This is a genomic window from Streptomyces sp. DH41 (assembly GCF_029813785.1).
Classification (GTDB): Bacteria; Actinomycetota; Actinomycetes; order Streptomycetales; family Streptomycetaceae; genus Streptomyces.
In genome coordinates this window covers 1-57,127 of sequence record NZ_JARVKY010000027.1, presented here as the reverse complement: position 1 = coordinate 57,127, position 57,127 = coordinate 1, and the positions used below count along the sequence as shown (strand labels likewise).

Annotated in this window: 50 protein-coding genes, 3 tRNA genes and 1 riboswitch (1 of these 54 cut by a window edge); of the genes, 20 read left to right on the top strand and 33 right to left on the bottom strand. The window is 71.3% G+C overall.

The annotated features are described in order from the left end of the window. From QC283_RS32945 to QC283_RS32920, 6 genes are all read right to left on the bottom strand, one after another. Positions 1-234: the start of a TetR/AcrR family transcriptional regulator gene (locus QC283_RS32945; RefSeq protein WP_279565417.1), read on the bottom strand. It extends 339 nt beyond the left edge of the window; 234 of the gene's 573 nt are visible here — the first part of the coding sequence; it begins with the start codon at positions 232-234; its stop codon lies beyond the left edge, outside the window. 143 nt (positions 235-377) lie between these two features. Further along, a complete protein-coding gene (locus QC283_RS32940) occupies positions 378-866 on the bottom strand; it encodes a MaoC family dehydratase (protein WP_279565416.1) in 489 nt (162 codons plus the stop codon). Positions 867-874: 8 nt separating this feature from the next. Beyond that, the gene (locus QC283_RS32935; protein ID WP_279565415.1) at positions 875-1,327 is read right to left on the bottom strand and encodes a MaoC family dehydratase N-terminal domain-containing protein; all 453 of its coding nucleotides are present in this window, start codon (positions 1,325-1,327) and stop codon (positions 875-877) included. Between the two features lie 115 nt (positions 1,328-1,442). Further along, positions 1,443-1,607 carry a 50S ribosomal protein L33 gene (gene rpmG / locus QC283_RS32930; protein ID WP_003948671.1) on the bottom strand — a complete coding sequence of 55 codons (165 nt, stop codon included), beginning with the start codon at positions 1,605-1,607 and terminating at the stop codon, positions 1,443-1,445. Between the two features lie 91 nt (positions 1,608-1,698). Beyond that, positions 1,699-1,771, bottom strand: a tRNA-Met gene (locus QC283_RS32925). 46 nt (positions 1,772-1,817) lie between these two features. Next, a tRNA-Thr gene (locus QC283_RS32920) sits at positions 1,818-1,890 on the bottom strand. A gap of 296 nt (positions 1,891-2,186) precedes the next feature. Between QC283_RS32920 and QC283_RS32915 the strand changes: the two genes are divergently transcribed. Next, positions 2,187-3,479, top strand: coding sequence for a hydrolase (locus QC283_RS32915; RefSeq protein ID WP_279565414.1), 1,293 nt, complete (start codon positions 2,187-2,189; stop codon positions 3,477-3,479). Between the two features lie 210 nt (positions 3,480-3,689). Further along, positions 3,690-4,346 carry an NAD(P)H-binding protein gene (locus QC283_RS32910; protein ID WP_279565413.1) on the top strand — a complete coding sequence of 219 codons (657 nt, stop codon included), beginning with the start codon at positions 3,690-3,692 and terminating at the stop codon, positions 4,344-4,346. Positions 4,347-4,377: 31 nt separating this feature from the next. Here QC283_RS32910 and QC283_RS32905 read toward each other — a convergent pair whose 3' ends face one another. Then, positions 4,378-4,596 carry a hypothetical protein gene (locus tag QC283_RS32905; protein WP_279565412.1) on the bottom strand — a complete coding sequence of 73 codons (219 nt, stop codon included), beginning with the start codon at positions 4,594-4,596 and terminating at the stop codon, positions 4,378-4,380. 103 nt (positions 4,597-4,699) lie between these two features. Continuing rightward, positions 4,700-4,781 (bottom strand) — tRNA-Tyr (locus QC283_RS32900). Positions 4,782-5,016: 235 nt separating this feature from the next. Between QC283_RS32900 and QC283_RS32895 the strand changes: the two genes are divergently transcribed. Then, entirely contained in the window at positions 5,017-5,505 is a 489-nt protein-coding gene (locus tag QC283_RS32895; RefSeq protein ID WP_279565411.1) for a YajQ family cyclic di-GMP-binding protein, read from the top strand. Positions 5,506-5,633: 128 nt separating this feature from the next. Here QC283_RS32895 and QC283_RS32890 read toward each other — a convergent pair whose 3' ends face one another. Next, a complete protein-coding gene (locus tag QC283_RS32890; RefSeq protein ID WP_279565410.1) occupies positions 5,634-5,900 on the bottom strand; it encodes a GlsB/YeaQ/YmgE family stress response membrane protein in 267 nt (88 codons plus the stop codon). A 134-nt stretch (positions 5,901-6,034) separates the two neighbouring features. Here QC283_RS32890 and QC283_RS32885 point away from each other — a divergent pair, with 134 nt between their 5' ends. Next, positions 6,035-7,291, top strand: a complete 1,257-nt coding sequence (locus tag QC283_RS32885; protein WP_279565409.1) for an APC family permease — start codon at positions 6,035-6,037, stop codon at positions 7,289-7,291. A gap of 102 nt (positions 7,292-7,393) precedes the next feature. Here QC283_RS32885 and QC283_RS32880 read toward each other — a convergent pair whose 3' ends face one another. The 12 genes from QC283_RS32880 to QC283_RS32825 all read right to left on the bottom strand — a co-directional run bounded on the left by QC283_RS32880 (position 7,394) and on the right by QC283_RS32825 (position 19,559). Then, positions 7,394-7,810: a YccF domain-containing protein gene (locus tag QC283_RS32880; protein WP_279565408.1), complete on the bottom strand. Its 417-nt coding sequence runs from the start codon at positions 7,808-7,810 to the stop codon at positions 7,394-7,396. Then, a complete protein-coding gene (gene htpX, locus QC283_RS32875) occupies positions 7,807-8,670 on the bottom strand; it encodes a zinc metalloprotease HtpX (protein WP_279565407.1) in 864 nt (287 codons plus the stop codon). The genes QC283_RS32880 and htpX overlap by 4 nt, the downstream gene beginning before the upstream one ends. Before the next feature lie 277 nt (positions 8,671-8,947). Further along, the gene (locus QC283_RS32870) at positions 8,948-10,531 is read right to left on the bottom strand and encodes an NADH-quinone oxidoreductase subunit N (RefSeq protein WP_279565406.1); all 1,584 of its coding nucleotides are present in this window, start codon (positions 10,529-10,531) and stop codon (positions 8,948-8,950) included. Next, positions 10,528-12,129, bottom strand: coding sequence for a complex I subunit 4 family protein (locus QC283_RS32865; RefSeq protein WP_279565405.1), 1,602 nt, complete (start codon positions 12,127-12,129; stop codon positions 10,528-10,530). Before QC283_RS32865 ends, QC283_RS32870 begins: the two co-directional genes overlap by 4 nt. 6 nt (positions 12,130-12,135) lie before the next feature. Further along, on the bottom strand, positions 12,136-14,130 hold the full coding sequence (locus QC283_RS32860; protein ID WP_279565404.1) for an NADH-quinone oxidoreductase subunit 5 family protein: 1,995 nt from the start codon (positions 14,128-14,130) through the stop codon (positions 12,136-12,138). After that, positions 14,127-14,519 (bottom strand): NADH-quinone oxidoreductase subunit NuoK, encoded by a 393-nt coding sequence (nuoK, locus tag QC283_RS32855; protein WP_279565403.1) that lies wholly within the window; start codon positions 14,517-14,519, stop codon positions 14,127-14,129. Before nuoK ends, QC283_RS32860 begins: the two co-directional genes overlap by 4 nt. Further along, on the bottom strand, positions 14,519-15,271 hold the full coding sequence (locus QC283_RS32850) for an NADH-quinone oxidoreductase subunit J family protein (protein ID WP_279565402.1): 753 nt from the start codon (positions 15,269-15,271) through the stop codon (positions 14,519-14,521). The genes nuoK and QC283_RS32850 overlap by 1 nt, the downstream gene beginning before the upstream one ends. Beyond that, positions 15,268-15,963: a NuoI/complex I 23 kDa subunit family protein gene (locus QC283_RS32845; protein WP_279565455.1), complete on the bottom strand. Its 696-nt coding sequence runs from the start codon at positions 15,961-15,963 to the stop codon at positions 15,268-15,270. Before QC283_RS32845 ends, QC283_RS32850 begins: the two co-directional genes overlap by 4 nt. Before the next feature lie 113 nt (positions 15,964-16,076). Further along, positions 16,077-17,045, bottom strand: coding sequence for a complex I subunit 1/NuoH family protein (locus QC283_RS32840; protein ID WP_279565401.1), 969 nt, complete (start codon positions 17,043-17,045; stop codon positions 16,077-16,079). Then, the gene (locus QC283_RS32835) at positions 17,042-18,460 is read right to left on the bottom strand and encodes an NADH-quinone oxidoreductase subunit C (protein WP_279565400.1); all 1,419 of its coding nucleotides are present in this window, start codon (positions 18,458-18,460) and stop codon (positions 17,042-17,044) included. Before QC283_RS32835 ends, QC283_RS32840 begins: the two co-directional genes overlap by 4 nt. Beyond that, positions 18,457-19,128, bottom strand: coding sequence for an NADH-quinone oxidoreductase subunit B (locus QC283_RS32830; RefSeq protein WP_279565399.1), 672 nt, complete (start codon positions 19,126-19,128; stop codon positions 18,457-18,459). The genes QC283_RS32835 and QC283_RS32830 overlap by 4 nt, the downstream gene beginning before the upstream one ends. Further along, a complete protein-coding gene (locus QC283_RS32825) occupies positions 19,119-19,559 on the bottom strand; it encodes an NADH-quinone oxidoreductase subunit A (RefSeq protein ID WP_279565398.1) in 441 nt (146 codons plus the stop codon). The genes QC283_RS32830 and QC283_RS32825 overlap by 10 nt, the downstream gene beginning before the upstream one ends. 186 nt (positions 19,560-19,745) lie before the next feature. Between QC283_RS32825 and QC283_RS32820 the strand changes: the two genes are divergently transcribed. The 8 genes from QC283_RS32820 to QC283_RS32785 all read left to right on the top strand — a co-directional run bounded on the left by QC283_RS32820 (position 19,746) and on the right by QC283_RS32785 (position 30,412). Then, the gene (locus QC283_RS32820; RefSeq protein WP_279565397.1) at positions 19,746-20,975 is read left to right on the top strand and encodes a sensor histidine kinase; all 1,230 of its coding nucleotides are present in this window, start codon (positions 19,746-19,748) and stop codon (positions 20,973-20,975) included. A 171-nt stretch (positions 20,976-21,146) separates the two neighbouring features. Continuing rightward, positions 21,147-22,514 (top strand): sensor histidine kinase, encoded by a 1,368-nt coding sequence (locus tag QC283_RS32815; protein WP_279565396.1) that lies wholly within the window; start codon positions 21,147-21,149, stop codon positions 22,512-22,514. Positions 22,515-22,901: 387 nt separating this feature from the next. Further along, on the top strand, positions 22,902-23,561 hold the full coding sequence (locus QC283_RS32810; protein ID WP_279565454.1) for a response regulator transcription factor: 660 nt from the start codon (positions 22,902-22,904) through the stop codon (positions 23,559-23,561). A 316-nt stretch (positions 23,562-23,877) separates the two neighbouring features. Then, complete coding sequence (locus tag QC283_RS32805) at positions 23,878-25,806, top strand: 2-oxoacid:acceptor oxidoreductase subunit alpha (protein WP_279565395.1); 1,929 nt, start codon at positions 23,878-23,880, stop codon at positions 25,804-25,806. After that, complete coding sequence (locus QC283_RS32800; RefSeq protein ID WP_279565394.1) at positions 25,799-26,848, top strand: 2-oxoacid:ferredoxin oxidoreductase subunit beta; 1,050 nt, start codon at positions 25,799-25,801, stop codon at positions 26,846-26,848. The genes QC283_RS32805 and QC283_RS32800 overlap by 8 nt, the downstream gene beginning before the upstream one ends. Positions 26,849-27,054: 206 nt before the next feature. Then, entirely contained in the window at positions 27,055-27,909 is an 855-nt protein-coding gene (locus tag QC283_RS32795; protein WP_279565393.1) for an SDR family oxidoreductase, read from the top strand. A gap of 185 nt (positions 27,910-28,094) precedes the next feature. After that, positions 28,095-29,189 carry an EamA family transporter RarD gene (gene rarD, locus QC283_RS32790; protein WP_279565453.1) on the top strand — a complete coding sequence of 365 codons (1,095 nt, stop codon included), beginning with the start codon at positions 28,095-28,097 and terminating at the stop codon, positions 29,187-29,189. A 194-nt stretch (positions 29,190-29,383) separates the two neighbouring features. Then, positions 29,384-30,412, top strand: a complete 1,029-nt coding sequence (locus tag QC283_RS32785) for a M28 family metallopeptidase (protein WP_279565392.1) — start codon at positions 29,384-29,386, stop codon at positions 30,410-30,412. An 85-nt stretch (positions 30,413-30,497) separates the two neighbouring features. Here the strand turns inward: QC283_RS32785 and QC283_RS32780 are convergent, their stop codons facing one another. Then, the gene (locus QC283_RS32780; protein ID WP_279565391.1) at positions 30,498-31,760 is read right to left on the bottom strand and encodes a tetratricopeptide repeat protein; all 1,263 of its coding nucleotides are present in this window, start codon (positions 31,758-31,760) and stop codon (positions 30,498-30,500) included. 361 nt (positions 31,761-32,121) lie between these two features. Between QC283_RS32780 and QC283_RS32775 the strand changes: the two genes are divergently transcribed. Next, a complete protein-coding gene (locus QC283_RS32775) occupies positions 32,122-32,724 on the top strand; it encodes a flavodoxin family protein (RefSeq protein WP_279565390.1) in 603 nt (200 codons plus the stop codon). Here QC283_RS32775 and QC283_RS32770 read toward each other — a convergent pair. The 4 genes from QC283_RS32770 to QC283_RS32755 form a co-directional block, all read right to left on the bottom strand. Beyond that, positions 32,714-33,625, bottom strand: coding sequence for an ABC transporter permease (locus QC283_RS32770; RefSeq protein WP_279565389.1), 912 nt, complete (start codon positions 33,623-33,625; stop codon positions 32,714-32,716). The genes QC283_RS32775 and QC283_RS32770 overlap by 11 nt on opposite strands. Beyond that, positions 33,612-34,643, bottom strand: coding sequence for an ABC transporter ATP-binding protein (locus QC283_RS32765; RefSeq protein ID WP_279565388.1), 1,032 nt, complete (start codon positions 34,641-34,643; stop codon positions 33,612-33,614). Before QC283_RS32765 ends, QC283_RS32770 begins: the two co-directional genes overlap by 14 nt. 40 nt (positions 34,644-34,683) lie before the next feature. Continuing rightward, positions 34,684-35,934, bottom strand: coding sequence for a LolA family protein (locus QC283_RS32760; RefSeq protein WP_279565387.1), 1,251 nt, complete (start codon positions 35,932-35,934; stop codon positions 34,684-34,686). 236 nt (positions 35,935-36,170) lie between these two features. Then, positions 36,171-37,181 (bottom strand): polyprenyl synthetase family protein, encoded by a 1,011-nt coding sequence (locus QC283_RS32755; protein WP_279565386.1) that lies wholly within the window; start codon positions 37,179-37,181, stop codon positions 36,171-36,173. A 793-nt stretch (positions 37,182-37,974) separates the two neighbouring features. Then, positions 37,975-38,144: riboswitch (cyclic di-AMP (ydaO/yuaA leader) on the top strand. Positions 38,145-38,149: 5 nt separating this feature from the next. Between QC283_RS32755 and QC283_RS32750 the strand changes: the two genes are divergently transcribed. Beyond that, entirely contained in the window at positions 38,150-38,650 is a 501-nt protein-coding gene (locus QC283_RS32750; RefSeq protein ID WP_279565385.1) for a transglycosylase SLT domain-containing protein, read from the top strand. A 48-nt stretch (positions 38,651-38,698) separates the two neighbouring features. Here the strand turns inward: QC283_RS32750 and QC283_RS32745 are convergent, their stop codons facing one another. After that, positions 38,699-39,508, bottom strand: a complete 810-nt coding sequence (locus QC283_RS32745; RefSeq protein WP_279565384.1) for an HAD family hydrolase — start codon at positions 39,506-39,508, stop codon at positions 38,699-38,701. Positions 39,509-39,783: 275 nt separating this feature from the next. Here QC283_RS32745 and QC283_RS32740 point away from each other — a divergent pair, with 275 nt between their 5' ends. The 3 genes from QC283_RS32740 (at position 39,784) to QC283_RS32730 (ending at position 43,173) form a co-directional block, all read left to right on the top strand. Further along, entirely contained in the window at positions 39,784-40,845 is a 1,062-nt protein-coding gene (locus tag QC283_RS32740; RefSeq protein WP_279565383.1) for a GNAT family N-acetyltransferase, read from the top strand. Between the two features lie 31 nt (positions 40,846-40,876). Then, complete coding sequence (locus QC283_RS32735; RefSeq protein ID WP_279565382.1) at positions 40,877-42,280, top strand: glycosyltransferase; 1,404 nt, start codon at positions 40,877-40,879, stop codon at positions 42,278-42,280. A 137-nt stretch (positions 42,281-42,417) separates the two neighbouring features. After that, positions 42,418-43,173: a polysaccharide deacetylase family protein gene (locus tag QC283_RS32730; protein ID WP_279565381.1), complete on the top strand. Its 756-nt coding sequence runs from the start codon at positions 42,418-42,420 to the stop codon at positions 43,171-43,173. Positions 43,174-43,240: 67 nt separating this feature from the next. Here the strand turns inward: QC283_RS32730 and QC283_RS32725 are convergent, their stop codons facing one another. From QC283_RS32725 to QC283_RS32705, 5 genes are all read right to left on the bottom strand, one after another. Beyond that, positions 43,241-44,380, bottom strand: coding sequence for a glycosyl hydrolase (locus tag QC283_RS32725; protein WP_279565380.1), 1,140 nt, complete (start codon positions 44,378-44,380; stop codon positions 43,241-43,243). Then, the gene (locus QC283_RS32720; RefSeq protein ID WP_279565379.1) at positions 44,377-44,829 is read right to left on the bottom strand and encodes a hypothetical protein; all 453 of its coding nucleotides are present in this window, start codon (positions 44,827-44,829) and stop codon (positions 44,377-44,379) included. The genes QC283_RS32725 and QC283_RS32720 overlap by 4 nt, the downstream gene beginning before the upstream one ends. 165 nt (positions 44,830-44,994) lie before the next feature. Further along, a complete protein-coding gene (locus QC283_RS32715; protein ID WP_279565378.1) occupies positions 44,995-46,845 on the bottom strand; it encodes a glycosyltransferase in 1,851 nt (616 codons plus the stop codon). Between the two features lie 558 nt (positions 46,846-47,403). Further along, the gene (locus QC283_RS32710) at positions 47,404-49,992 is read right to left on the bottom strand and encodes a lipopolysaccharide biosynthesis protein (RefSeq protein ID WP_279565377.1); all 2,589 of its coding nucleotides are present in this window, start codon (positions 49,990-49,992) and stop codon (positions 47,404-47,406) included. After that, positions 49,985-51,277, bottom strand: coding sequence for a DegT/DnrJ/EryC1/StrS family aminotransferase (locus tag QC283_RS32705; protein WP_279565376.1), 1,293 nt, complete (start codon positions 51,275-51,277; stop codon positions 49,985-49,987). Before QC283_RS32705 ends, QC283_RS32710 begins: the two co-directional genes overlap by 8 nt. A gap of 403 nt (positions 51,278-51,680) precedes the next feature. Here QC283_RS32705 and fahA point away from each other — a divergent pair, with 403 nt between their 5' ends. Further along, complete coding sequence (fahA, locus tag QC283_RS32700; protein WP_279565375.1) at positions 51,681-52,913, top strand: fumarylacetoacetase; 1,233 nt, start codon at positions 51,681-51,683, stop codon at positions 52,911-52,913. Between the two features lie 338 nt (positions 52,914-53,251). Continuing rightward, positions 53,252-54,190: a M56 family metallopeptidase gene (locus QC283_RS32695; RefSeq protein ID WP_279565374.1), complete on the top strand. Its 939-nt coding sequence runs from the start codon at positions 53,252-53,254 to the stop codon at positions 54,188-54,190. 66 nt (positions 54,191-54,256) lie between these two features. Here the strand turns inward: QC283_RS32695 and recQ are convergent, their stop codons facing one another. Beyond that, positions 54,257-56,278 carry a DNA helicase RecQ gene (recQ, locus tag QC283_RS32690; protein ID WP_443032724.1) on the bottom strand — a complete coding sequence of 674 codons (2,022 nt, stop codon included), beginning with the start codon at positions 56,276-56,278 and terminating at the stop codon, positions 54,257-54,259. 210 nt (positions 56,279-56,488) lie between these two features. Between recQ and QC283_RS32685 the strand changes: the two genes are divergently transcribed. Beyond that, positions 56,489-57,088 (top strand): Uma2 family endonuclease, encoded by a 600-nt coding sequence (locus tag QC283_RS32685; RefSeq protein ID WP_279565372.1) that lies wholly within the window; start codon positions 56,489-56,491, stop codon positions 57,086-57,088. Positions 57,089-57,127 lie beyond the last annotated feature (39 nt).

Here is a 57,127-nt window from a genome sequence, read left to right as displayed (position 1 = left end):
CAGGCCCTCGGACGACACCTCGAAGACCCGGCGCACGTCCTGGAGGCAGCGTTCCGCCGCCGCGAGGAAGATCGCCTTCTTGCTCGGGAAGAGCCGGAAGAGGTACGGCTGAGAGACCCCCACCCGCTTGGCGATGTCCTCCGTCGACGTGCCGTAGTAGCCGCCCCGGGCGAACTCGCTCATCGCCGCACGGATGACGCTTTCGCGCCGCTCCTCTGCGCTCATCCTGACCATACGGGTAAGTTAGTGCTCAATCACTAACTACGTCAAGGACGTGGCCCCGGCCACTTCGACACAGCGGTAAGCAGCGGTAAGGGGCGCCCTCAATGGCGAACGCCCCTTACCGAATGCCCTGCCGACCGGCTACGGGAGCCAGGTCAGGCGAGTCGTACGACCGCCCGGGACATGCCGAGGACCTTCTGTCCGGCGCTGGTGGCCGTCAGGTCGACGCGGACGGTGTTGTCGTCGAGCTTGGCCGCGACCTTGCCGGTGACCTCGATCACGGCACCCTGGTCGTCGTTCGGGACGACGACGGGCCGGGTGAAGCGGACGCCGTACTCCACGACCGAGGCCGGGTCGCCGGTCCAGTCGGTCACCACGCGGATCGCCTCGGCCATGGTGAACATGCCGTGCGCGATGACGTCCGGCAGGCCGACCTCCTTGGCGAACTTCTCGTTCCAGTGGATCGGGTTGAAGTCGCCGGAGGCACCCGCGTACCGCACGAGAGTGGCGCGACTCACGGGAAAACTCCGCGCGGGCAGTTCGGTGCCGACCTCGACGTCGCCGTACGCGACCTTCGCCGTCGCGGAAGACGCCGTGCCCTGCGTCGTGGAGTGCGCAGCTGAATGCGTCGTGGATTGCGTCATGGGACGACTCACGCCTCCTCGGCCGCGCGGGCCACGAGCTTGGTCCAGGCGGTCACGACGTGCTCGCCGGCCTCGTCGTGCACCTCGCCGCGGATGTCCAGGATGTCGTTGCCCGCCATCGACTTGATCGCTTCGATGGTGGAGGTGACCGTGAGCCGGTCACCGGCGCGCACCGGACGGGCGTAGGCGAATTTCTGGTCGCCGTGCACCACCCGGCTGTAGTCCAGGCCCAACTGCAGGTCCTCGATGACCTGACCCGCCGCCTTGAACGTGATCGAGAACACGAAGGTCGGCGGAGCGATCACGTCCGGATGGCCGAGCGCCTTCGCGGCCTCCGTGTCCGTGTACGCCGGATTGGCGTCGCCCACTGCCTCCGCGAACTCGCGGATCTTTTCCCGGCCCACCTCGTAGGGCGCGGTCGGCGGATAGGTCCGCCCCACGAACGACTGGTCGAGCGCCATGGGCTCGCAACCTCCTGCTGCTCTCCGGGCTGTAGGTGCCACCTCTGGCACCGCTGACCAAACGACACGAGGCCGCCCCCAAGCCTTGGGGACGGCCTCGTGTACGAGCCTGTTTCTATCGCGTTTCGCGGTGCGCGGTGTGCGCGTTGCAACGCGGGCAGTGCTTCTTCATCTCCAGTCGGTCCGGGTTGTTACGCCGGTTCTTCTTGGTGATGTAGTTCCGCTCCTTGCACTCCACGCAGGCCAGCGTGATCTTCGGGCGGACGTCGGTGGCAGCCACGTGAGTGCACTCCTTGACGAACGGATTGATGGTGTTAACGCAGAAAAGAGTAGCCGATTGAAGGACCGACCCCGCAATCGGCTACTGAAAGTAGCGGTGACCGGACTTGAACCGGTGACACAGCGATTATGAGCCGCTTGCTCTACCGACTGAGCTACACCGCTGTGATGCGATCGGGCCCCGCCTTGCGGCGGGAACCTCTCACACCAGAGCCCCAAAACGGAATCGAACCGTTGACCTTCTCCTTACCATGGAGACGCTCTGCCGACTGAGCTATTGGGGCGAGCGATGAAGACATTACACGGTCGCCCGCCGTTCGCCCAAATCCGTTTCGCCGCCCCTGCCCCGCCCCGCCCCCGGGCCCGTCGGTCCCTCCTCGCGTACGCCATGACGGGGCCCGCCCGAACCCCAGCAGGCCCGGACGGGTCCCGTCATGACCGCAGGACCGCAGGACCGCAGGACCGCACCGGTACGACTATTGCGCTCCTCCGCGCCACGGGCTGATCACCGTCCTAGGCTCGACTCACTCTGCGTGATCTTGCGTCCCCCACTGCGCAGCCCCGAGCCCAGAGGAGCGCGATGCCCGACAGCCAGCCGCAGCCGCCCCACTCGCCCTCCCCCTCGGGCCCCGCCGACCGTGGCTCGCTCCTGCTGTGCGGGGCGCGGCTCACCGACGGCCGGACCGTGGACGTACGGCTGCACGGCGGGCGCATCGAGGCGGTCGGCACGGCCGGCAGCCTGACGGCGGCTCGAACGTCCGGCTCCGGCACCCGCGTGGACCTCACCGGCTACCTGCTCCTCCCCGCCCCCGCCGAGCCCCACGTCCACGGCGACACGGCGCTGACGGCCGACACCCCCGGCCCCGTCTCGTACGACCCCCTGGACGTCCAGCGCCGGGCCACCGAGGCCGTCCTGCTCCAGCTGGGACACGGGGCGACCGCGCTACGGGCACACGTGCGCGTGGGCGACGTTCCGGGGCTGGGCGCGCTGACCGCCGTACTGCGGGCGCGGCGGTCGCTGCGCGGGCTGGCCGAGCTGACGGCGGTGGCCATGCCCAGGGTGCTGACCGGAGTGGCCGGGGCCGACGGGCTGGCGATGCTGCGGGACGCGGTCAAGATGGGCGCGGAGGTGGTGGGCGGCTGTCCGGACCTGGACCCCGATCCGACGGGGTACGTCGAGGCGGTCCTGGAGGTCGCCGCCGAACACGGCTGCCCGGTCGACCTGCACACGGACGCCGCCGACCCGGCGCGGCTGGCCCGGCTGGCGGTGATGGCGGGCGGGCTGCGCCCCGGGGTGACCCTCGGCCCCTGCGACGGCCTGGGCCGGCTGCCCGCCGACGCGGCGTCCCGGGCCGCGGACCAGCTCGCGGCGGCCGGGGTGACGGTGGTGTGCCTGCCCCAGGGCGCCTGCGGCGCGGTCGACCCCCGCGACGGCACGGCTCCGGTACGGCTGCTGCGCGCGGCCGGCGTACGCGTCGCCGCCGGAAGCGGTGCGCTTCGGGACGTGTCCAACCCCGTGGGGCGCGGTGACCCCCTGGAGGCCGCGTACCTGCTGGCATCGCGCCACGGGCTGCGCCCCGAGGACGCGTACGACGCTGTGAGCGCGGCGCCGCGAGCGGCCCTGGGCCTGCCCGAGGTACGGGTGGAGGCGGGCTTCCCGGCCGAACTCCTCGCGGTACGCGGGGACCGGCTGGCGGGGGCGCTCTCCCTGGCGTACAGCCGGATCGTGGTGCACCGGGGGCGCGTGGTGGCGCGGACCAGCGCGGTACGGGAGTACGGCGACTCGACAGCCGGGAAGGACCTGGGGCTGCCTCGACAGGGGCGCGGCGGGGGGCACGAGGGGCGGCCGGGAGGGCCTGGGGAAGCTCCGTGACGGGGCGGGAGGCGCGCGGCCTTGCCGGGTGGACCCCGGGGCCCTCCAGGACCCTGAGTGCCGCCGGGCGAGGCACGCGGGACGGGAGAGGTCACGTAGGACCGGTGAGGTCACGCAGGACCGGTGAGGTCACGTAGGACCGGACGGGGCCCCGCGGATACGGCCGGAGTCGTGCGGCGAGTGCGACCGTCGGGGCGTACGGTCGAAGGCATGCGCATTGTCATCGCTGGTGGTCATGGTCAGATCGCGCTGCGGCTGGAGCGGTTGCTCGCCGCGCGCGGTGACGAGGTGGCGGGCATCATCCGCAAGGCCGAGCAGGCCGAGGATCTCCGTGCGGCCGGAGCCGAACCGCTCGTGCTCGACCTGGAGTCGGCCTCGGTGGAGGAGGTCGCGGAACGGCTGCGGGGCGCCGACGCGGCGGTCTTCGCGGCGGGCGCGGGCCCCGGGAGCGGAGCGGCCCGCAAGGACACGGTGGACAAGGCGGCGGCGGTCCTCTTCGCGGACGCGGCGGTCCGGGCGGGCGTCGGGCGCTTGGTGGTCGTGTCCTCCATGGGTGCCGACCCACATCACGAGGGGGACGAGATCTTCGACGTCTACCAGCGTGCCAAGGGCGAGGCCGACGCGTACGTACGCACACTGGACGAGCTGGACTGGACGATCCTTCGCCCCGGCGCGCTGACCGACGACGCCGGCACCGGCCTCGTCCGTCTGGAGGCACACACCGGCCGCGGCCCTGTCCCGCGCGACGACGTGGCCGCCGTACTGGCCGAACTGGTCGACACCCCGGCCACGAGCGGCCTGACCCTGGAGCTGATCAGCGGTTCGGCGCCCGTGTCGGTGGCGGTGAAGTCGGTGGCCGGGAATTGAGAACGCGGGCCGCGGGCGCCTGAGCGTACGGTCAGAAGAGGGGCAGCTGCCCGGGGAAGTCAGGGACCGCGTACCCGTCCAGGGACGGCTGCACCGCACCGAGTTGCGCCGGCCGACGCGAACCCGGGCAGGACACGAGTTCGCCGCTCCCCCGCGCACCGGACGGATCGTGACGCGCGTACCGCCCCGCTACGACGGCGATCTCACGACGGCACTCGGGGCAGGTTCTGCGACGGGAGGACGAGACCATGACACCAGTCTCCCCCGAACGCGAGCACCCTTTTGGAGCAGCACATGACGAAGGGCCCCGTGACCTGCATGAACAGCAGGTCACGGGGCCCTTCGTTCCCGTGTGGCGGCGCCAGGATTCGAACCTGGGAAGGCTGAGCCGGCAGATTTACAGTCTGCTCCCTTTGGCCGCTCGGGCACACCGCCGGGGTTCGCTGCCCTTCGAACCGCCTTTCGGCGGTGCTCCGTGGCAACGACGTAAACAATACCTGATGTGCGGGGGTGCTTCGCCACCTGATTGATCGCCGCTCGGGGGCGGCGGGTGGCTAGGCTTGTCCGGATGCGGCCGAGGGCGCCTACCGGGCTCGGCGGCCGCCGTTGTATGCCGGTACGGACCCGATACGCGGCCCGACACGCACCCAGATACAAGGAGCCACAGGACATGGCCGACTCCAGTTTCGACATCGTCTCGAAGGTCGAGCGGCAGGAGGTCGACAACGCCCTCAACCAGGCCGCCAAGGAGATCTCGCAGCGCTACGACTTCAAGGGCGTGGGCGCCTCGATCTCCTGGTCCGGGGAGAAGATCCTCATGGAGGCGAACTCGGAGGACCGGGTGAGCGCTGTCCTCGACGTCTTCCAGTCCAAGCTGGTCAAGCGAGGTATCTCGCTGAAGGCTCTGGACGCGGGCGAGCCCCAGCTTTCCGGCAAGGAGTACAAGATCTTCGCGTCGATCGAGGAGGGCATTTCCCAGGACAACGCGAAGAAGGTGGCGAAGCTCATCCGCGACGAGGGCCCCAAGGGCGTGAAGGCCCAGGTTCAGGGCGAGGAGCTGCGGGTCAGCTCCAAGAACCGGGACGATCTGCAGGCCGTGATCGCCCTGCTGAAGGGCCAGGACTTCGACTTCGCGCTGCAGTTCGTGAACTACCGGTGACCTGCTGAGCCGGCGGCGCGGCAACGCGCGCCCTGCCGCGGCATGAGGAAGGAGGGCGGGCACCCGACGGTGCCCGCCCTCCTTCCTCGTCCGACGATTCGTCGGCCGGGGCCGCGGCCCCGGCGCGTTCAGTCGCGCGAGTTGCCGAACAGGAGCCGGTAGGCGACCAGGAGGACCAGGGAACCGCCGATCGCGGCCGCCCAGGTGGCACCGTCGTAGAAGTCCTTGCTAATCGGGTGGTCCAGCCAGCGGGCCGAGATCCAACCGCCGACGGACGCGCCCACGATGCCGATGAGGGTCGTGCCGACGAGCCCTCCCGGGTCGCGGCCCGGCAGCAGGAACTTGGCGATGGCTCCGGCCAACAGTCCGAGGATGATCCAGCTGATGACGGTCATGCCGTGACCCTGCCCTTTCTCGCTGCGCTGTCCCAGTCCTGTGGGCTCGTTCCTCCGCGCGTGTTCATTTGCTCTTGGTGGAGAGGACGTCCCGAGCGCGCCCGGTGGTTGCGCTGATCAGTAGGGTGCGACGCATGACACCTGCGGGTTCGGAACTGCGGCGCACCCTCGGCGTGGGCGACGCCGTGGTGGTGGGGCTCGGTTCGATGATCGGTGCCGGGATCTTCGTGGCCCTGGCACCCGCGGCCCGCGCGGCCGGGTCGGGGCTGCTGCTCGGCCTCGCCCTGGCCGCTGTCGTCGCCTACTGCAACGCCACATCGTCGGCACGGCTGGCGGCCCGGTATCCGGCTTCGGGCGGCACGTACGTCTACGGGCGCGAGAGGCTCGGGGAATTCTGGGGATATCTCGCGGGCTGGTCGTTCGTCGTCGGGAAGACGGCCTCCTGTGCTGCCATGGCACTCACCGTGGGCGCGTACGTCTGGCCGGAGCACGCGCATGTGGTGGCGGTCGCGGCCGTCGCGGCGCTGACCGCGGTGAACTACGGCGGAATCCAGAAGTCCGCCTGGCTGACGCGGACGATCGTGGCGGTCGTACTGACCGTTCTCGCTTCCGTGGTGGCGGTAGGTCTGGGATCGGGCCGGTCCGACGTCGGACGGCTGGACATCGGGCTGTCGGGCGGTGTCGCCGGGGTCCTGCAGGCGGCCGGTCTGCTGTTCTTCGCCTTCGCCGGGTACGCGCGCATCGCGACCCTCGGCGAGGAGGTCCGGGACCCGGAGCGCACCATTCCCCGCGCTGTCCCGCTGGCCCTGGGCATCACGCTGGCGGTGTACGGGTGCGTCGCGGTGGCTGTCCTTTCCGTGCTGGGCCCGGACGGTCTGGGCCAGGCGACGGCGCCACTGGCCGACGCGGTGCGGGCCGCCGGTGTGCCGGGGCTGGCGCCGGTCGTGCGGGTGGGTGCCGCCCTGGCCGCGCTCGGCTCGCTGCTGGCGCTGATCCTGGGCGTTTCACGGACCACGCTGGCCATGGCCCGGGACGGTCACCTGCCCGGAGCGCTGGCCGCGGTGCACCCGCGTTTCCAGGTGCCGCACCGGGCGGAGGTGGCTGTGGGCGCGGTGGTCGCGGTCCTGGCCGCCACCGTGGACGTGCGGGGCGCGATCGGTTTCTCGTCCTTCGGTGTGCTGGCCTACTACGCCGTGGCCAACGCGTCGGCCTGGACGCTGGGCCCGTCGAGGACGGCGCGGGTCGTGCCGGCGCTGGGGCTGATCGGGTGCGGGGTGCTCGCCTTCTCCCTGCCGGTGGTTTCGGTGATGGCGGGCGTGGGTGTGCTGGCGGTGGGCGTGGTGGCCTACATGGTGCGGCGGCGGGTGCGGGAGCGACGGGCTTCGCGGTAGGCGGGAGGAGGTCTCTCGCGGTCGGCCAACCGGAGTTCTCAAACCTCGGATTTCGGACCTCCGGTTGACCGGGCCTCCTGGGAGGGGGCAGCGCGCCGGCTCCTACCAGCCGGTCCGCTGCGTGGGGCCGGTGGCCGTGAACGGCTGGTCCGTCCGCACGATCTCGCGTCCCAGCGGGAGCAGTGATACGGGGATCAGCTTGAAGTTGGCGATTCCGAGCGGGATGCCGATGATCGTGACGCACAGGGCGATGCCGGTGATGATGTGGCCGATGGCCAGCCACCAGCCCGCGAGGACCAGCCACAGCACGTTGCCGATGCAGGAGGGCGCCCCCGCGCCGCGGCGTTCGACCGCCGTGTATCCGAAGGGCCACAGCGCGTAGACACCGATGCGGAAAGCCGCTATGCCGAACGGGATTCCGATGATCGTGATGCAGAGCAGCGCGCCGGCGACCAAGTAGCCGAGGAACAGCCAGAAGCCGCTGAGCACGAGCCATACGACGTTGAGGATGGTCTTCACTGGTGACGACCTGCCATCTTTTCGAGTCGGGCGATTCGCTCCGCCATCGGCGGGTGGGTGGAGAACATCTTCGAGAGCCCCTGTCCCGGGCGGAACGGGTTGGCGATCATCATGTGACTGGCGGTCTCGATCCGGGGCTCAGGGGGCAGCGGAAGCTGCTTCGTGCCGAGTTCGAGTTTGCGCAGGGCTCCGGCGAGGGCGATCGGGTCGCCGGTGAGCTGGGCGCCGGAGGCGTCGGCCTCGTACTCCCTGGAGCGGCTGATCGCCAGTTGGATGACGGTGGCGGCGAGCGGACCGAGAATCATGATGAGGAGCATGCCCAGCAGACCTGGTCCGTCATCGTCATTGGACCGACCGATGGGGATCAGCCAGGCGAAGTTGACCAGGAACATGATCACGGAGGCGAGGGCGCCGGCGACGGACGAGATCAGGATGTCGCGGTTGTAGACGTGGCTGAGCTCGTGTCCGATGACGCCCCGCAACTCGCGCTCGTCGAGCAGGCGCATGATGCCCTCGGTGCAGCACACGGCCGCGTTGCGCGGATTGCGGCCGGTCGCGAAGGCGTTCGGCGCCTCCGTCGGCGAGATGTACAGGCGGGGCATGGGCTGGCGGGCCTGGGTGGAGAGCTCGCGGACCATGCGGTACAGCGTCGGCGCCTCGAACTCGCTGACCGGGCGGGCGCGCATCGCGCGCAGCGCGAGCTTGTCGCTGTTCCAGTACGCGTACGCGTTCGTTCCCAGGGCGACGAGGACGGCGACGACGAGCCCCGCTCGGCCGAAGAAGCTGCCGATGACAATGATGAGCGCGGACAGTCCCCCGAGGAGTACTGCGGTCCTGAGCCCGTTGTGCCGGCGGTGCACGGTACGCCCTCCAAGTGGTGCAGCAGGGGAACCCTTTGCTTGCTGGTGTCGCTCGCTGTGGTTGCTTCCTGGTCTCCGATGCCACCGGTGCCGTGGCATCACGTCCAGTGGACCCTTCTGTACTGGTCAACGCCAGGCGAAGGCCGCCAGTTCCCTGGCACGCACGGCGGCGGGCGTGCACCGTACGGGTGACGGCCCCGGCACGCGGCACGCACGCGTGCGTGCGGGCCGGGTACCGCACTCCCGGGCCGCGGTCGTGCTCGACAGCGGCCGCTGCTCAGAAAAGCCCGGTGCCGGCGAAGCGCAGGATCAGCTGGGGTGCTCCGGAGAGGGCGACGGCGAGCACCGCGGTCACGGTGAGCGCGGCCGTGAGGGGAAGCGGTACGCGGTGCTTCACGACCTCGCCCTCGGGCGCCCGGAACAGCAGGGCCGTCCATTGGAGGTAGTAGAACAGCGCGATGACGACGTTGACCGCCATGACGACGGCCAGCCAGCCGAGCCCCGCGTCGACGGCCGCGGAGAAGACCGTGACCTTGGCGAAGAGGCCGATGATGCCGGGCGGCAGTCCGGCGAGGCAGAGCAGGAAGAAGGCCAGGAGCAGGGCCGTCAGGGGGTGGGACGCGTACAGGCCGCGGTAGTCGGCGACGCGGTTGAGGGACCTCGTACGGCCCACGAGTGCGGCCACCGCGAAGGCGCCGAGGTTCACCGCGGCGTACATGAGGGCGTAGGCGACGGTGGAACCGATCGAACGTTCGGGGTCGTCGGAGTACGCGGCGGCGGCGATCGGCACCAGGAGGTAGCCGGCCTGGCCGACGGACGACCAGGCGAGCAGGCGTACCGCGCTGTACGCGCGCGTGGCCTGCTGGCGGAGGGCTCCGACGTTGCCGACGGTCATGGTGAGCGCGGCCAGTGCCGCGAGCGCCGGTCCCCAGACGTCGGCGTAGGACGGGAGGGCGATGACCGTGACGAGGATCAGGCCGGAGAAGCCGACCGCCTTGCCGATCACGGACAGGTAGGCGGCGATCGGCAGGGGCGCGCCCACGTAGGTGTCGGGCACCCAGAAGTGGAAGGGCACGGCGGCCGTCTTGAAGGCGAAGCCGACCAGAGTGAGGACGACGCCGGTCTGGGCGAGCGTGGTGAGCTGCCCGTCGACGTGCTGGATACGTTCGGCCACCTGGGTGAGGTAGAGGGTGCCGGTGGAGGCGTACACGAAGCTGATGCCCATGAGGCTGACCGCTGTGGCGGTGACCGAGGACAGGAAGAACTTCAGTGCCGCTTCGGACGACCGGCGGTCGCCCTGGCGCAGGCCCACGAGGGCGAAGGCGGGCAGGGAGGCGACCTCCAGGGCGACGATGAGGGTCGCGAGGTCGCGGGAGGCGGGCAGCAGGGCGGCGCCGGCCGCCGAGGAGAGCAGCAGGAACCAGAACTCGCCCTCGGGGAGTCCGCGGTCGGCGTCCTTCACGGCGGTGACCGACAGCAGGGCGGTCAGCAGGGCGCCGCCGAGGACCAGTAACTGGATGGCGAGGGTGAAGGTGTCCGCCGTATAGCTGCACACGTCGGCGTCGCCGGTCAGGCAGAACGTCGAGCGGTCGCCGTTCACCAGGGGGAGCAGCATGAGCGCGGCGGCGGCGAGTCCGGCGACCGAGATCCAGCCGAGTACCGATTTCCGGGCGTCCTTGACGAACAGGTCGGTGACGAGGACGACGAGTCCGACGACCGCCGCGATGGTGGGCGGCGCGATGGCGAGCCAGTCGACGGACTGGACCAGGTTCTGGGCCAGATTCTGGGCCAGATTCTGGGCCAGGCTCTGTGCCAGTGGCTGCGACAGGGACTCGGTGAGGGGCTGGGCCGGGGAGCTCATCGGGTGCCTCCTGAGAGGAGCTGCTGCACGGCCGGGTCGGTCAGCCCCAGGAGGGTCTTGGGCCAGAGGCCGGCGACGACGGTGAGGGCGACGAGCGGCGTCCAGGCCGCGAACTCGTACGTGCGTACGTCGGTGAGCTTCGGGGCTTCCCGCGGTACCGCGCCCATGCAGACGCGGCGGACCACGATCAGCATGTACGCGGCGGTCAGCAGCGTGCCGAACGCGGCGATCGCCATGAAGGTGAGGAAGGCGGGGCGGCTGAGGTCGTCGTGCGGGTCGAAGGCGCCGAACAGGGCGAGCATCTCGCCCCAGAATCCGGCCAGGCCCGGCAGGCCGAGCGAGGCGACCGCGGCGAAGGCGAGGAGGCCGCCGAGGCGCGGCGCCTTGCCGTACAGAGCGGCTCCGGCCTCCTCGGCGAGGGTGTCGAGGTCGGTGGTGCCGGTGCGGTCCTTGAGCGCGCCGACGACGAAGAAGAGCAGGCCAGTGATGAGGCCGTGGGCGATGTTGGCGAACAGGGCGCCGTTCACGCCGGTCGGGGTCATCGTCGAGATGCCCAGCAGGACGAAGCCCATGTGGCCGACGGAGGAGTAGGCGATGAGGCGCTTGAGGTCGCCCTTCGCGCCCCGTCTGGCCAGTGCCAGGCAGGCCAGGGAGCCGTAGATGATGCCGACCACGGCGAACGCCGCGAGGTAGGGCGCGAAGACGTGGAAGCCGTCCGGTGCGATCGGGAGCAGGATCCGGACGAACCCGTACGTACCCATCTTCAGCAGGACACCGGCCAGCAGGACCGAACCGACGGTCGGGGCGGCGGTGTGGGCGTCGGGCAGCCAGCTGTGCAGCGGCCACATCGGGGTCTTGACCGCGAGCCCGATCCCGATCGCCAGAACGGCGATGACCTGCACGGACGTGGTCAGTGACCGGCCGTTGTCAGTGGCGAGTGCCACCATGTCGAATGTGCCCGCCGTGATTCCGATCAGGAGCAGGCCGAGCAGCATGACGACGGAGCCGAGGAGCGTGTAGAGGATGAACTTCCAGGCGGCCGCGGCCCGCCCCTCGCCGCCCCAGCGGGCGATGAGGAAGTACATCGGGATGAGGACCATCTCGAAGGCGAGGAAGAACAGGATCAGGTCGAGGACGGCGAAGGTCGCGAGCGTGCCGGACTCCAGGACCAGCAGCAGCGCGACGAATGCCTTCGGGCTCGGGCCCGCGGCCGCCCGCGGCGTCAGCCGTTCGTGTTGCTGCTTGAAGTACGAGTAGAGCGCGCACAGGAAGGTCAGCAGCGCGGTCAGGACCAGCAGGGGGAGGGAGATGCCGTCGATGCCGAGGTGGATGCGCACATCGAGTGCGGGGATCCAGCTGATGTCGGTGCTGGCCTGCATCTTCGACGGATGGTCGTGGTCGAAGCCGAGCACGAGGACGATCGCGGCGATGAGGACGGCGCCGGTGACGGTGACACCGTGCCGGAGGACTGCCTGGTCGGGCGACTTTCCCTTCAGTCCGGGCGGGGCCGGCAGGAGAGCGGCGACGGCGCCCAGGAGCGGGCCGACGACGATCAACGCGAGAAGGAACTGCATCACGGACTCGTTGATATCGATCACGCCTGCTCACGCTCCCGTGGCGACGAGGACGGCGGCGACCGTGAGGACGACGGTGCCGGCGAGCAGCGCGCTCACATAGGTCTGCACATTGCCGGTCTGGGCCCGGCGTACCGCGGTCCCGAGCCAGCGGGGCAGGGTGCCCGCCCCGCGTACGTAGGTGTCGACGACCTCGCGGTCGAGGAACCGGACGAGGCTCGCGCCGGCCTGGACCGGCCGCACGAAGAGGGTCGTGTACACCGCGTCCAGGTGGAAGCCGACGGCCGCGTGCCGGTGCAGCGGCCCCAGCAGGAGCCGTCCGGGGTCCGCCGGGTCGGGGGCGTAGGCGATGTCTCCGTAGGCGGGCTTGTGGCTCGCGATGGCCTCGGCCTCCACCAGGGCGGCGTCCCCCTCCGGGTGGGCCGCGACGGCACCCAGCGGGGTGCGGTCCGCGAGCGCCGTGGTGTGGCGCCAGGCCGCGTAGGTGACGATGCCGCCGACCAGGGCCACGCCCGTGCCGAGCACGGAAGTGGTGAGCGTCGGGGTGAGGTCGTGGCCGTCGAACCAGTCGGGCAGCAGGCGGAACGCCAGCCCGCCGAGGGCGAGTGACGGGATGGCGAGCGCCCAGAGCACGGCGTTCATGACCACCGGCTGCCTGCCGTGGTCGGGGGCCTCGGTGCCCCGCCCGCGAAAGGCCAGCAGCCACAGGCGCATCGCGTACGCGGCGGTGAGCAGGGCCGTGACCAGGCCGGCGACGAGGACGGTCCAGCCCGCGGCGCCGGGCGCGTGTTCGGTGTGGCCGGTGACGACGTGCTCCGCGACACCGAGGACGGACTCCTTGGAGAAGAAGCCGCTGAAGGGCGGGATCGCGGCGAGTGCGAGCAGCGCCACGGTCATCGTCCAGTAGGCGTCGGGGACGCGGTCGCGCAGGTTCCGCATGCGGGACATGGCGGCCAGCGAGTTGGTGCCGGCGGCGTGGATGACCACTCCGGCGGCGAGGAAGAGCAGCGCCTTGAAGGCACCGTGCGTGAGGAGGTGGAAGACGGCGGCACCGCGGTCGCCCGCGGCGAGAGCGCCCGTCATGTAGCCGAGCTGCCCGATGGTCGAGTAGGCGAGGACGCGCTTGATGTCGTCCTGGGCGAGCGCGGCGAGCGCCGAGCCGACCATCGTGACCGCGGCCATGACGGCGAGGACGACCATCGCGGCCCGCGAGGCCTCGAACAGCGGAAGGAGCCGGGCGACGAAGTACACACCGGCGGTGACCATCGTCGCGGCGTGGATCAGCGCGGAGACGGGCGTCGGGCCCGCCATCGCGTCGGGAAGCCAGGTGTGCAGCGGGAACTGCGCCGACTTGCCCGCCACACCGGCCAGGAGCAGCAGCGCGATCAGCGTCGGGTGGTCGAGGGAGCCACTGGCCACCGCGCCGAGGACCTTGGTGATGCGGAAGGAGCCGACGTCGGTTGCCAGCGCCAGCAGGCCGATCAGGAAGGGGACGTCACCGAGCTTGGTCACCAGGAACGCCTTGAGGGAGGCCGCGCGCGCCTCCGGGGTCTCCCAGTAGTGGCCGACCAGGAAGTACGAGCAGATGCCCATGATCTCCCAGCCGACCAGAAGCACCATCAGGTCGCCGGAGTAGACGACGAGGAACATCGCGGAGGTGAACAGGGAGACGAGCGCCGCGTACGAGGGGTAGCGGGGGTCGTCGCGCAGGTAGCCCGTTGAGTAGATCTGCACGCAGGTGGCGACGGAGCCGACCAGGACGGCGACAAGGGCGGCGAAGCCGTCGATGTGCAGGGCGAGCTCGACGGGGACCGAGCCCGTGGGCGTCAGCTCCGTTACGGCGTCGACGGCCCGGTCGCCACCCTGGCGGATCGCGACCAGCACGGCGAGGACGAGAGCCGCCAGTGTCGGCAGGACGGCGAGCGGGCGGACGAACCCGGGCGCCGCACGGCCCGTCAGGAGACCGGCGGCTGCCCCGAGGAAGGGGAGGAGGGGGACGAGTACGGCGAGGGTGGTCGTGGTCACGCGGTGGCCTCGGCCTTCTCGGCGGGGGTCCCGGCCGCAGGGGCATCGGTGCCGGGGCCGTCTGGCTCGTGGCCCTCGGCGGTGTCACGGAGCTTGTCGATGTCCGAGGTGCCGCGGTTGCGGTGGACGGCGAGCACGATCGCCAGGCCGATACCGATCTCGGCGGCCGCGATGGCGATCGTGAACAGGGTCAGGGCCTGGCCGGAATGCAGGGTCTCCTCGGCGGTCCTGCTGAGCCAGACGTCGAAGGCGACGAGGTTGAGGTTGACGGCGTTGAGCATCAGCTCGACCGACATCAGGACGAGGATCGCGTTGCGACGGGCGAGGACGCCGTACAGGCCCGTGCAGAACAGGAGGGCGGAGAGAACGGCGGGATAGGCGAGGTGCATCAGCGGACACCACCCTTGTCGGCACCGTCCGGGTCGGCCGGCCGGCCGGCTTCGGCGGTGCGGCCCGTGTCGGGGGCGGCGCCCGGGGTGAGTGCGCGGCCCGTGTCGGCTGTACGGCCGGTGCCGGGTGGGCGGCCGGCGTCGGCTGTACGGCCGGTGCCGACCGCGCCGTCCGCCTTGGCCTTGCGGGACAGCACGATCGCGCCGACCAGGGCGGTGAGCAGGAGGACCGAGAGGGCCTCGAAAGGGAGCACCCAGTTCTGGAAGAGGCTCGCGCCGGTCACGGCGGTGGAGCCGGCGGCCGGACCGTCCAGGTCGATCCAGGTGGTGCGGAAGGCGTCGACGACGACCCACACCAGGGCCGCGGCGGCGGCCACTGCCACGGTGAGGGCGGCCCAGCGGTTGCCGGAGTCGGCGTCCGGGGACCGGCCGATGGGAGCCCTGGTGAGCATCAGACCGAACAGGATGAGGACGACGACGGCACCGACGTAGATGAGGACCTGTACCCAGGCGATGAACTCGGCGGTGAGCAGGAGGTACTCGACGGCGAGGCCACCGAGGGCCACCACCAGCCACAGGGCGGCGTGCACGAGCTGCCGGGTGGTGACGGTGACGACGGCGGCGCCGAAGGTGACCAGGCCGACGAGGAGGAAGGCGACCTCCACGCCGGTCGGCGAGAGGAAACCGTGGGATTCGGCGGCCGTGGTCGCAGAGCCCACGGCGAGGTGGCCGACGGTCGCTGCGAGGGTCATTCCCGGCCCTCCTCTTCGGGCTGGTCCGACGACGGCTCGGGCCGGTCCGCGGGTGGACTCGGCCGGTCCGGTGACGACCCGGGCCGGTCCGCGGGAGGACTCGGCCGGTCCGGCGGCGGAATCGGTTGGTCCGTCTGCTGCCTGGAGTCGCCCATCGGGCGGGTGGGCCGCTCAGCGGCGCGTGCCTGCTCGTCGGCGTGTGTTTCGGCCGTTCGGGCCGCCTCCTGCTGGGCGGCCAGTTTGTCGGCGGTCTTGCGAGCGGCGACGAGTTCCTTCGGGTCCTCCGCGCCGGGGTCGAGGGCGGGCGGGGCCGGAACCGTCCACATCCACTCACGGAGCTTGTCGCGTTCGTGCGTGAGGTCACGGATGTCGGTCTCGGCGTACTCGAACTCCGGGGACCAGAACAGCGCGTCGAAAGGACAGACCTCGATGCAGATACCGCAGTACATGCACAGGGAGAAGTCGATGGCGAAACGGTCCAGGACGTTGCGGCTGCGGTCGCGCCCACCGGGGGCCGCCGCCGGGACCGTCTCCTTGTGGGAGTCGATGTAGATGCACCAGTCCGGGCATTCGCGGGCGCACAGCATGCAGACCGTGCAGTTCTCCTCGAACAGACCGATCACGCCGCGGGAACGGGGCGGGAGCTCGGGCTGGGCTTCCGGATACTGCTCGGTGACGGTCCTCTTGGTCATCGTGCGGAGAGTGACGGCCAGCCCCTTGGCCAGGCCGCTGCCGGGGATCGACAGGCGGGACCGCCCGGAGGGCGTCGTTGGGGTGCGGTGGTCGGGCGACGAGTGGGACACGGTTACTGGATCACCACCTTGACGATGCCGGTGAGGGCGATCTGGGCGAGGGAGAGGGGGACGAGGAGGGTCCAGGACAGCTTCTGGAGCTGGTCCTCGCGCAGGCGCGGGTAGGTCACCCGCAGCCAGATCACGACGAAGGCCAGGACGGCCGTTTTCAGCAGGGTCCACACCCAGCCGAGGCCGTCGGCACCCCACGGCCCGTGCCAGCCACCCAGGAAGAGGACGGTGGTCAGACCGCACAGGACGACGATCCCGGCGTACTCGGCGAGGAGGAACAGGGCGAAGCGCAGGCCGGTGTACTCGGTGTAGGCGCCGAAGATGATCTCCGAGTCGGCGACGGGCATGTCGAACGGGGGCCGTTGCAGTTCGGCCAGCCCGGCGACGAAGAAGACGATCGCGCCGACGATCTGCCAGGGCAGCCACCACCACTCGAAGGCGTCGAGGATGCCGACGAGCGAGACGGTGCCGGCCGCCATCGCCACCGAGGCAGCGGTGAGCAGCATCGGGAGTTCGTACGCGAGGAGCTGGGCGGCGGTGCGCAGGCCGCCGAGAAGGGAGAACTTGTTGGCGGAGGACCAGCCGGCCATGAGCGAGCCGAGGACACCCACACCCATGACGGCGAGGACGAAGAAGATGCCCGCGTCGATGACCTGACCGACCGCGCCTTCTCCGGGGCCGACGGGGATGGCCAGGAGAACCAGGAGGTAGGGCAGGAGGGCCACGGCGGGGGCCAGTTGGAAGATGCGGCGGTCCGCGTCGGCGGGGACCACGTCCTCCTTCTGCGCGAACTTCACGCCGTCCGCGACGAGCTGCGCCCAGCCATGGAAGCCGCCGGCGTGCATCGGGCCGAGGCGGCCCTGCATGTGCGCCATCACCTTGTGCTCGGTCTGGCCGACGATCAGGGGGAAGGTGAGGAAGACGACGAAGACGATCAGGAGGCGCAGGGTGACGTCCAGCACGTCGTTCACTGCGAGCCTCCTGAGGAGTCCGGGCGGTTCTTGTTCTGGGGGTTGTCGGAGCCACCGGGGCCGTCAGAGGTCTCGGAGGTGCCGGACTCGTCGGAAGGTCCGGGCTCGTCGGAAGGTCCGGGCTCGTCGGAAGGTCCGGGCTCGTCGGGGTCTTCGGAGGCGCCGGTCTCGGACTCGGGTTCTGCGTAGGCAGGGCGGGCGTGGTGCCACGGGGCGTCCGGGCTGCGGGGTACGGAGGGTGCCGCCTTCGGGGCCGGTTCCTCGGTGTGCGGGGACGTGGCGGTGTCGTCGCCGACAGGGGTGGCGGGGCCGGAAGCCGTCCCGTCCGGCGTCCCGGTGCCGGAGGCGGAGCGCCGGCTCGCGGAGCCCTCCGACGCGCTCCGGGTACGCCGGGAACCCGTGGAGCCACTGCCGCCTGCCCCGGCCCGCTGCGACGCCGAGCCTTCGCCGGCGCTGCGCGCACGTCCGGTCGGCGGAGCGGCCGCCCCATCGGCGTCCTGCCCGGCCGAGCCCCGCTCAGCCGTGGTCTCCGCTGTGGGCTCGTCCGTCGGAGCGCCCGTCCGCTGGGAGGCGGAGCCCTCGCTCGCGCTCCGCGCCCGCCGGGCCGGCGGGGCAGCCGAGGGCTCGGCCGCCGGGAGCGTCTGACTGGCGGATCCCTCCGCCGCCGTACGGGAACGGCGCGGAGAGGCCGGGGCGTCGGTGCCGGTGGCCGTCTGGCTGGCGGAGCCCTCGCCGGCCGTGCGGGTGCGACGGGCCGGACGCTCCCCCGCCGCGCGGGCCGGACGCTCCCCCGGCGCCCCCGCCGCCCGCGCCGCCCCGCGTGCCGGGCGGGCCGGAGCGGCAGGGAGCCGACCCTTCAGCGGGCCCCACTCATTGGGATCGGGAACACCCGGCGGCAGCATCTGGCGGCGTCGGGGGCCGCCGTGGTCGGACTCACCGGGCTCCTTCGCCCCGGGCCAGGCCTTGGCGACGCGGGCGGCGAGAACGAAGTCCTTCCGCAGCGGATGGCCCTCGAAGTTCTCCGGCAGGAGCAGGTGGTCCAGCGCGGGGTGGTCCTGGAAGACCACGCCGAACATCTCGTGGGTCTCCCGCTCGTGCCAGGCCGCGCCCGCGTACACCGCGACGGCGGTCGGCAGGACCGGGGACTCGTGCGGAACCGTCGTACGCAGCAGCAGTCGGCGCACCGGTCCGAGCGCCACGACGTGCGCCGCGACACGAAAACCCGTGCCCGGTTCATCGACCGCGCTCAGCCAGTCGAAATACGTGCAGCCCAGCCGGTCGCGCGCGGTCTCCAGGGCGGAGATCCAGGAGGCGGGTGGCACGTCCACGGTGAGGACGTCGTACGACTCCTCGGCCGTGGCCTCGGTGCCGAAGAGTTCCCCGGCGTCGGCGGGCAGCCAGCCGACCGCGGTCATCGTGCCTCCCCCGAGTCCGAGCCCGACTCCGGGATCGTGTCCGGGCCGGAGCCAGGGGCAGGGCCGGAGCCAGGGGCAGGGCCGGAGTCAGGGGCCGGTGGCCGGACCAGGCCGCTCTGCAGCGCGGCCGTCGACGGCCGGGGCGAGGTGCCGTACCGCTCCCCCAGCGACTCCCGCGCGATCTTCTCCTGGAGCTTCAGGATCCCCTGGAGCAGCGCCTCGGGACGCGGTGGGCAGCCGGGAACGTAGACGTCGACCGGGATGATCTGGTCGACGCCCTTGGTCACGGAGTAGGAGTCCCAGTAGGGGCCGCCGCAGTTGGAGCAGGCGCCGAAGGAGATGACGTACTTCGGCTCCGGCATCTGCTCGTACAGGCGCTTGACAGCCGGCGCCATCTTGTCGGTCACCGTGCCCGAGACCACCATCAGGTCGGCCTGGCGGGGGCCCGGCGCGAACGGGATGACGCCGAGCCGGATGAAGTCGTGGCGGGCCATCGACGCGGCGATGAACTCGATGGCGCAGCAGGCGAGGCCGAAGTTGAAGACCCAGAGCGAGTACCGGCGGCCCCAGTTCAGGACGACCTTCATCGGCTCGGGGGCGAGGCGCGAGAGTGCGCCCAGCCTCTTGGGCTCGGGGAGCAGCACGGGTTCGGAGGGGTTCACGTCCACGACAGGACGCCCTTCTTGTATGCGTACAACAGGCCCACGGCGAGGAAGCCGAGGAAGATGAACATCTCCACGAGGGTCGTCGCGCCGTAACCGGGGTCGGCGAAGACCGTCGCCCAGGGGAAGAGGAAGATCGAGTCCACCGCGAAGATGACGTAGAGGAACGCGTAGACGTAGTAGCGGACCTGGGTGTGCGCCCAGCCGTCACCGACGGGGTCGACCCCGCACTCGTAGGTCAGCAGTTTCTCGGGCGTCGGGACCACGGGCCGCAGCAGGCGTCCGGCGCCGAAGGCGACGGCGACGAAGAGCACGCCGACGACGGCGAGCAGCCCGACGACCGAGTAGGACTGGAAATAGTCCGCGGCGAGCCCGACGGTCGCGTCGGTGACGGGTACATCGACGGCGGTCACATCGCCGACGGTCGGTTCCGGCACGTGCGTCCCTCGCTCCCTGTCCTGAACGCTGCTGTTCGACGATCTGTACGCACGGGAGTCTAGGGCCTGATAAAGAGACGGTAAGCAGCCCGTCGCACCTTGATACGCGGGGGTGGGGTTTTCCTCAGTGCATCCCGGCGGTCCACCTCATGGCGCGGCGCCGCGCCACACGGCACGCTGACTCGTATGACCGAACGCCTCTCGACATCGAGCCCCGCCGGGATCACCGGCGCAGCGACCGGCGACCGCCTGCCGCCGGCCCGTCTCGCATACGACCGGCACACCTGGAAGGAGGTCGCCCACCTGCTGGCGAACTTCCCGGCGTCGCTGATCGGATTCACCTACGTCGTGACGATGCTGGCCGTGGGCGTCGGGTTGACGGTCACGGTGATCGGGCTCCCGCTGCTGGCGGCCGGACTGCTGGGCGCGCGGCAACTGGGCAAGTTGGAGCGGGCCCGGGCCCGGGCACTGCTCGGAGTGCGGGTGGACGAGCCGAGCCGGCTGCCGTGGCGGAGCGGGGACGGGTTCTTCGCACAGCTGTGGATGTCGTTGAAGGACCCGGTGGGCTGGCGCACCGTCCTCTACGACTTCATACGGCTCCCGTGGGGCATCCTCACCTTCGTCATCACGTTGACGTCGCTGTTCGTTCTGTGGCCGGTGCTGCCGTTCATCGCGCGGGGCCTGGCGAACGCCGACCGGGCGATGGTGCGCGGGCTGCTGTCCCCGTCCGACGAGCTGGAGCGGCGGATCGCCGAGCTGGAGTCGGACCGGGGGGTCGTCGTGGACACGGCGGCGGCCGACCTGAGGCGCATCGAGCGCGATCTGCACGACGGGGCACAGGCCCGCCTGGTCAACCTGGCCATGGGACTGGGTCTGGCCAAGGAGAAGCTCCTGGAGGACCCGGACGCGGCGGCTGCCATGGTCGACGAGGCGCACGGCGAGGTGAAGCTGGCCCTTCAGGAGCTGCGGGACCTGGCGCGCGGCATCCATCCCGCCGTCCTGACCGACCGGGGCCTGGACGCGGCACTCTCCTCGGTCGCCTCCCGCTGCACCGTGCCGGTCAAGGTGACCGTCGACCTGGCGGAGCGTCCCGCGGCGGCCATCGAGGGCATCGCCTACTTCACCGTCTCGGAACTGCTCCAGAACATCAGCAAGCACAGCGGGGCGAAGTCCGCCTCCGTCGAGGTCTGGCGGTCGTCCGACCGACTGCTCATACAGGTGGGGGACGACGGCCGCGGGGGCGCGCGTCTCGACGGCGGTACCGGGATGAAGGGCCTCGCCGACCGGCTGACCGCCGTCGACGGTCTCTTCGTCGTCGACTCGCCGGAAGGCGGCCCGACAGCGGTCACGGCCGAGCTGCCGTGGCGCGACCGCGAGAACGCCGAGAAGGCCTCTCGCGCGTCCGCCACGAGGTGACGGACACAGCCCCGCCCCACCGCTGCCCCGCCCCTGCCCCACCCCTGTCTCCCGGGGGTGGGGAAAACCCCCCTTCCGAGACGCCGACGAGCTCCATGGCCCGTGGGTGTGCGGTCGAGGAGGGTGGAGTTACGAGAGCACAGCCGTACGACGAGGAGAAGGACGGCACCGATGGCCACGGAATACGGACAGAGTTACGGGTTCGGGAGCGGGCCCGGCTTCCCCGAGGACGCCGGTGCGCGTCGCCACCGGCTGCCGGCAGGGCTGCGGGCCCCTTTCGAGGCACGCAGCTGGCGGGAGTTCGGCTACGTGCTGCTGAGCCTGCCGATGGGCATCCTGCTCTTCACGTACGCCATCACGATGACGGCGCTCGGAGCGGGCCTGCTGGTGACCTTCCTGGGCGTGCCGGTGCTGGCCGCCGCACTCGCCGGGTGCCGCGGCCTCGGCGCGGTGGAAAGGGCACGGGCCCGCGTGCTGCTGGGTCTCAAGGTGTCCGACCCGGAGCCGCTGCGGCTGAAGAAGCGGGGCGCGATGGGCTGGACAGGAGCCGTGCTGAAGAGCGGCGCCTCCTGGCGGAGCCTGCTGTACGCGGTGCTGCAGTTCCCGTGGTCGGTCTTCTCGTTCGTCGTCGCTGTGAGCGTCTGGGCGTTCGGCTGGGCGATGCTGACGTACCCGGTGTGGTTCTGGGTCTTCCCGATGTACGCCGGCCAGGACGGACTCCAGCTGTACGGCGACCAGACGCACCGGGTCTACCTGGACAACCCTTTCGAGATCACCGTGACCGCGCTGGTCGGACTGCTGTTCGCGCTGGCGACGCCCTGGATCGTCCGGGCGCTGACGACGGTGGACCGGTTGATGGTGCACGGGCTGCTCGGACCGTCGCGACTGGCGACGCGGGTGGTGGAGCTGGAGTCGGACCGGGGGGTCGTGGTGGACACGGCGGCAGCTGACCTGCGGCGCATCGAACGCGACCTGCACGACGGAGCCCAGGCCCGCCTGGTCAACCTGGCCATGGACCTGGGCCTTGCCAAGGAGAAGCTCCGGGAGGACCCGCGTGCGGCGGCGGTGATGGTGGACGAGGCACACGGCGAGGTGAAGACGGCCCTCCAGGAACTGCGGGACCTGGCCCGGGGCATCCATCCGGCCGTCCTGACCGACCGTGGCCTGGACGCGGCACTGTCGGCGGTCGCCTCGCGCTGTGCCGTGCCGGTGCGGGTCGAGGTCGACCTGACGGAGCGACCGGTGTCGGCGATCGAGGGGATCGCGTACTTCACGGTGTCGGAGTTGCTGCAGAACATCAGCAAGCACGCGCGGGCCACGTCGGCCGCCGTGGAGGTCTGGCGGGTGGAGAACCGGCTGATGCTCCAAGTCGTGGACAACGGCGTGGGCGGGGCGGCCGTGTCCGCCGGGTCGGGACTGGCGGGACTGGCGGAGCGGCTCGACGCGGTGGACGGGATTCTCGTGGTGGACTCGCCGGCCGGCGGACCGACGCGGGTGACGGCGGAGCTGCCGTGGCGGAGCGAGTCGGTGGCCCGGTGAGGCACCGCGTCCCCCGCCGCTGAGGCCCGCTTCCTGAAGCCGCCGCTCAGGCCCTCCACCGAAGCCGCCGCACAGACCGCCACCGAAGCCGCCACTCAGACCGCCACCGAAGCCCACCGCCGAAGCCGCCGCTGAAAGCCCCCGCGAGGCCTCCGCGCCGCACCCACCTTGCCCGGGCGCGGCGGCATGATCGGAAACCGGCCACTGAGCAGCCGGACCCGGACTGGCGCACCGGTCTTCCCGTCGTCTTCCCGCTGCACGAGCCCATCCGGCCTCCGATGGTGGAATGCTGGACCTGTCGCACGGACGGTCCGTGAACGCGGCGTGGGCCGCGCGGACCGCGAGGTGTGGGCGGGCTGTGGGGGGCCGAAGATCGTGGAGGACAGGGTGCGGGTGGTCATCGCCGAGGATTCAGTGCTGCTCAGGGAAGGGTTGACCCGGTTGTTGACCGACCGCGGGCACGAGGTCGTCGCCGGTGTCGGTGACGGCGGGGCACTGATCAAGACCATCACCGAGCTGGACGCGCAGGGCGAGCTGCCGGACGTCGTGGTGGCGGACGTACGGATGCCGCCGACACACACCGACGAGGGCGTGCGCGCCTCGGTGCAGCTGCGCAAGGCACACCCCGGCCTCGGCGTACTGGTGCTGTCCCAGTACGTGGAGGAGCGCTACGCCACGGAACTGCTGGCGGGCTCCAGTCGTGGCGTCGGGTACCTGCTCAAGGACCGGGTGGCCGAGGTGCGGGAGTTCGTGGACGCGGTGGTTCGCGTGGCCCAGGGCGGTACGGCCCTGGACCCGGAGGTGGTCGCGCAGTTGCTCGGGCGCAGCCGCAAGCAGGACGTCCTCGCGGGGCTGACACCCCGTGAGCGGGAGGTTCTGGGGCTCATGGCCGAGGGCCGGACGAACTCGGCGATCGCCCGGCAACTCGTCGTGAGCGACGGGGCCGTCGAGAAGCACGTCAGCAACATCTTCATGAAGCTGGGGCTGTCCCCGAGCGACGGCGATCACCGGCGGGTGCTCGCCGTACTCACGTATCTCAATTCCTGATCTCAGCGGTCCACCCCTCACAACGGCTGTCGGGCCGGGCGGCCCGGCCAGACCCGTCCGAACGCAAGAGAGACCGAAGCACGGAGCACGGAGCACGGAGCACGGAGCACGGAGCACGAACAGGGTGCGTCTTCACGAACCACACGAGTGCCGGGGGGCGGAAAACCGTGGAATGCCAGTGCGGCGGGCCATCGCCGAGTCGTGTCCATCATGCGAATGTCCACCGGAAGTCAACCCATGCGGACGTAGGGTTGATCCCGGGACGGTCGGTGGGAGATCAGTCCCCTGACAGCCGCCTCGAGGGAGGTCCAGTTCAGTGACCAGCCAGGTCAGCAGCCCAGCGGAGCAAGCCGACGGATCCGTCGTAGCAGAGCAGCGTAAACCGGGCGGGACGAAGGACGTCCGCCGGCTGGACCGGGTGATCATCCGGTTCGCGGGGGACTCGGGCGACGGTATGCAGCTTACCGGGGACCGTTTCACCTCGGAGACCGCGTCGTTCGGCAATGACCTGTCGACGCTGCCGAACTTCCCGGCCGAGATCCGGGCACCCGCCGGCACCCTGCCGGGTGTCTCGTCCTTCCAGCTGCACTTCGCCGACCACGACATCCTCACCCCCGGTGACGCGCCGAACGTGCTGGTCGCGATGAACCCGGCCGCGTTGAGGGCGAACATCGACGACCTGCCGCGCGGCGCGGAGATCATCGTCAACACCGACGAGTTCACCAAGCGCGCGATGCAGAAGGTCGGCTACGACACCTCGCCGCTGGAGGACGGTTCTCTCGACGGTTATCACCTGCATCCGGTGCCGTTGACCACCCTGACCGTCGAGGCCCTCAAGGAGTTCGACCTCACCCGCAAGGAGGCCGAGCGCAGCAAGAACATGTTCGCGCTCGGGCTGCTGAGCTGGATGTACCACCGGCCCACCGAGGGCACGGAGAAGTTCCTGCGGGCCAAGTTCGCGAAGAAGCCCGACATCGCGGCGGCGAACATCGCGGCGTACCGGGCGGGCTGGAACTTCGGTGAGACCACGGAGGACTTCGCGGTCTCCTACGAGGTGGCTCCGGCGGCCAAGGCGTTCCCGCCGGGTACCTACCGCAACATCTCCGGGAACCTGGCGCTGGCCTACGGACTGATCGCCGCATCCCGCCAGGCCGACCTGCCGCTCTTCCTCGGCTCCTACCCCATCACCCCGGCCTCCGACATCCTGCACGAACTGTCGAAGCACAAGAACTTCGGTGTACGGAGCTTCCAGGCCGAGGACGAGATCGCCGGGATCGGCGCGGCGCTGGGCGCGGCGTTCGGCGGTTCGCTCGCCGTCACCACGACCAGCGGCCCCGGTGTGGCCCTGAAGTCCGAGACGATCGGGCTGGCGGTGTCGCTGGAGCTGCCGCTGCTGGTCGTGGACATCCAGCGCGGCGGGCCGTCGACCGGCCTGCCGACCAAGACGGAGCAGGCGGATCTGCTGCAGGCGATGTACGGGCGCAACGGCGAGGCACCGGTCCCGGTCGTCGCGCCGCGCACCCCGGCGGACTGCTTCGACGCGGCGCTGGAGGCGGCACGGATCGCGCTGACGTACCGCACGCCGGTCTTCCTGCTCTCCGACGGGTATCTGGCCAACGGCAGCGAGCCGTGGCGGATCCCGGAGACCGACGAGCTGCCGGATCTCGCGGTGCGGTTCGCGCAGGGACCGAACCACACCCTGGCCGACGGCGCCGAGGTGTTCTGGCCCTACAAGCGCGACCCGCACACCCTCGCCCGCCCCTGGGCGGTGCCGGGCACCCCCGGTCTGGAGCACCGGATCGGCGGTATCGAGAAGCAGGACGGCACCGGGAACATCTCCTACGACCCGGCCAACCACGACTTCATGGTCCGCACCCGCCAGGCCAAGATCGACGGCATCGACGTCCCCGACGTCGAGGTCGACGACCCGGACGGCGCGCGGACCCTGGTCCTGGGCTGGGGTTCGACGTACGGGCCGATCACGGCCGCCGTGCGCCGGCTGCGCGGTGCCGGCGAGGCCGTCGCGCAGGCCCACCTGCGCCACCTCAACCCCTTCCCGCACAACCTCGGCACGGTGCTGAAGAGGTACGACAAGGTGGTGATCCCCGAGATGAACCTCGGCCAGCTCGCCACCCTGATCCGGGCGAAGTACCTCATCGACGCCCAGTCGTACAACCAGGTCAACGGCATGCCGTTCAAGGCGGAACAACTCGCCACGGTCCTGAAGGAGGCCATCGATGGCTGAGGCACTGAAGCTGGTCCCGAGGGCCGAGGGCAAGCAGTCCATGAAGGACTTCAAGTCCGACCAGGAAGTGCGCTGGTGCCCCGGCTGCGGCGACTACGCCGTCCTTGCCGCCGTGCAGGGCTTCATGCCCCAGCTCGGTCTGGCCAGGGAGAACATCGTCTTCGTCTCCGGCATCGGCTGCTCCTCCCGCTTCCCGTACTACATGAACACCTACGGGATGCACTCCATCCACGGCCGCGCCCCCGCCATCGCCACCGGTCTGGCCACCTCCCGCCGCGACCTGTCCGTCTGGGTCGTCACCGGCGACGGCGACGCCCTCTCCATCGGCGGCAACCACCTCATCCACGCCCTGCGCCGCAACGTCAACCTCAAGATCCTCCTCTTCAACAACCGGATCTACGGCCTGACCAAGGGCCAGTACTCCCCCACCTCCGAAGTCGGCAAGATCACCAAGTCGACCCCGATGGGATCACTGGACGCACCCTTCAACCCCGTCTCCCTCGCCATCGGCGCGGAGGCCTCCTTCGTCGCCCGGACCGTCGACTCGGACCGCAAGCACCTCACCGAGGTCCTGCGCCAGGCCGCCGAGCACCCGGGCACGGCCCTGGTCGAGATCTACCAGAACTGCAACATCTTCAACGACGGCGCCTTCGACGCCCTCAAGGACAAGCAGCGGGCCGAGGAAGCCGTCATCCGCCTCGAACACGGACAGCCGATCCGCTTCGGCACCGACGGCACGAAGGGCGTCGTACGGGACCCGGCCACCGGCGACCTCAAGGTCGTCACCGTCACCGCGGACAACGAAGCCGACATCCTGGTCCACGACGCGCACGCCGCGTCCCCGACCACCGCCTTCGCCCTCTCCCGGCTCGCCGATCCCGACACGCTGCACCACACCCCCATCGGCGTCCTGCGCTCCGTCGACCGGCCCGTCTACGACACCCTCATGACCGACCAGCTCGACACCGCCATCGAAAGAGACGGCAAGGGCGACCTCGCCGCACTGCTGACCGGCGGCGACACCTGGACCGTCGTCGGCTGAGACCGGCGGAGGTTCGCACCTTGGAAGAGCCCGGGCGGATACGCCCGGGCTCTTTTCTGTCTTCCCTCGGCCTCGGGCTCCGGAGATGCCTCAGACGCTCACACTTACGCGCACGTACGTACCTTACTTTGAAGTGGGCACTTCCCTTCAGTTAGCGCATCTTTTACGGTTAGTGGCACACGCCGCCCACAAGGAGTACTGAAGTCATGAGCATCGTCGTCACCGGAGCAACCGGACACCTCGGCCGTCACGTCGTGCGGCAACTGCTGGAGAAGGTGCCGGCCGACCAGGTCACCGCGGTCGTCCGCGACCGCGACAAGGCCGCCGACCTCGCCTCCCGTGGCGTACGGCTCGCGGTCGCCGACTACAACGCGCCCGAGACCTTCGACAACCTGTTCACGGCCGGCGACCGGGTGCTGCTGATCTCCGGGAACGAGTTCGACAAGGGCCGCGTCCAGCAGCACACGGTCGTGATCGACGCGGCCAGGAATGCCGGTGTCGCCCTGCTCGCCTACACCAGTGCCCCCAGCAGCCTCACGGCCGCGCTCGCCGACGATCACCGCGCCACCGAGGAGGTGCTGGTCGGCTCGGGCGTGCCGTACGTGCTGCTGCGCAACGGCTGGTACCACGAGAACTACACCGAGCAGCTCGCCCCGGTCCTGGAGCACGGCGCCGTCGTCCAGGCGGCCGGCGAGGGCCGGCTCTCCTCCGCCTCCCGCGCCGACTACGCGGCCGCCGCCGTCGCCGTACTGACCGGCGAGGGTCACGAGAACAAGTCGTACGAGCTGGGCGGCGACGAGGCCTGGGACTTCGCGGAGTACGCGGCCGAGCTGAGCCGGCGGACCGGCAAGGAGATCGTCTACAGCCCCGTCTCCACCGAGGCCTACACCGGCGTCCTCGCCGGAGCCGGGCTGCCCGGGCCGCTGGCCGCCGTCCTCGCGGGCGTGGACGCCGCCATCGAGAAGGACGAACTGGTCGTCTCCACCGGTGACCTGTCCCGGCTGACCGGCCGCCCGACCACACCCCTCGCCGAGGCCATCACCGCCGCCCTCCAGAACTGACCCCATCACTCGGTACTGACCCCATCACTCAGGACTGACTTCCATCGCATCCGCCCCGCCCGTCATGACCTCCGTACCTGTCATGACCGTATGCCGATACGGGCATGACAGGCGGGCGGATGCGGCGCTACCTTCGTCCTGGCATGCATCCGTCCCCGCATGCCGTACGCGAGAAGGAGGTGCCCGTGGCCGGGTCGTCGAGGAGTGAGCAGCGAATAGGCCTGGTGAACGGCTTCGCGGCGTACGGGATGTGGGGCCTCGTCCCGCTGTTCTGGCCGCTGCTCAAGCCCGCCGGGGCCGGCGAGATCCTCGCCCACCGGATGGTGTGGTCCCTGGCCTTCGTCGCGGTCGCCCTGCTCTTCGTACGGCGCTGGGCCTGGGCGGGTGAGCTGCTGCGACAGCCGCGCAAGCTCGCCCTGGTCACCGTGGCCGCCGCGGTCATCACCGTCAACTGGGGCGTCTACATCTGGGCCGTCAACAGCGGCCATGTCGTCGAGGCCTCGCTCGGGTACTTCATCAACCCGCTGGTCACCATCGCGATGGGCGTGCTGCTGCTGAAGGAGCGGCTGCGCCCCGCGCAGTGGGCGGCGGTCGGGACCGGATTCGCGGCCGTTCTCGTCCTCACCATCGGCTACGGCCAGCCGCCGTGGATCTCCCTCTGCCTCGCCTTCTCCTTCGCCACGTACGGCCTGGTGAAGAAGAAGGTCAACCTCGGCGGTGTCGAGTCGCTGACCGCCGAGACGGCGATCCAGTTCCTGCCCGCGCTCGGCTATCTGCTGTGGCTCGGTGCTCAGGGCGACTCCACCTTCACCACCGAGGGCGCGGGCCACGCGGCTCTGCTCGCCGCGACCGGCGTGGTCACCGCGATCCCCCTGGTCTGCTTCGGCGCGGCGGCGATCCGCGTGCCGCTGTCCACGCTGGGGCTGTTGCAGTACCTGGCTCCGGTCTTCCAGTTCCTGCTCGGCGTCTTCTACTTCGGCGAGGCCATGCCGCCCGAGCGCTGGGCCGGTTTCGCCCTGGTCTGGCTGGCGCTCACGCTGCTCACCTGGGACGCCCTGCGCACCGCCCACCGGACCGCCCGGACGCTCAGGGCCCAGCTGGACCGGACGGGCGGCGGCGTACCGCCCGTCAAGGAGAGCGCCGCGCGGGAGCCGGGGGCCATGGCCTCCGGTGTGCCGGAAGGAGAGCGGCACCGGGCGGGGGCGGCGGCCGCCGTTCCAGCGCGTACTGGAGGCCAGGACCGGCAGGAACCGGGTTCCCCGCGACGCGCACTCGACTGAGGGGCGGCGCGAGAAGGGGGACGCCCGGCCGGCGGGGAGCGGGACCGGGACCGGAACCAGAGGTTTCCGATATGCGTAACGTCGTGGCCGAATAGCGGCCTTGACGCAGGGTCAGTCCCGGCCTCACCATCCAGGCACCCATTCACTGTGGAGCCCCCTCCCCAGGGACTCCCTAGGAATCCGGAGCCCCCCACATGAAGCTCCCCCTTTCCGGGCGTGCGCTGACGGCCGGCGCCGTCGCGGCCGCCACGCTGATGGCCGGCGGATCCGTGGCAGGCGCGGCGCCCGCTTCCGGGCACCCCGCGTCCACCTACGCCGCCGAGCCCGCACCCGCCGACGCCTCCGAGGCCGCGTCCGCGTACGCCTCCGAGGCCGCGGCCGTCGCCGCCGCGCCCGACATACCGATAGCCAACGTCAAGGCCCACCTGACGCGGCTGCAGTCGATCGCCACGGCGAACGGCGGCAACCGCGCCCACGGCCGCCCCGGCTACCAGGCCTCGCTCAACTACGTGAAGGCGGAGCTGGACGCGGCCGGATTCACCACCACGGTCCAGCGGTTCACCGCCTCCGGGCGTACCGGCTACAACCTGATAGCCGACTGGCCCGGCGGCGACGCCGATCAGGTTGTCATGGCCGGGTCACATCTGGACAGCGTCTCCTCCGGCCCCGGCATCAACGACAACGGCTCCGGCTCGGCGGCCGTTCTGGAGACCGCGCTCGCCGTGGCCCGGTCCGGCCACCAGCCCGCCAAGCACCTGCGTTTCGCCTGGTGGGGTGCGGAGGAGCTGGGACTCGTCGGATCCCGCTACTACGTCAACAGTCTCGGCTCCGCGAACCGCGCGAAGATCAGCGGCTACCTGAACTTCGACATGATCGGCTCGCCGAACCCCGGCTACTTCGTCTACGACGACGATCCCACGATCGAGAGGACCTTCCAGGACTACTTCACCGGCCTCGGCATCTCCACGGAGATCGAGACCCAGGGCGACGGCCGCTCCGACCACGCGCCCTTCAAGAACGCGGGCGTCCCCGTCGGCGGCCTCTTCAGCGGCGCCGACTACCGGAAGACGTCCGCGCAGGCGGCCAAGTGGGGCGGAACAGCGGGCCAGCCGTTCGACCGCTGCTACCACTCGTCCTGCGACACGACCGCCAACATCAACGACACCGCCCTGAACCGCAACAGCGACGCCATCGCGTACGCGATGTGGGAACTGTCGCGGTAGGGCGCGGCGCCCCCTGCGCACGTAGAAGTGGCCTGGCCGACGGAGCGGCCCGGTCGGCGAGTGCCCGGTCCGCGGAGTGTCCCGGTCAGCCTGCCTGGGCGCGGACGCGGTCGGTGAGGCGGCCCATGCGGGTGCGAGCGGACTCGAGCTCCTCGGCCTCCTCCGCGGCCGGGCCCTCCTCGGCGGCGAGTTCGTCCCAGAGACCGACCAGCTCGTGCCCCAGCTCCAGGCCCCGCGCGGGGTCGCGTACGGCGCGCCAGGCGGTGGCCGCGCTCCGCACGTTGCCGTACGCGGCCTCCGCGTCGCCCGCGTGGCGGTGTATCCGGGCCAGGTCCAGGGAGAGACGGAAGGCTCGGTCCGGCTCGCCCGACAGGTACGCGATGTACGCGGTGAGTTCGCGGAGCCGGAGCACCTCCGGGTGCTCCGGTCCCAGCGATTGCGAGGCTTCCGTCACGGTCTCTTCGGCGAGCTGCGACGCGACCGCCGTACGCCCCTCCTTGACGGCCTCGTTGATCCGGGCCGTGGGCTCCGCGAGGAGCGAGGGGGCGGTGGCGTCGCCGGGTGCGGTGAGCGGTTCGTCCCCGAGCACGGCCTCGGCCACCGCGTCGAAGCCGCGGGCGGGGGTGGGGGTGGGCTCCGGGCCGGGGTCGGCGCCGTGGGCGAGGCCGGGGCCCAGGTCCACAACCGCCGCAGCCCCGGGCTCGGTGACCCGGCCGGGCGTGGGCCGCGGTCCCGCGCCTTCGGAGGTACCGGTCGCGGGAGCACCGTCCATCCGGGGCGGCGGTCCGAACTCTCCCGTCGGCGGCGCCACCGTACCGGGCACCGCCGCTCCCCCGGCCGGCTCCGGCAGGGCCCGCAGCGTGAACGTCGGTACGGATTCACCGGCCGGCACCCGCTGCGACTCGGACACCGCCGGCAGAGGGAACGCCGGTGCGCCGTCCCGCGCAGGCTCCACCGGCTCCACCGGCCGCAGGACGTACGTGGGCTGGTCCCTTCGTACGGCCGGTCGTACGGCCGGCTCCCCGGAAGCCGTCGGCACCGGTTCCGCGGCGAGATGGCTGGAGCCGTCCGGGTCGACCCGAAGCGGGACGGAGTACCCGACGCGCTCGTCGTGGATCGTGGCGAGGACGGGATGACCGGCTGCGAGGGCGAGGCGGTGAAGGCGGTTCAGGACGGCGTTCTGGATCTCCTCGCCGGGGGCCGCGACGATCAGTGAACCGTCGACCGAAGCGCTGCGTGCGCCGGAACCGGCCTCCGGCACACGGACGTCGATCGGCGTCGCCGCAGGGGCGGGCGAGCGCTCGGCGCCCTCGCGGTCCCGCTGCTTGTCGCGGCCGAGTCGAGACATCGTTCCCCCACTCATCGGCGGCTTCCGTCGGCGGATTCGGTTCCCAGCCGTCCAGAGCCTGTCATGCCTGTCGTACACCTACTGTCGAGTCTCTCCGCTCGCTCGCCAATCTCACGTCACCGGGGTGTCACAGGCTCGTTCCAGGAGGTCACGCGACCATCGGCGGACCCGTGCGGCGCGTTGCCCGTCGCCTCTCCGCCCCCTTGCGCCCGGACGGAACCGGCCAGAGCCCCCTCGGAGACCGACTCGCTGTTCCGCTCCTCCGGTGGGCGTACCGGGAAAACCCTGGAAGAAGTTATATGCGCATGCATAGAATGCACGTGCTGGGTATTCGTGCATGCCGACGACTCCGGGAGACCTCATGACCCGCCGTTTCCTCTTCCTGCTGGGCAGCAGCCGTCCCGACGGCAACACCGAGCTGCTCGCCCGCCGCGCCGCCGAACAACTGCCCACGCACGTCGAGCAGCGGTGGATCGACCTCGCCGAGCATCCGTTGCCCGAGTTCGGGGATCTGCGGCACGACAGCGACCACACACGCCCCACGGAGGGCAACGCGGGCCTTCTGCTCGACGCCACCCTCGACGCCACGGACATCGTGATCGCCTCGCCGCTGTACTGGTACTCGCTGTCCGCGCCGGTCAAGCGCTATCTCGACCACTGGTCCGGCTGGCTGCGCACCCCGGGCCTCGACTTCAAGGCGACCCTGGCCGGCCGCACCCTGTGGGGCGTCACCGCGCTCGCGCACCGGGAGCAGGAGGTCGCCGACCCGCTGATCGGCACCCTGAACAACTCGGCGGCCTACATGGGGATGCGCTTCGGCGGGGTGCTGCTCGGCAACGGCAGCAGGCCCGGCGACGTCCTGACGGACACCGAGGCGCTGGCTCGCGCCAAGACCTTCTTCGCGCAGGAGGCGCCGCTCGCCCGCTTCCCGTACGAGCGGGCGGGGACCGCGCCTACGAGGTGATGTCCTTGGCCGTGAACCGCGCCCAGGCCGCCGAGCCGAACACAGCGGCGTACAGGACCTGGAGGCCGAGGTTCTTCGTCAGGTCGTCCCAGTAGACCGGTTCGCGCATCAGGTCGGCGAAGGACAGCCAGTAGTGCGAGAAGAAGTACGGCTGGAGCGCGTCGAGCTGCGGGATCTGGTCGAGGATCTGGACGGTGATCAGCAGCCCGACCGTGGTCGCCATCGCGGCGATGCCGCTGCCCACCAGGGTGGAGACGAACAGGCCGAGGGCCGCGACGCCGACGAGTGAGGCGGCCACGGCCAGGGCGATCAGCAGAGCGCGCCCCAGGCCCTCGGCGAAGGAGATCCGGGTGCCGGAGATGGTGGTCAGGTCACCGACCGGGAACAGCAGCGCTCCGACCGCCAGCGCCGAGACCGCGACCACCAGGGTGGCGGCGAGACAGAAGGCGATCACCGTGGCGTACTTGGCGAGCAGTAGCCGGGTGCGGCCGGCCGGGGCGACCAGGAGATAGCGGAGCGTGCCCGCGCTCGCCTCACCCGCGATGGCGTCGCCCGCGATGACCCCGATGGCCATCGGCAGGAAGAACGGGAGGGTCGCGGCGAGCGCGGTGAAGACCAGGAACAGGCCGTTGTTGCTGATCTGCGAGATGAACGCCGGTCCCCCGCCGCCTCCTCCTCCGCCACCTCCGCCGCCGAACGACGCGCCGTCGCTCGTCTCGATCTTCACGGCGATTCCCACCAGGACCGGAACGGCGGCCAGCACCCCCAGCAGGGCGAGGGTGCGCCAGCGCCGGAAGGTGATCAGCAGTTCGCTGCGGAGCAGTCCGAGGGACCACAGCGGGCTCGACGCACTCGTCGCACTCGACGCACTCGACGCACTCGGCTGATCAGCCCGCGACATCGAAGCCCTCCCCGGTCAGCGCCACGAACGCGTCCTCCAGGGAGGCCCGGTCCACCGCGAAGCCGCGGACGCGGACGCCGGCCGCCACCAGGGCGGCGTTCAGGTCGGCGAGGTCGCGGTCGGGTGGCTCCGCCGTCACCCGGTCCTCGGCGACGACCACGTCCCCGGCCCCCTGTTCCTTGAGCACCCGCGCGGCCTCCCCCGTGTCCGGCGTGGTCACCACCAGCCGGCCGCGTGCCCCGGCCGCCAGGTCGGCGACCGCGCCCTGGGTGATCAGCCGCCCTCGGGCCATCACGGCGGCGTGCGTACAGACCTGCTCGATCTCGTCCAGCAGGTGGGAGGAGAGGAAGACGGTGGTGCCGTCGGAGGCCAGTTCGCGCACGAGCGCGCGGATCTCGCGCATGCCCTGGGGGTCGAGCCCGTTGGTCGGTTCGTCCAGGACCAGCAGGCTGCGCGGCTGGAGCAGCGCCGCGGCCAGCCCGAGGCGCTGCTTCATGCCGAGCGAGTACGCCTTCGCCTTCTTGCCCGCGGCGGCCGCGAGGCCCACCCGGTCCAGCGCCGCCGCGACGCGCTCGCGCCGGGTGCGTGGGTCGGCGGTCGGGTCCGCGGCGTCGTAGCGCAGCAGGTTGTCCTGCCCGGAGAGGAAGCCGTACAGGGCCGGGCCCTCGATGAGGGCGCCGACCCGGGGCAGTACGGTGCGGGCCGCGCGCGGCATGGGCCGGCCCAGGACCCGGGCGGTGCCCGAGGTGGGTTCGATCAGGCCCATCAGCATGCGGATGGTGGTGGTCTTGCCGGAGCCGTTGGGGCCGAGGAAGCCGAAGACGCTGCCCGCCGGGACGGTCAGGTCCAGACCGTCGACGGCGAGCTGTCCGCCGCGGAAGCGCTTGGTGAGCGCGCGGGTGGCGATGACGGCGTCGACCGCTCCGCTCCCCTGGCCCGGGATCAGCGGGTCCGGACTCTCCGGGTCCCGGTTCTCCCGGTCCGCGCCTCCCGTTTCCGTGGCGGACGCTTCGGCCATCGGCTCCCTCTCCTCATCGTCGTACGGGACGAGAACGCGCCTACTTCGCCGCGTCGGCCGCCTTCACCAGCGCGTCCTTGGTGACCGCACCGGCGTAGACCTTGCCGTCATCCGTGATCAGGGCGTTGACCAGGCGGGTGTTGAACACGGTGCCGGAGCCGAAGTCGCCCTTGACCTGGTCGCCGAAGGAGCCGAGGAAGCCGCCGAGGTCCCCACCCGCGGAGGCCGTGGGCAGGCCGCCCTGACCGCCGGTGTCGAAGGTGGCGATCGAGTTCCAGCCCTCGCCGATGACCTTCAGGCCGTCCGTCTCCCTCAGGCCGTCCTTCTCCTTCAGACCGTCCAGTTCCTTGGCGAGATCGCCCTCGGCCTTCCGCCCGTGCTCCGGCGCCTTGGCCAACTCGTCACCCTCGGTGACCTTCGCACCCTTCGGCGGGGTGAAGTCGAACGTCGACGCGTCCGGCTTCGCGAAGCTGACCTTGGTGAAGCCCGCGTCCACGACGGCGGCGCCGCCGCTCGCCGGGGTCAGCGTGAACTTCAGCGGCGTGCCGGTCTTGGCGTCCACCGCGACGGTGACGGCACCGACGGTCGAACCGGACTGCTTGGGCTTGATCACCAGTCGGTAGGCGTCCCGGCCGGCCACCTGCGCGGTGCCGTCGACAGTCACGGACGTGGTGTCGTCGACCGCCTTGAGGGCCTGGTCGGCGAAGTCCTTCGGGGTGGCCGGCACCTCCTTCTCCGGCTGCTCGGCGCTGCCGGACACGGTGGAGTGGTAGACCTCGTTGGACTCGCTGTCGTAGCCCCAGACGTCCTTGCCGTCGTGGATCAGGCTGTACTCGGCGGCGTTCTCCAGCACCGACAGCTTCTGCCGGTCGGGGCCGTCGGCGGCGACCCGGAGCGTGTGGGTGCCGGTGACCAGTTCGGTGAGCTTGGCCGACGGGTCGGCGGCGGAGCCGTCCTCGTCCCCGCCCGAACCCGGGCCGCCGGACATTCCCGACATCAGGCCGCTCTCCAGGCCGCCGAGGTCCGGCAGGCCCAGGTCCGTTGTGATCTTGACCGTGCCGGACAGCTGCTGCACGTCCGACTTGGCGATCTTATCGATGAGTTGCTCCGCCGTGACCTTCGGAAGGTCGGGGTCCCCGGAGTCGGCGAGCGCCGGGACGAGGCCGATCGTCGCGGCCGCCACTCCCATCACCGCGACCGGGACGACGTACCGCGCGGCCCTGCGCCGCCCCGCCGGCAGATCCTCGTCCGTCCTGGCGGTCATGTTGTCGTCGGAATCGATCGGTGCCATGTGTGCCCTACCTCCGTCGTCGGCGGCGGCTGTCTCGCGACCTCGCACTCGTTCACCCGTGAGCCGCCATTCTCACCCGAATCGGTGAGGATTGGTGTTTTCCGTGGTGTCCATCTGACCAAATCCGCCAAGTGGAATCGTCAGACCGCGGGCTCAACTCCGCCTACTCCTACGGGATGACACGGAGGGGTCGTGACTCCCCCGGCCCGTAGGGTGCCACGTACGCGTCCGGCCGCTCAACCGGCCCTGTGCACCACCGCGTCGCACAGCTCCACCAGCGCGGCCTTCGCCTCGCACTCCCTGAGCGGAACGAGCGCCGCCCGGGCCTCCTCGGCGTACCGGACGGTGTCCCGCCGCGCCTGCTCCAGCGCGGGGTGGTCGCGCAGCAGCCGCAGCGCCTCCGCGTGCCGCGCGTCGTCACTCAGGTCGGTGTCCAGCAGCTCGCACAGGGCGATGTCCTCGGCGAGTCCCAGCCGGGCCGCCCGCTCACGCAGCCGCAGCACCGGGAGGGTCGGGATGCCCTCGCGCAGGTCGGTCCCGGGCGTCTTCCCCGACTCGTGGGAGTCGGAGGCGATGTCCAGGACGTCGTCCGCGAGCTGGAAGGCGACGCCGAGCCGCTCGCCGTACTGGGTCAGCACGTCCACGACCGTCTCGTCGGCGCCGGACATCATCGCGCCGAACCGGCAGGCGACCGCCACCAGCGATCCCGTCTTGCCGCCCAGCACGTCCAGGTAGTGGTCGACCGGGTCCCGTCCGTCCTGCGGTCCCGCCGTCTCCAGGATCTGACCGGTGACCAGCCGCTCGAACGCCAGGGCCTGCACGCGCACCGCCTCGGGTCCGAGGTCGGCGAGGATCTGGGAGGCGCGGGCGAACAGGAAGTCGCCGGTGAGGACCGCGACCGAGTTGCCCCAGCGGGTGTTGGCGCTGGCCACGCCACGCCGCACGGCGGCCTCGTCCATCACGTCGTCGTGGTAGAGGGTGGCGAGGTGGGTCAGCTCCACGACTACGGCCGAGGGCACGATCCCGGGGGCGTAGGGGTCGCCGAACTGGGCCGAGAGCATCACCAGGAGTGGCCGGAACCGTTTGCCACCGGCCCGCACCAGATGCTGGGCGGCCTCCGTGATGAACGGCACCTCGCTTTTGGTTGCCTCAAGCAACCCTTCCTCGACAGCGACCAATCCGGTCTGGACATCGGCTTCCAGAGCCTGGTCCCGCACGCTCAGCCCGAACGGCCCGACGACGGTCACGAGGGGTCTCCTGTCTGCTGGTGTCTACTGGCGATTACCTGGTTTGTCGATAGGTCGCTGCCACCACTCAAGTCAGCGTATCCGGTCACCTTTCGATCACCGTTAGCGCCCACCGCTACAGGCCGGTCTGTATCGGATCATGCACGGTATGTTTTTGATCAGGTGATATGAGCAGATTTTGATCGACATCGCCAGGGCCAGAACCCGCCACCGAAGATCACACCACCCCTCCCAACGGGTCGCACTCCGAATACGTCACCCACTCGCCTCACTCCACCCCCACCCCGAACAGATGCCCGCACAGCGCGCGGAAACACCGACCCGGGGGGCAGGACGCGAGGTGAGGCGCGAGGTGAGGCGCGAGGTGGATCGCAGAGCCGGACACGGCCCGGGCACGGACTCGGATACGACCCCGGACGCAGACCTGGACACAGCCCCGGACACGGGGCACGCGCGGCGACGGCCCGCCCAGTCATCCGTCGACACTCGAAGCCATCCCCACCCACAGCCGATTGACTCCCAGTTGGCCCTAATGCCCGATTTGCCGCTCTTATCGAAGCCCGTGAGTTGGCTCACTCCACCCCACCCGTAGGCAACCCCGCCGCCGACTGCGCCCTCCCTTTGCGCCGCACGCCAGTTGAGGCTTGGCGACCGCAAAGGATCAAGCGCCACAAACACCCCAGACCAAGGTCAACAGGCGCGTTGGGTGATTCCTGCACTTGTTTCGGACATGTGCTCTCGCATACGTTCCCGGCCTGTCGGGTGGACGCCGAATCCTGCCACCACCCGGACGCACAGTCATCCGCCAACAAACTCGCAGGCAGGAGCGGGGGACCCAGGTAAGTCGCCGCGCCCGGTCACCACCGGAGCGGCTTGGGGTGAAGCCGGTGCCCGTCAGGGCCCGGCCGGGCACCTCCCCGCCCGAACCCGACAGCTCACCTCGCAGGCGTAAGGAGAGGGACTCAAGCATGTCTGCCAACGGTCAGAACCGTCACGCCCGAACCACCCGCCTCGCCCGCAAGCTCGCCGTCGCCGGCACCGGCGCCGCGGTGCTCGCCCTGCCGCTCATCGGCGCGACCAGCGCCTCCGCCGCCACTCCGGCCACCGCCCCGGCCGCAGCCACCGCCGCCACCGCGGCGACGACGTACCCGGACAACCTCGACGGCTGGATCCGCGAGTCGCTCGACATCATGGAGCAGCACGGCATCCCCGGGACGTACGAGGGCATCCACCGCAACATCATGCGGGAGTCGTCGGGCAACCCGCTCGCCATCAACAACTGGGACATCAACGCCATCAACGGCACCCCGTCCAAGGGGCTGCTCCAGGTGATCGCCCCGACCTTCCAGGCGTACCACGTGCCCGGCACCTCCTGGGACCCGTACGACCCGGTCGCCAACATCACCGCCGCCTGCAACTACGCGGCCGACCGGTACGGCTCGATGGACAACGTCTTCAGCGCGTACTGAGCCGTACGGCTCAGTACGTACCGGCCGATGTGTACCGGCTGAGCCGTACTAAGAGGCTCCGAAGACCCGCTCGAGGACGACGGCCACGCCGTCGTCCTCGTTCGTCGTGGTGACCTCGTCGGCCACCGCCTTGAGTTCGGGGTGGGCGTCGGCCATGGCGACGCCGTGCGCCGCCCAGTCGAACATGGGGATGTCGTTGGGCATGTCCCCGAAGGCGATCGTCCGCCGTCGGCTCAGCCCCAGGCGCTCGGCGGCCAACGCCAGGCCGGTCGCCTTGGTGATGCCGCACGGCTGGAGCTCCACCGTCCCCGGCCCCGACATCGTGACCGTCGCGAGGGAACCGACCACCGCGCGCGCCGTCGACGCCAACTCGTCGTCGGACAGCTCGGGGTGGCGCAGCAGGACCTTGCTGATCGGTGTGCTCCACAGCTCGTCGCGCCGCTCGACCCGTACCGCGGGCAGCGTCGGGTGGGGCATCAGGTACCCCGGCTCGATGAGCGTGAGGCCGTCGACGCCGTCCTGGTCGACCGCGGCGTACACCTGCCCCACCTCGGCCTCGATCTTGCCGAGCGCGGTCTCGGCCAGTTCCCGGTCCAGGGTGACCGACCACAGCATCCGGTGCGCACCGGCGTCGTACACCTGCGCGCCCTGCCCGCACACCGCGAGCCCCGTGCAGCCCAGGCGGTCGAGCAGGGGCCGTACCCGGGGCACCGGGCGCCCCGTCACCACGAGATGCCGCGCACCGGCCTCACCCACCCGCGCCAGCGCGGCCAGCGACCGGTCGGAGACGGTGTCGTCGCCACGGAGCAGCGTGCCGTCGAGGTCGGTGGCGACGAGTGAGTACGCGGTGCGGTCCATGATCAGAGAATACGGACACCGCACCTGTCCGACTCACCCGCGACCGCTTCCGAACGAGGACGCGCGAGGACGGCACAACTGCGCACGAGTACGGCACGAGTACGCACGAGCGTGTCCGAAACCTGGCACATCATCGGCTAAAGCCGGTTAAAGGCCTGTGCACCGTTTGGCAACAACATGGTCCGCTACCTACCGGCCGGGGCGCCCCGGAGGTACCTTCCTGTTGTCCAGGGGGACTTGATCGGGGGGTCGGGTTGAACAGCGGACGTGTGCGCGTGCTCAGGCCGGAGGAACTGGGCGAGGGGGAACGGGAGCACTGGCGCGAGCTGCGCGCCAAGTCGACGGCACCACGCAATCCGTTCATGGAACCGGAGTTCACCGACGTCGTGGGCCGGGTACGGCCGCGGGCGCGGGTGGCGGTGGTGTACGACGGCGGGGAAGCGGCCGGATTCCTGCCGCACGAGCACGGACCACTGGGCCAGGGCCGGGCGATCGGCCTCGGGGTGTCGGACTGCCAGGGCGCGGTACTGCGCCAGGACCTCGCCCCGGACACCCGCGAACTGCTGCGTGCCTGCTCCCTGTCGTGCTTCGCCTTCGACAACCTGGAGGCGGAGCAGACGCTGTTCGTACCGCACGCCGCCGAGGAGCACACCACCTACGTCATCGACGTGGAGAAGGGGTACGAGGCGTACGAGAACGAGCTGCGCGACCGGTCGCCGAAGTTCCTGAAGACCACCCTCGCCAAGGAGCGCAGGCTCGGCCGCCAGGTCGGTGACGTGCGTTTCGTGTTCGACGAGCGTGATCCGGCCGCGCTGCGCACGCTCATGGAGTGGAAGTCGGCGCAGTACCGCAGGACGGGGCGCCGGGACCGGTTCGCACAGGAGTGGATCAGCCGGCTCGTGGCACGGCTCGCCGAGACCCGGGCGCCCGAGTGCACCGGCACCCTCTCCGTGCTCTACGCCGACGGCCGGCCGGTCGCCGCCCACTTCGGACTGCGCTCCGCGACTGTCCTGGCCTGCTGGTTCCCGGCGTACGACCCGGACTTCGCCAAGTACTCGCCGGGGTTGGTGCTGCATCTGCGGATGGCCGAGGCCGCCGCCGCCGTCGGCATCGGCATGCTCGACATGGGGCGGGGCCCGGCGGAGTACAAGGACTCGCTGAAGACGGGCGAACTGCCCGTGTACGAGGGGGCGGCGACGCGTGTGGGGGCGGGCGCCGCGCTGCACTGGCTCGGCCGCGAACCGGCCCGCCGCGCGCACGGCTTCGTGCGCGACCGGCCACGGCTGGCGTCGCTGGCGGTACGGACGTTGAGGGGCGCGGCCCGGCTTCGCCGGTGATGACGGAGGGCAACCACGAGGGGGTGGGCGTATGACCGGCGTATGGCGTGTGCGGCAGGAGACACGGCGGGAGATAGAGGGTTTCCTGAGCATCGGCCCGGTGCAGGTCGCCGAGCTGGACCTCGACGCCGAGGAGGCCGAGGAGGCCGAGGAGGCCGAGGAGGCGAAGCGCGCTGGAGGTGCGGAGGAGGCGAAGGGCGCGGAGCTGAGACCGGGGCCGGGCAGTCCGCCGGTGACGTCCGGGGCGGTCTTCGTCCTGGTCAGGCGGGCGGGGCGGCCCATCGGCACGGTGCTCGGGCGGGTGCCCGAGGGCGCGGATCCCACCGAGGTGCTGGCCGGGCTCGCCCGGAAGCTGCCGGGTGGGGAGCCGCCCGAGCCCTTGCCCCGGCCGCCGTCCACCAGTGTCGTGGTCGCCACCCGGGAGCGGGCGGACCAGCTCGCCCGCGCGCTGGACTCGCTGCTCGCGCAGGACCACCCGGACTTCGAGATCGTCGTCGTCGACAACGCGCCCGTCACCGGCGAGACCCGTGAGCTGGTCGAGCGGAAGTACGGCGAGCGGGTGCGGTACGTGTGCGAACCGGTCCCGGGACTCGCGATCGCGCACAACCGGGGGCTCGCGGCCGTGCGGGGCGAGGTGATCGCCTTCACCGACGACGACGTGGTCGCCGACCCGCGCTGGCTCACCGAGCTGACCGCGCCCTTCGCCACCGACCCGCGCCTGGGCTGCGCCACGGGACTGATCCTGCCCGCGCGGCTGCGCACCCCGGCCCAGGTACTGCTGGAGAGCCACGGCGGTTTCGCGAAGGGCTTCACCCCCCGGACGTACGACCCGACGGAACCGCCCGCGGACGAGCCGCTGTTCCCGTTCACCGCGGGCCGGTTCGGCTCGGGCGCCAACATGGCCTTCCGTACGTCGGCGCTGCGGGCGGCCGGCGGCTTCGACCCGGCGACCGGCGCGGGCACGCCCGCGCGGGGCGGCGACGACCTCTACGGCTTCGTCCGCGTCCTCGCCCAGGGACAGCGGCTGCGCTACACCCCGCACGCACTGGTCTGGCACCACCACCGGGAGACCTGGCGGGACCTGGAGACCCAGGCCTACGGCTACGGCGCGGGCCTCACCGCCTACCTCACGGCGATCCTGGTGAACCGGCCGGCGCTGCTGCCGGCCTTCCTCGTCCGGCTGCCGGGGGGGCTGGCGCACGCACGCGGGCTGACCGCCGTACGCGCCACCGCCGTACCCGCCACAACCGGTGACGGTGGCGATGTCACCGACGGCACGGGACCGGCGATGGGCGTGCCGGGCGGGCACGACTCGCGTACCCATCCCTGGCCGCGGCGCCTGTCCCGTCTGCAGCGCCGAGGCATGCTCTACGGCCCCGTCGGCTATCTGCGCGCCCGCCGCGCCCTGCGTACGGTCGGCCTGGAGGTGCGATGAACGAGGCCCACGCACCGAGAGCGACCGGGGCCGGGGCCGGGACGCCGCGGGCGGCCAACGCCCCGAAAGCGACCGGGGCTCGGGAGGGCGCACCGGTGGCGGGCGGGCACATACCCGTCTTCCTCTATCACGCGGTGATGGACGATCCCCCCGCGTGGATCGCCGAGTTCACCGTCACGCCGAAGGAATTCGCCGCCCATCTGGACGCGATCGTCGACAGCGGGATGACACCGGTCACGATCAGCGTGCTCGCCGACCATCTCGCCGGGCGGGCGGCGCTGCCGTCCCGGCCCGTGCTGCTCACCTTCGACGACGGCTTCGCCGACCTGCCCGGCCCCACGGCGGAGGCGCTGGCCGTGCGCTCGCTGCCCGCCACCGCCTACCTCACCACCGGGGCCATCGCTCCGGGCGGGCGCAGTCTGCTGCCGCCCGCCCCGATGATGACCCTGGACGAGGCGGCGGAGCTGGAACGTTCCGGCATGGAGATCGGCAGCCACACCGTCACCCATGCCCAGCTCGACACGCTGTCCGCCAGAGGCCTGGCGTACGAACTGCGCACGTCCAAGGCCGTGCTGGAGGACGCCCTCGGGCATCCGGTCCGCCACCTCGCCTACCCGCACGGCTACAACAGCGCGAAGGTGCGGACGCTGTCGGCCCGCGCCGGGTACGAGACGGCGACCGCCGTGCGGCACGCGCTCAGCTCGGACCGCGACGAGCGGTACCGCATCGCCCGGCTCATCGTGCGGCGCAGCCACACGGTCGCCGACGTCGAGGCGTGGCTGGCGGGTGGGGGCGCCCGGATCGCCCCCTACCGTGACGGGCCGAAGACCGTCGTGTGGCGGTGGTACCGGCGGGGGCGGGCCATGGTCCGCGGGCCCGAGTTCGCCGGGTAGTCAGCGGGGGCGTGCCATGGCCCGGGACCCGAGTCCGCCGGGTAGCCGACGGGGTGGCGGGCCCCGGTCACTTCACCGGCTGGTTGAGGTGGGGGTCGGCGGCCACCTCCCGCAGGCTGGCCCATGACCGGTCGCCCGCCACGGCGAGATCGCAGTGCGGTCCCGGGTCGCGGTAGTTCCACTGGAGGGCGGCCTTGACGCCCTCCAGGTCCTTGAGCACCCCGGGCACCTGCGCGTACCAGTCCGCCTGCCGGTCGGGCCGCTTCGGGTCGGACGCGCTGCCGAACTCCGAGAGCATCAGGGGCTTGTCGTCGGAGAGGTTGGCGCGGATCCAGTCGTGGGTGGCGTGCTGGGTCTGGGCGAAGGTGAGCCAGTCCGTCTTGTGGCAGAGGTAGTAGTTGTACTGGTTGTAGCCGATCCAGTCGACGTACTCGTCCCCCGGATACATGCTCTTGAACAGGTCGGCGTGGTCCAGGTAGCCGGTGATGATCCACGTCCATACGACGTTGTCGACGCCCAGCTCGCGGAACCGGTCGTGGATGTGCCGGTAGGCCCGGACGTAGTCGGCCGGGGTGCCGTTGTCCGGTGTACGGGTGTCCATCTCCAGGTCGAAGGAGAGGAACACCTTCTTCCCCGTGCGCTGCCCGTACTCCTTGATGCGCCGCGCCTGGACGTCGATCACGGAGTCGTCCAGGTCACCGGCGGCTATCTGCTTCCAGGTGGGCTGCTGCCGCTTGGTCCCGCCCCACCACTTGCTCTCCCAGGAGAGCAGCAGCATGCGGTCCTCGCCGACGCGCTGTTCCTGCTCGGTGAGCAGCTGGCCCTCCAGGCGGGTCTCCGTGACCGCCGACATGTCGTGGTACGTGTACACGATGTCCAGCCTGCGCTCGACGTTCTTCTCGTACGCGAGCACCTTCTCGGCCAGGTCGGACTTGTCGTGCGGCACGAAGGCGCCGAACCACGCGCCGCAGGGTGGTTCGAGGAGCTCGGTCGGGCGGCACTTCGCGTCGTCGGCCGGGTCGGCCGGCCCGGAGGCGTCGCGCAGGGCGAGCACCGCGACCAGGACCGCACACGTGGCCGTGACGGATGTGATCAGCAGACGGCGGCGGCCCGGGCGCCCGGTCCCCCTGGGCTCCTTGGGCCTGCGGTGCTGTCCGGTCGTCGTCGAGTCCCCGGTCGTGCGGCGAGCGGGACGGGCGAACTTCACAGAGTGGAACCCTTCCGTGTCCTCGGCGCCGCCCCCGGCGCCGTCCTGGCCGTCGGGGAGGCACGCAGGCGCGGGCAGAACGCGGCGAGCGTGGTCAGCAGGGTGAGCGTCAGCAGGACCCGGTCCCCGCTGAAGGCGTGCGCGGCTATCAGCACCGTGGCGACGAGCATCGCGGCGCTCACACTCAGCAGGACGGCCAGCATCAGCCGTTCCAGCAGGTCGGAGTGGCGTTCGAAGTCCGCCTCGCGACGCCCGACAGGGGCCTGCGCACGGCGGGCCCGCAGCGCGGGGCCGCAGATTCTCACCAGGGCGGCGCCCGGGCCGACGGCCAGGAAGGCGGCGACCGCCGCGCCGCGCAACGGTGAGCCGCCGGGCAGGGCGAGCGCGGCGAGCGCCAGCCAGCCGCCGAACGGGGGCAGCATACGGATCACGAGATCCTGGGGTGTCATGGCGTCCAGCGGTGCGCTGACGCCCGTCGATGTCCTGACGTCCGGCGATGTCCTGACGTCCGGCGATGTCCTGACGTCCGGCGATGTCCTGACGTCCGGCGATGTTCTGGCGTCCGGTGACGCCTTGGCGTCCTGCGGTTTCATGGTCTGCCCCCGCTCCCCTTCTCAGCTCGCCGGTTTCAGGACGTAGAGCACGCCTGCGCTGTTCTGAGCCACGCGCTCGAACAGCGGTGAGTTCGTGACGGACTCCCGCACGCGTCTCAACTGCGACGTGTTCAGCTGGCCGTTCATCTCCGAGTTGGCCACCTGCCCCTGGGTGAGCAGGAAGTAGGCACGGGCCGGAGCTTCCACGCCGGCCATGTCACGGGCGAGGACGGCTGCCGGATCGCGGACGATCTCGTCGACGTGGTGCCGGGCGTCGTCGAGGAACCAGTAGTGGTCGACTCTCCAGTACTGCTCGTAGGCGAGCGGATAGTTCCGGTTGGCGGCGACGACCAGGGAGTCGTCGGGTGCCTGGTCGAAGAGCTGCTGTACCAGGGCCACTTCCGAGGACGGGAAGTAGTTGATGCGGTCCTTGCCCGAGTAGCTCGGCACGAACGCGAGGGTCCCGGCGAGCAGCACGAGCGGCGGCACCCACGCGCCGTACCGCAGCGGGGGCAACGAGGGCAGTGGGAAGCGTCGGCGCCGTGCGGTGGAGGTGGTGCTGGTCGGCGATCGACCGTCCTTCTCCCACGCGGCGGCGTCGGCGGCGTCGGCGGCCAGCGTGCGGACCTTCGGCAGCAGCGCGGCGGCGGCGAAGAAGGCCGCGCCCGGCAGCGTGAACATCAGGACCCGGAAGATCATCTCGCTGCCGTAGCTGCTCGCCACGAACATCGGCAGCGGCGCCGCCGCGACCAGCAGCAGCGGCAGTGCCCGGTGCCTCAGCACCCGCTGGCGCAGTACGCCGGCCAGCGCGAGCAGCAGTACGGAACCCGAGAGCAGCCGGGCCGCCCACGAGGTCATCACCGCGCCGGTGCCGGTCGGGGTGGCCCCGTACCCGGTCTCGACGTTGGCTCCGACGTCGCCGACGGAACGGATCATGTCCGGCATGGCGGCGGAGAGGAAGGGGAGCGCGGCCGTGAGGCACCAGGCCAGGAAGATCACGACCGTCGTGACCGCCGGGACCCAGTGACGGTAGCGGCGTGTGAAGGCCAGCGCGACGAGCGTGACGACGAGCATGCCGGGGGTCAGCTGGTGCGAGAGGACTATGGCGGTGACCAGCACGCTGAGCAGTACGGTCCACACCGCCTGCCCCTGCCGTCCGCCCCGCCCACCGGTACGGCCGTAGCGGCGCAGTACGACCGCGATGACGCCCAGGTGCAGGGCGAAGGCGACGGACTGCGGGGAGAAGTAGTCCTGGCCCACCCAGTTGGCGACGCAGAACAGCCACACGGCGGTCCAGATCAGTCGCCGGTCCTCGGTGAAGGTCCGGTAGATCAGCAGCAGCGGGAGCAGCAGCATCAGACTGGAGACCAACGGCCACCAGGCCATGTACATCGCGGCGTTGTCCACGCCCAGCAGCCGTACCAGCGCGGCCTGGGCGGCGAAGAAGCCGGGCCACTGGTCGTAGACGGCCATGTCGCCGAGCTGGTCCGCGGTCTGGAGTCCGCCGGACGTCAGGAGATGGTCGATGACCGCGTCGTGCTTCCACGCCCACGCGTAGAGCGGGGTCGAGTAGAGGACGGCCTGGGTGGCCCGCTCCATCACCAGCAGGCCCAGCACGTAAGCGAGCGACCAGGCGCCCCGGCGGCGCGGGTTGCGAACGGTGAACCAGAAGCCCGCGGTGAGCACGGCGAGGCCGGCCCAGAAGGTGGGATGCAGCGCGCTGACCAGGCCGAAGTCGTCCAGGGCGGACACGTCGGTGTGGCGCGTCGCATAGGCCCACAGGGCGAGCGCGACGAGCAGGGGCACGGCCGGCCAGGCGGCGGCGGCGCGGGCCGGCCAGGCGGCTGGGGTGAGGTCGGACAGATCCGTCACGGGCGGCTCGGCGGCGGAGCCGCGGGGCTCCGGGTCAGGGGGCTGGTGGGCGTGTGCGGTGGTCTCCCGGACCGGCCGGGCGGACGCTTCCTCCGAGGTCGCCGTTGCCGACTCCTGCGAAGTGCGGGGGGTCGGCTCCTGCGATGTGCTGGGACTCGGCTCCTGAGAAGTGCGAGGGCTCGGCTCCTGCGAGGCGCGGGTGGGCGGGATCTTCTCCTGCGCGTGGGCGCGCTCGTGGCCGGGTTCGTGGGCGCGCTCGTGGCCGGTTTCGTGGCCGACGTCGACGCCATGATCGGGTCCGTGTCCAGGCCCGGGTCCAGGCCCGGGTCCGGGTCCAGGTCCGTGTCCGGGCCCGGCGTCGTGTTCGGGACCGCGCGCGAGGGTTTCCCCGGTGTCCGGCGCGTCCGAGGGTGTCGGTGCGTCCGAAGGTGTCGGTGCGTCCGGGTTCGAGGCGTCCGGGGTTTCCTGCCCGGGTGCGGGCTCTGGTGCGGATCTCTCCCGTGGAGTTGCTGGCGGACGCACGACGGTTCCCCCCTGGCGATTCGGCTCTGTGCTTGATCAGTCCCTGGACATGCCGTTCGGTCTGGCGCGGTACGGGGGCTCCGTCAGATCCGTCCTGGAAGCCGGGCGGCGCAGTGACGGGAGCAGGACTACGAGGACGAGCAGCAGGAGGAGAGGCGGCGCGACCGGCGCGAGCTCCTGACGCCAGACCCAGCCTCCCACCGCGGCGAGATACAGAACCCCCCAGCGTCCCTGCCACGCCAGCCGGCCGCCCGCTTTCGCGAGCAGCAGCCACAGCGGCACGAGACACAGCAACTGCAGGACGAGCGGCGTCCAGCGCAGCAGTGGGCCGGGCCCGTCGAGCCCTACCGCTTCCGCGAGAAATCCGGCCGTCTCGGTATATAACGTCCCACCTACCGCCTCCGGTTCCCGACCGAGGGCGACGGGCGCCGCGTGCAGGGCGAGAACGGCGGCACCCAGCGCGGCGCCGGGCAGCCAGGGGTCGGGCGAGGCGCACAAGGTCACGGCCGCCACGAACACCACGAGCAGCAGGGCCCCCGCCACCAGCGCCGGCAGGGGCAGCCCCCGCAGCAGCTCCTGACCGGTGAGGTCGGCCCCCACCTCGGACACGCCGCCCAGCCAGGGCAGTTCACGCATCGCCACCAGGAAGACCACGGTGGCGACGCCGAGCAGCAGCCACAGGGCGGGTCTCAGACGCCGCTCGGGGATCGTCCCGATCGCGTAGTCCTCCTCGACGAACCTGCTGTCGGCACCGTCGAAACCGTGGTCGCCGTCGACACCGCCGGAGCCGCCGGCCTTGGGACCGGCGTCGTCGTCCCGGTCGCCGGCCCCGGACCTCGGACTGGAGGCGGCATCGGAGTCGGAGTCAAGGCCCGGGCTCACGTCGTCGACGTCATTCACGTCGGATTCCGCGCCGGAATCCACGCTGGAATCCACGCCGAGATTCACGCCGGAATTCACCTCGGATTCCGCGCCGGACTCCGCGTCCGGGCCGGATGCGGAACCGGGCTCGGCGTCGGGGTGCCGGGTCCGCCGGACGATCACCGCGAGGGTGTCCGCCTCCAGGGCTTCCCGCTCGTACCCCGGGCGACCGATGAACAGGGCGACCGTGTCGTCCCGTGACGCCTCGTCGGACTGCCCGCTCTCGTACGCCGCCCGCCGCGCCCAGTTCGTGCCGTACCCCGCGGTGGCGTTCAACCGTGCCCAGTGGGTGCCGTAGGAGTTGCCGGGACCGGGTTTGTGACCGCCCCGCGATCCGGTGCCACCGGACGGGCCCGAGGCCCCGGCCCCGGACCCGCGCGAACCACCGGCTTCGTCGATGCCGCGCAGGGCGGCGCGCAGGCCGGGCGCGCAGCCGACGGCGACCACCGTCATGCTTCCCAGCACGGCCCACCCGGCGCCCGCGATCCCGGCCGGGGTGAACAGCATCGCCGCGCTGCCCAGCACCAGGACGCACATGCTGCCCTGCACGGCGGCGAGCACGCCGGTACGCCCCTGGACGCGCAGCACGCCGATGTACAGCTCGACCACGATCCTCGGCAGCGCCCCGATGGCCAGCAGCCGCAGCACCGTGGAGCCGTGCTCGGCGTAGTCCGCGTCGAAGGGCGCGAGGATCTGCGGGGCGAAGGCGACCAGGAAGAGCACCACCGGCACCAGCAGCAGCGTCATGCGGCGCAGCGCCCCACGGACGCCGTCGGCGAGGCGGCGCGGGTCGTGCGAGGCGTGCGCGGTGAGGGAGGAGGCCATGTTGATGGCCATGAACTCCATCGTGCCGCCGACGGTGTACGCCACGTAGAAGTAGCCGTTCTCCGCCGCGCTGAAATTGACCGCGACCATCACCGGCAGCAGGTTGATCATCGCCAGGCTGAACACCGCGCCCAGCGAGTCCCCGGCGAGGAACCGGCCCATCTCGCGGACCTTGGGCGGCTCCACGTCGCGGTCGGCGGCGGCCTGGCGCGGGATGAGTCTGCGGAAGATCAGCCAGCCGAGGGGCAGGGTGGAGAAGGCGATGGCCACGGCCCAGGACACGAAGATGCCGAGCACCGGCATCGTGGTGGCGAAGACGGCCAGCATGATCAGCTTCCCGACCGAGAACACCGCGTTCCCGGCGGGCACCCACTCCGCCTTGCGCAACCCGGTCAGCACGCCGTCCTGAAGGGTGAGCAGCGCCCAGGCCACGCACGCCGCGACGAACAGCGCCCCCACCTCCGCGGTGCCCAGTGGAGCGTACGACGCGCCCCACAGGTCGAGGGTGAGCAGGAAGACGACGGCGGCGACGGCGACGACCACCGAACTGGCCGCGTACGCACGCCACACCAGCCACCCGGTCGCACGGCCGGCCCGCGGCACGAAACGGACCACGGCGCCGATCATCGTGGTAGCCGTGATGCTGGCGAGCAGCCGCATGGCGGCGATGGCGGCGGAGCCCTGCCCGACGGCCTCCTCCGAGTAGTAGCGGGCGGCCACGAGCCAGAAGCCCAGGCCGAGCACGGCGGAGACGCCGGTGCTGAGCATCAGGAAGTAGGCGTTCTTGAAGAGCGAGTCGCCGCCGTGCCCGCTCTTGGACGGCGTCGGGCCGCCGCCCGCGGGTGCCGCCGCGGTCTCGTGCACCTGGGTCTCAGCCACCGGTCGGAACCAGCCCTTCCGGTGCTTCGGCCGGTCGCACTCCGGACTCCTCCAGCGCGGCGACGGCCGCACGGGCGCGCAGCGGATCCACGGGCAGCGCGTGCCGCGCGAACCAGCGCGCCCCCTCCGGAGAGGGCGACGGGTCGGTGAAGGCGGCGCCCGCGTAGTCGTCCAGCGGCGGGTCGTAGAGGTAGCCGACGACGATGCCGCGCCGCGCCAGGGCACGGGCCGCCGCGTCCCGGTCAGCCACCAGCAACGGCACCCGGAACAACGGCTGAGCCGCGCCCGGCGACCGGTTCCTCGCACCCTCCCACCCGGCCGGTCTCGCCCAACGCGTCGACAGCAGCAGCTCCGTCCCCGCACGGCAGTCGGCGAGTACGCCGTCCAGCCCATCGAGCCTCCGCCCGATGCGCCCGAGCCGGAACCGGCCGGCCCGCAGCCGGTAGTCGTGCATGTCGACGCGGACCCAGGGATCATGTGCGTCGAGGGAACTGTGCGCGTCAAGGGAGTCGCGGGCATCGAGACCGGAGGCCGAGGCGGTCGCGCGGGCCAGCTCCTCGGGACGCAGCGGCATCCGGATCGCGTCCCGCTCCGTCAGGCCCAGCAGCCGCATCGTGGCCCAGGCGGCCCGCCGCAGCCTCAGCCCGCGTACGGCGGCCTCCGCGTACGGCCGTACGGCGTAGGCGAGTTCGGCCGTCGTACGGCGCGGCAGCAGCAGGTCGTCGCAGGTCTTCTCCAACACGTCCCGCAGCCCCGGGTCGGCGACCGCGAGGATGCCTCCGGCCTTGGCACCGACGTGCTTGGACAGGCTGAAAACGGAGGCGTCGCCCCAGGCGCCGACCGGCCGTCCGCCCACCTCGCTGCCGATGGCGTGTGCCGCGTCCTCGAACAGCGGGATGCCCAACGTGTCGCAGCGGGCACGCAGTCCGGGTGCCGGGTCGGGGTTGCCGTACAGGTTCGTCGTCAGTACGGCGGACAGCGAGCCCCACACCTCATCGGGCACGGCATCGATGTCGATGGACGCGTCCGACGGGTTCAACGGCGCCTGCACGGGCCGCAGTCCGGCCGCGAGCACGACGAAGAAGATGACATCGTCGTTGACCGGCGACATCAGCACCCGGCCGCCCGGCGGGCACCAGTGACGCAGTGCCGCGTACAGCCCGAAACGGCATGACGGTACGTACACGCATTCCCGGCCGAGACGGCTGCGCATGGCCTCTTCCAGCCGCTTCCTCGGCTGCGAACCATCCCGCACCGAACCCGGACCGGCCTCCCCTGTGGCCATCCGCCCCCCTGATGTGCCATCGAAGGCCCCCTCCCCGAGGCCTTCCAGCACCCGCCCAGAGTCGCCCCGTTCGCACCGCTCCGTCAAGATTGCGTACCGGCCTGTGGACAACTTCCCGCACTCAAGCGGAAGCGGAGCGCCACATCCCCGGCCGTACACGCGGGCGTACGCCGACGGCGCGGGGGCCGCCCCACCGGTCACTTTCCCCGCCTCCCGCACCGGCGCCCGGGCCACTCCACGCACGTCAGCCCGCCCGAGCGCCCCCTCCCCCGCCACGCGCCGTCACCTCCCGACGCACTGCCCAAGACCGGTATGTCACCCGTAACGTGTGGCCCGGCCACGAACCACGTGGCGCACACGGCGCGCACGGCGCATGGCGAGCACGAAAGCGAGGCAGCACCCGATGCCCCCCTTCGATGTCCCCGAGGGCGACCCCTTCGGCCCGCACAACCTTCCGTACGGCGTGTTCTCGGTCCCCGGCACGCGGGAGCGGACGGTGGGCGTCCGGCTCGGCGACCACGTCCTCGACGCCGGCGCGGCGGCCCACGCGCTCGGATCGCCGTACGCCTCCCTGCTCGCGCGGCCCACCCTGAACCCGCTGCTGGCGGCCGGCCGCACCGCCTGGTCCGACGTACGGCGCGCGCTCACGGCCTGGGTGACCGTCCCCTCCCACCGCGAGACCCTGGAACCCCTGTTCCACCCGCTGTCGTCGGTGACCCTGCACCTGCCCTTCGAGGTCGCGGACTACGTCGACTTCTACGCCTCCGAGAACCACGCCCGGAACGTCGGTCAGATCTTCCGCCCCGACGCCGCCGACTCCCTCACCCCGAACTGGAAGCACCTCCCGATCGGCTACCACGGCCGCTCCGGCACGGTCGTCGTGTCCGGCACGGACGTCGTACGGCCGTCCGGGCAGCGCAAGGCCCCGGCCGACGCCGCGCCCGTCTTCGGCCCGTCGGTCCGCCTCGACATCGAGGCGGAGGTCGGCTTCGTGGTGGGCGTGCCGTCCGCCATGGGCAGCCCGGTGGCGCTCGGTGACTTCCGCGAGCACGTCTTCGGACTCTGCCTGCTCAACGACTGGTCCGCGCGGGACGTCCAGGCCTGGGAGTACGTCCCCCTCGGCCCGTTCCTCGGCAAGTCCTTCGCCACGTCCGTGTCGGCCTGGATCACGCCGCTGGACGCCCTGGAGGAGGCGCGGGTCGCACCGCCGGAGCGCACGCACGAGCTGCTGCCCTACCTCGACGACACGGCCGGGGAGCGGGACGAACCCGGCGGCTACGACCTGCGGATCTCCGTCGCCGTCAACGGCCACGTCGTCTCCGAGCCGCCGTTCTCCACCATGTACTGGACGGCCGCCCAGCAGCTGGCCCACATGACCGTCAACGGTGCCTCGCTGCGCACCGGTGACCTCTACGGCTCCGGCACGGTGAGCGGACCGACCGAGCGGGAGCGCGGGTCCCTGCTGGAACTGACCTGGAACGGACGCGAGCCGCTGGAACTCCCCGACGGCAAGAGGACGTTCCTGGAGGACGGGGACGTGGTGACCCTGTCGGCCTGGGCGCCGGGTCCGGACGGCGTCCGGGTGGGGCTGGGCGAGGTGACCGGACGGGTCACCGGACCGCGAACCGGGCAGTAGCCTCCAGGCCCTCTGGCCCTCTGGCCCTCTGGTCCTCTGGCCCTCTGGCCCTCTGGCCCTCTGGCCCTCTGGCCCTCTGGCCCTCTGGCCCTCTGGCCCTCTGGCTCCCTGGCTCCCTGGCTCCCTGGCTCCCTGGCTCCCGCACGAACTTCCGGGGCTTCCAGGGTCGGCCCCCGCGCGCCGGATCCCAGATCCTTTCCCTTCGGGGCCTGACTCACACCGCCCGTCACCGTCATACTGGCGGCGGGCGGTGTGCGCGGCACCACGCCACCGCCGCCCCACCAGAACCGCACCACAGCCAGAGCCGCCCCTTCCGACCAGGATCCGGAGCCCGTGGCATGACCGTCTGCCTGCTCCTGCTGTTCGTCGTCGCCGTGACCGCCGCGGTACCGGTACCGCGCGCGCTGACCCGGTCCGCGTGGCCCGAACGGGATCCGGTCGTCGCCCTGTGGGTGTGGCAGTGCCTGGTCGCCACCGTCCTGCTGTGCTGCCTGACGTCTCTCGTCCTCGGCACCGCCGCCGTCTTCGGCACCGTCCGCGCCCAGCTCTTCGCGCCGGCACCGCCCGCGGTGACCGCGGCCTACAACCTCTCCGCCGGCCCGCCCTGGGCGACCGCCCTCACCCTGCTGCTGGCCGGCGGCGCCGCCTGGACGACCGCCATGCTCGCCCGCGAGCTCGTCGAGGCCCGCCGACGGCGCGCCCAGTCACGCGCCCACCTGCGCGAACGCGCCCCGGACCTGCCCGCCGGGCTCCCCGCCGCCCGCGGCCCCCTGCTGGTCCTGGAGGACGAGTACCCGGACGCCTACTGGATGCCCGGCAACCCGCCCCAGCTGATCGTCACCACCGGCGCGCTGCAGCGCCTCACCGACCATCAGGTCGATGCCGTCCTCACCCATGAGCGCGGCCACGCCCGGGCCCGCCACGACTGGCTGCTGCACCTGTCCACCGCCCTGGCCACCGGCTTCCCCCGGGTCCCTCTCTTCGCCCACTTCTGCGACCAGACCCACCGCCTGGTCGAACTCGCCGCCGACGACACCGCCTCCCGGCGCTGCGGCCACCTGACCACGGCACTGGCGCTGATCGAGCTGAACCAGCACCGCGGCGTACTGTCCTGCTCCTCCAGCCACCGTCTCCTCGGCGAACGGGTCGACCGCCTCCTCGAACCCCCGCCCCGCCTGCTGCCCCGGCACCGCGCCCTGACCACGGCGACGGCCGCCCTGGTCCCCCTCGTCCCCCTGCTGATCACCTTCGCCCCGGGTCTGACAGCCCTGGCCTAGGCGGCCGTCCCCGGTGGGACGAGCCCGGCGACCGACGCGACTCGCCGCCGCCCTCCAGCAGGTCCCCTATATCCAGTCGTCGGGCTCGGGCTCCGGCTCGGAATCCGGCCAGTCGTCCGCGTGGTCCTCACCAGGGCCGGAGCCGTCCTGCGGGCGGCCCGGTGCGGGCGCCGTGGCGGCGGTCGTCCCGTCCAGCCCGGCCAGCACCGCGAGCACGCCCTCCCCATAGGTCGCCAGCTTCTTCTCGCCGACCCCGCTGATGCCGCCGAGCTGCCCGATCGAGGTGGGCCAGGCGGTCGCGATCTCCCGGAGTGTGGCGTCGTGGAAGATGACGTACGCCGGGACGCCGTTCTCGCGGGCCTGCTCCGCGCGCCAGGCGCGCAGCGCCTCGAAGGCGGGCAGCAGTTCCTCGGGCAGTTCGGCCGCGGCGGCCTTGGGCTTGCGGTCCCCGCGTCCACCGCCTGCCGACCGGGCCGTGGCCGGCTTCTTCGGCTCCTTGCGCAGCGGCACGTCCCGCTCCCGCCGCAGCACCGCACCACTGGTCTCGGTGAGCACCAGCGTCCCGTACTCGCCCTCGACCGCGAGCAGACCCTGGGCCAGCAGCTGCCGGGCGACGCCCCGCCACTCGCCCTCGGTCAGCTCCTCGCCGATGCCGAAGACGGAGAGCTGGTCGTGGTCGAACTGGATCACTTTGGCGGTGCGCTTGCCCAGCAGGATGTCGATGATCTGCCCCGCGCCGAACTTCTGCCCGCGCTCCCGCTTCAGCCGCACCACCGTCGACAGCACCATCTGAGCCGGGACCGTGCCGTCCCAGGTCTCCGGCGGGGTGACGCAGGTGTCGCAGTTGCCGCAGCCGGCCGGGTCCGGGTCCTGCCCGAAGTAGGCGAGGAGCTGGCTACGGCGGCACTGCGCGGTCTCGCACAGCGCGAGCATCGCGTCCAGGTGGGACTGGGCCCTGCGACGGAACGCCTCGTCGCCCTCTGAGGACTGGATCATCTTGCGCTGCTGTATGACGTCGTTGAGTCCGTACGCCATCCAGGCGGTCGACGGCAGCCCGTCCCGCCCGGCGCGGCCGGTCTCCTGGTAGTAGCCCTCGACCGACTTGGGCAGGTCGAGGTGGGCGACGAACCGCACGTCCGGCTTGTCGATGCCCATGCCGAAGGCGATGGTCGCCACCACTACCAGGCCGTCCTCCCGCAGGAACCGGGACTGGTGCGCCGCGCGGGTGCCCGCGTCCAGGCCGGCGTGGTATGGCACCGCCTCGACGCCGTTGCGCGACAGGAACTCGGCGGTCTTCTCCACGGAGTTGCGCGAGAGGCAGTAGACGATGCCCGCGTCCCCGGGGTGCTCCTCGCGCAGGAAGCTCAGCAGCTGCTTCTTGGGGTCGGACTTCGGCACGATCCGGTACTGGATGTTGGGCCGGTCGAAACTCGCCACGAAGTGCCGCGCCGTCGGCATGTTCAGCCGCTCGGTGATCTCGCGGTGCGTCGCGTGCGTGGCGGTCGCGGTGAGCGCGAGCCGGGGCACGTCCGGCCAGCGCTCGCCGAGCAGTGACAGGGCGAGGTAGTCGGGCCGGAAGTCGTGGCCCCACTGGGAGACGCAGTGCGCCTCGTCGATCGCGAAGAGGGAGATCTTGCCCCGGGAGAGCAGGTCGAGAGTGCCCTCCAGGCGCAGCCGCTCGGGCGCCAGGTACAGCAGGTCCAGCTCACCGGCGAGGAACTCGGCCTCCACCACGCGCCGCTCGTCGAAGTCCTGCGTGGAGTTCATGAACCCGGCGCGCACACCGAGCGCCCGCAGCGCGTCCACCTGGTCCTGCATCAGCGCGATCAGTGGCGAGACCACGATGCCCGTGCCGGGCCGGACCAGGGACGGAATCTGGTAACACAGCGACTTGCCGCCACCGGTCGGCATGAGCACGACCGCGTCGCCGCCCGCCACCACGTGGTCGACGACCGCCTCCTGCTCGCCGCGGAAGGCCTCGTACCCGAAGACCCGGTGCAGCGTGGCCAGCGCCTCGCTGTCCACGTCCCTCACCTGTGCCGCCTGCGCAGCCTCTGCCATCTCGCCGATCACGCCCGTCCCGCCCATCGTCCCGTCCCCCGTACGTCCTGCCTCGCCCGTCCGGGCCCTTCCGTCCCGTCCGGTCTGTCCGACCCGTCTGGTCCGTCCCGTCCCGACCACTGCCTCAACGATAGGGGTCCGCGCCGACAGCATCCGAGTTATCCACAGGGCGTTACCCATCGCCCGCCGTTCCCGTTCCACAGCTCGAAGCGACAGCGGCTCCTACCGGGAGGATCCATGAGAGTGGCACCCGAGGCCTCGCCGCCTGACTGGCCGGTCCCTCCCGACGGTGGCTGGAACGCCGACGATCTCGACCTCCTCCCCGATCTGCCCCCGCACACCCAGCTGATCGATGCCGGGCTTGTCTTCGCGTGCCCGCAGTCCGTCTTTCACGAGCGGGCGACATCCTTCTTCGGGCGGCAGCTTTCCGGGGCCGCGCCACAGGGGCTCGACGTCCTGTGCAGGTTCACCGTCGACGTGGACCGCCAGAACAGGGTCGAGCCGGACGTGCTGGTGCTGCGGGAGCAAGCGCTGACGGGCCCCGACCAGACCCGCGTCCCGGCGGCAGCCGTCGTGCTGGCCGTGGAGGTCGTCTCGCCGGACTCCGTCTCCCGCGACCGTGAGACCAAGCCCGCGAAATACGCCCGAGTGGGCATCGCCCACTACTGGCGCGTGGAGAGCGAGAAGGGCCTCGCGGCGGTACACGCCTTCGAACTGGAGCCCACCACCCGTGCCTACGCCGGCGTCGGCATCTTCCGCGAGCGCATGAAGGTGAGCGCGCCCTTCCCGATGGACCTGGACCTGACCGCCATCAAGGCCCGCCCCAGCGCCGAGTAGCCCCCGCACACACGGCAGCGGCCCGGCATCCCCGAGAGG

What these genes read in the sequence shown, in the direction of transcription:
- QC283_RS32940 (WP_279565416.1), bottom strand. Translation starts at nt 866, where the DNA reads ATGACGCAATCCACGACGCATTCAGCTGCGCACTCCACGACGCAGGGC.
- QC283_RS32935 (WP_279565415.1), bottom strand. Translation starts at nt 1,327, where the DNA reads ATGGCGCTCGACCAGTCGTTCGTGGGGCGGACCTATCCGCCGACCGCG.
- QC283_RS32915 (WP_279565414.1), top strand. Translation starts at nt 2,187, where the DNA reads ATGCCCGACAGCCAGCCGCAGCCGCCCCACTCGCCCTCCCCCTCGGGC.
- QC283_RS32910 (WP_279565413.1), top strand. Translation starts at nt 3,690, where the DNA reads ATGCGCATTGTCATCGCTGGTGGTCATGGTCAGATCGCGCTGCGGCTG.
- QC283_RS32905 (WP_279565412.1), bottom strand. Translation starts at nt 4,596, where the DNA reads ATGGTCTCGTCCTCCCGTCGCAGAACCTGCCCCGAGTGCCGTCGTGAG.
- QC283_RS32895 (WP_279565411.1), top strand. Translation starts at nt 5,017, where the DNA reads ATGGCCGACTCCAGTTTCGACATCGTCTCGAAGGTCGAGCGGCAGGAG.
- QC283_RS32890 (WP_279565410.1), bottom strand. Translation starts at nt 5,900, where the DNA reads ATGACCGTCATCAGCTGGATCATCCTCGGACTGTTGGCCGGAGCCATC.
- QC283_RS32885 (WP_279565409.1), top strand. Translation starts at nt 6,035, where the DNA reads ATGACACCTGCGGGTTCGGAACTGCGGCGCACCCTCGGCGTGGGCGAC.
- QC283_RS32870 (WP_279565406.1), bottom strand. Translation starts at nt 10,531, where the DNA reads ATGAGCTCCCCGGCCCAGCCCCTCACCGAGTCCCTGTCGCAGCCACTG.
- nuoK (WP_279565403.1), bottom strand. Translation starts at nt 14,519, where the DNA reads ATGCACCTCGCCTATCCCGCCGTTCTCTCCGCCCTCCTGTTCTGCACG.
- QC283_RS32850 (WP_279565402.1), bottom strand. Translation starts at nt 15,271, where the DNA reads ATGACCCTCGCAGCGACCGTCGGCCACCTCGCCGTGGGCTCTGCGACC.
- QC283_RS32845 (WP_279565455.1), bottom strand. Translation starts at nt 15,963, where the DNA reads ATGACCAAGAGGACCGTCACCGAGCAGTATCCGGAAGCCCAGCCCGAG.
- QC283_RS32835 (WP_279565400.1), bottom strand. Translation starts at nt 18,460, where the DNA reads ATGACCGCGGTCGGCTGGCTGCCCGCCGACGCCGGGGAACTCTTCGGC.
- QC283_RS32820 (WP_279565397.1), top strand. Translation starts at nt 19,746, where the DNA reads ATGACCGAACGCCTCTCGACATCGAGCCCCGCCGGGATCACCGGCGCA.
- QC283_RS32815 (WP_279565396.1), top strand. Translation starts at nt 21,147, where the DNA reads ATGGCCACGGAATACGGACAGAGTTACGGGTTCGGGAGCGGGCCCGGC.
- QC283_RS32800 (WP_279565394.1), top strand. Translation starts at nt 25,799, where the DNA reads ATGGCTGAGGCACTGAAGCTGGTCCCGAGGGCCGAGGGCAAGCAGTCC.
- QC283_RS32795 (WP_279565393.1), top strand. Translation starts at nt 27,055, where the DNA reads ATGAGCATCGTCGTCACCGGAGCAACCGGACACCTCGGCCGTCACGTC.
- QC283_RS32785 (WP_279565392.1), top strand. Translation starts at nt 29,384, where the DNA reads ATGAAGCTCCCCCTTTCCGGGCGTGCGCTGACGGCCGGCGCCGTCGCG.
- QC283_RS32780 (WP_279565391.1), bottom strand. Translation starts at nt 31,760, where the DNA reads ATGTCTCGACTCGGCCGCGACAAGCAGCGGGACCGCGAGGGCGCCGAG.
- QC283_RS32775 (WP_279565390.1), top strand. Translation starts at nt 32,122, where the DNA reads ATGACCCGCCGTTTCCTCTTCCTGCTGGGCAGCAGCCGTCCCGACGGC.
- QC283_RS32770 (WP_279565389.1), bottom strand. Translation starts at nt 33,625, where the DNA reads ATGTCGCGGGCTGATCAGCCGAGTGCGTCGAGTGCGTCGAGTGCGACG.
- QC283_RS32765 (WP_279565388.1), bottom strand. Translation starts at nt 34,643, where the DNA reads ATGGCCGAAGCGTCCGCCACGGAAACGGGAGGCGCGGACCGGGAGAAC.
- QC283_RS32760 (WP_279565387.1), bottom strand. Translation starts at nt 35,934, where the DNA reads ATGGCACCGATCGATTCCGACGACAACATGACCGCCAGGACGGACGAG.
- QC283_RS32750 (WP_279565385.1), top strand. Translation starts at nt 38,150, where the DNA reads ATGTCTGCCAACGGTCAGAACCGTCACGCCCGAACCACCCGCCTCGCC.
- QC283_RS32745 (WP_279565384.1), bottom strand. Translation starts at nt 39,508, where the DNA reads ATGGACCGCACCGCGTACTCACTCGTCGCCACCGACCTCGACGGCACG.
- QC283_RS32735 (WP_279565382.1), top strand. Translation starts at nt 40,877, where the DNA reads ATGACCGGCGTATGGCGTGTGCGGCAGGAGACACGGCGGGAGATAGAG.
- QC283_RS32730 (WP_279565381.1), top strand. Translation starts at nt 42,418, where the DNA reads ATGGACGATCCCCCCGCGTGGATCGCCGAGTTCACCGTCACGCCGAAG.
- QC283_RS32720 (WP_279565379.1), bottom strand. Translation starts at nt 44,829, where the DNA reads ATGACACCCCAGGATCTCGTGATCCGTATGCTGCCCCCGTTCGGCGGC.
- QC283_RS32705 (WP_279565376.1), bottom strand. Translation starts at nt 51,277, where the DNA reads ATGGCCACAGGGGAGGCCGGTCCGGGTTCGGTGCGGGATGGTTCGCAG.
- fahA (WP_279565375.1), top strand. Translation starts at nt 51,681, where the DNA reads ATGCCCCCCTTCGATGTCCCCGAGGGCGACCCCTTCGGCCCGCACAAC.
- QC283_RS32695 (WP_279565374.1), top strand. Translation starts at nt 53,252, where the DNA reads ATGACCGTCTGCCTGCTCCTGCTGTTCGTCGTCGCCGTGACCGCCGCG.
- recQ (WP_443032724.1), bottom strand. Translation starts at nt 56,278, where the DNA reads ATGGGCGGGACGGGCGTGATCGGCGAGATGGCAGAGGCTGCGCAGGCG.
- QC283_RS32685 (WP_279565372.1), top strand. Translation starts at nt 56,489, where the DNA reads ATGAGAGTGGCACCCGAGGCCTCGCCGCCTGACTGGCCGGTCCCTCCC.